Source organism: Pseudomonas sp. M47T1, from assembly GCF_000263855.1.
GTDB lineage: Bacteria > Pseudomonadota > Gammaproteobacteria > Pseudomonadales > Pseudomonadaceae > Aquipseudomonas.
This window is the reverse complement of the sequence record NZ_AJWX01000032.1, coordinates 1-53,718: the sequence shown is the minus strand read 5'-3', so window position 1 is coordinate 53,718 and position 53,718 is coordinate 1. Positions and strand designations below refer to the sequence as shown.

Genomic DNA, 53,718 nt, shown 5'->3' with positions numbered 1-53,718 from the left:
GCCCAGGACATCGCGTTGTTCATCGCTGTCATCTTCAGCTTCATCCAGATCCTCAACTGCCAGAGAGGCCACCTTGTGCGGTTCCTCGACCAGGCGCCGCGCATCAGCGAAAGGCGCCAGGCTGACGCCGGTACCAGGCTTGAGCTGTATCTTGTTGACCGACAAGCCGAGCGTCGCAAAGTAATCACCCTGCAGCCCAAAGGAATTTCCTGCCTCAACAATAAACAGCCGCGGGCGGTAGATTGCCATGACCTGCATCAGCAGCGAAACGAGGGTCGCCGACTTACCAGAGCCTGTGGGGCCGAACAGCAGCAGATGAGCGTTCATGGCACGGTCGTGGCGTGACAACGGGTCCACGGTCAGTGGTGCGCCGCCACGATTGAAGAAGCTCATGCCTGGGTTGCCGGTACCAATGCTACGGCCCCACAGGGGCAGCAGATTGGCGAGGTGCTGGGCAAACATCAGCCGGGTGTACCAATTGCGTTTGTCCTGGATGGGATTATAGCTCATGGGCAGCCAGCGCAGATAGCTGTTACAGGCGGCCACCTCGTCATCTTCGCGCACAGGTTGAAGCCCAGCCGCCAGTAATACGTTAGCCGCCAGAATCGATCGCTGATGCAGTTCGCGATCGTCTTTACCTCGAAGATAGAGCGCCAGCGTTCCCCGGTAGAGTTTGTGTTGCCGGCCGATGATCGCCCGCGCTTGCTCAACGTCCTGTCGCGTCTGAGTGGAGGCGAGGTTCTCGCCAATGGCCTTGTGAGACAGGCGATTGAGCTGCTCTTCAAGCACGTCCTGCGGCGTCACCACCATGGTCAAACTCATGATGGTGTCTTCGGGCAGTTGATCAAACAACGCGTTCAAGGCCTCACCTTTGCGGGTTTCGCCAGTGACCTGGCCGATGTGTGGCGGCTTGCGAAGTTTGTCCACCATCATGACCCGGTGGGGCTGATTGTCGAAGTACCATCGTCCGTGATCCACATCGGACCGAGGTTCGTTGTAGAACAGTCGCTCGGTGAAGTCATGATCGAAGGGCAATTCCAGGGATTCGCCGTTAGACGTCTCGGGATAGGGGACACGGGCGTAAAAGTCAGCGGGCGCCTCATCGGTCAGCGTCGGTGCGGGATTGAACCAAGGCAGAAGCCAGGCGTAAAACGCTTCTCCGTCCACGCGCCGTGGTGCGACACCGCAGGCTTGCAGTGATGCCGATATGCGCTCGCAGGCACGCTCCAGAGACGCCACAGGCGATCTTGCGTCATCGTCTGAGCTCTGCACGCGGCGGTAGATCACCAAGCGAACGCGACGATTACTGCCTCGCCATGGGAGGTGCGAGACAACCGTGTCCTCGAACAGTCCTCCGGGTTTGGCAATCGCCTTGAGATGTTGCCGGGTCAGTTCAAGGTAGGCTTCGGTGAAGGCCGTTCCGCGGGCGCTCGGCTGGATGTAATCCGACAGCCTTTGCAGGTACGGCGAGAAGTCGCTGTCGTCCTGGCAAAAGAACTGCACCACCCATGGCGCACGATCCAGCTCCTCAAAGCTGTCCTGCAGCGCATCTTCAAGAGCATCACGCGCGGTCATCAGCCATTCTGGTTCTCGCCCCTCTGTGCCAATGGGCGTCAGCTCGAACGCGGCACCGACGGAGCGGTTGTCGTCGAGCAAAAAGCATTGGCCTTCCTCCAGGTATTCCACCCAAGGAAGGTGGTCCGTGAAGCTGGGATTATGCTCATAGAGCTTCGACTCGTCCGCCTGGGTGGCGCGCCGACGTCGGTCATCGCGCCAGGGCTTCCAGAAGGGCCGTGCACCCGCTTGATCCTCCGCCATCACAGGTCATCCACGCGTTCGCCGGGCTGCGCATACTGCACCGTCCGATAGAGCGGAAACACCGTCGAGTACCCCGGCACCGGCGCCTGCTCGGAGCCGCTCAGGTGCGGATAGACATAGAGCACCAGGTCCGGATTGGGCAGCCGAGGGAATAGATTGTAAATTTCGGTTTGAGCTGTGCGGGTGTAACTGGCCTGCTCACTGGCATTTGAGGAAGGATCCACCAGCGGGCGTCTTAGCGCGCTGCGTGCATCGAACAACTGCTGCTGGGTGCCGACAGATCCAGCACTGTTCCAAATATCCATCATGGTCTGCTCTCCGTGGGACAGCATGGCTTCCTTGTCGGTAGAGCATCCAGCCAAAAATACCAGTAGCAGGCTAGTCGAGATCCAGTGACGAAACCGATGTGCTTTCATGGTTCACCCTCCGGCCCTTGGGCTCGTAGTCGATTGCGATCTCATGGTCCAGGTGCAGCGCGACCTTGGCGGAAGGCGGCACATAAACCGCGGCAAAGGCTTCGCCGTATAGCTTGTTGACCCACTCGCGAATATCGCTGATGCCACCGCTGAGCACCGAGTTCAAAGCGCTGTTGCCGTTGCTTTGAGACATGCCCAGCGCCGTGCTGCCTGAACTGATCACGCTGGTGCTGTTCTGCTCATTACTCAGCACCGAGGCCAGTCCGGCGCCGGCGGCGGTGATCAGGCTCTGGCTGCCCAGATATTGCTGCGCGTTGGAGCGGCGTTCGCCGGCGATGCAGGGGATGCCATAAGGATCCGAAAGAAAGCCCAGGCCTCCGCGGATTTTTTCGGTGCTGCTGGACTGTGTTGAGGCCGTGTTGCGGTTGACCACTGCTTGCGGCTGCGGGACGGTGCGCACCGTCCCGTCGTGGAAAACGAAGGTAATCGACTCGACCTGTCCGCGTACGCATGAAAGCGTCCAATCACCAGAAGCGGTCCCGCTCATGACCGCCCCTGCCACGTCGGGCAGATCGATGCCATTAGCAGTGAGGTTCTCCGGCCCGACCAGCACCTTGAAGGGGTAAGGGTCGTTGACGGTACCGTCCACTGGCACCCGGCCGATCAGTGCGGTCATCGCCACCGATCCCATGAGGGTCGAGTTTTCGGGAATGGTGTAGACGGGGCGGGCGTCCTCGGTGCGGTCGGTCTTGCCGTCCAGGTCGCGCTCGCCCTTCGAGCTGGCGCGGAGTTGTTTTTGGCCACGATTGATGGCGTTGTCTTTCAACCCGTCGAGCTTGAACTGCGAGGGAAGGTTGGACAGCGCAGTCGAGCCCTCGCTGGGCTTGGCGGAAGCGGCTCTGTCCGAGGGTTCGACCCAGCGCATGGCATCATTCTCGCTGGCCGCTGACTTGAATCGGTCCCCATCGCCGGGCTCGAGGCCAAATCCCACAGGCAGATCATCGTTCTTTCCCCCCAATCCGGAGAGTTGATCCTTCAACTGGGATAACAAAGACTTGGCCTCGCGGTTGTCCTGCTCGGCTTTCTGGCGTGCCGCATCGGCTTGCTTGCGCTCCTCGCTGACCTGCTGTGTCACGCTGCCGAGTGCTGATTGAATACGGGTATCGATGCTGCCTTCGCGTGTGCGCAGACGATTGTTCTCCGATTGCAGGGAGTCGTTGCTTTTCTTGAGTGACAGCATCTCGGTGCGCATCGCTTTGACCTGTCCCACCAGCGTTGCGACCGTGTCGCGGGGGGTGTCACCGGCGATGCCCAGGGACTTCGCTTGGTCAGCGGTCAGTTGCACCGGCTCCGCTTCCGCTGAGACGGTAGAGCTGGAGGTTGGGGCATCGCTGACCCAGGAGCGGAGAATAATCAGCACCACGGCCACCAGGGCGCCTGGTACGAGCCACTTCAGCAGTGCGTTAGCCTTCATGGTCGTCACCTGCAGGCGGGGTCGGTGGCAGCAGAACGGCTTGATCCAGGCCACTGCCGCGCGTAACCAGATAGGCGACGGTGGTGTCTTCGGCGGTCCCGGATCGACCCAGTGTCGAGTGTTGGAAAGCAGCACCGAACAATTCAGCTTGCAGTTCGCGCGGATCCAGCTCGATAACCTGAAGGCTTAGATTCTTGATCTTCACGGCGGTTACCCAGAAGTCATCGAGTCGCCAGGCGGACAGCGGGGTGATCGCAACGTGTTGGGTGGGAAGCAAATGGCGCAAATCGATGGGGACCTTCAACGTCATACGTCGAACGCCGGGAAGCGGTTCGACTGTGCGCAAGGGCGCATACAAGTTTTGGGCGGCGTAACGGGTCAGGGCGACGGGAACGGGCGTACGCTGCGGTGGACGTTCGGATCTACCTGTTCCATCGGCTTCAGTGGCCGAAGATGTGGTCGCGATTTGAATGGGTTCCAAAGCGCGCTCGCCGGGTTGAGCGTCCACATCCAGCAAAATGATTTCGCCGGTGCTGATCGATTGCAGTTGGAGCCGCGTTGGCCCGATCGAGTCAGACGGCAGCAGATACACCGTGCCTCCGATCGACTGCACTCGCAGCTTGCCGGCAATGCCCCCCGGCAGGCCTACCCGGACGTCCTGGTCGACAAAAATAATGCGTTCCTGTCCGACGATGAGGGGTACGGCGATCGGCAGGCGGTCCCATTGTTTGACCTCGACGGCCTGGGCGCCAGTGCTGATCCCCAGGCACAGCGCTAGCAGAGCGCGCCACGAATGTGGGTTCATGAATCACCTCCCGGCAATATCAGCTTCTGTGGTGTGCCTTGGTAACAGTCGAGTGCCAGGCCCCACTTGTTCCGCTCCGGATCGATGTCAAAGCGGATGACCCGCAATGGATAACGCACCACAACGCGCTTTACCGGTTCCGCCGCGTAATACTCGTCGGCGTTCAGATCCAGTTTCACCAACCAGGAATCTGCGTCGAGTTGGGCGACCCGCAACTCGGGATCGTCGCTGTACCCGCGGCCAAGCACTTCATAAACCCCCCGCACTCGATCGCGCAGTTCGCCGGCGGCCTTGCGAAACTCGAAGTCGCCTTCCAGAAATGTTCTGCACGAAGGGGTCAGGTAGGACTGCAAGGCATAGATGGCGCGTTGATAATCAGCTTCACCATCCGTGGGCCAACGGTTGAGCTGGCCGAAGATGTACAGCGCAAACGAGTAGATGTTCTCGGGAGGCACGTCCCACCATTTGCGCGTGCTGCCTGAGCGCAGGTCCGGCGGCACATGCACCGTCAGCGAGGTCGGCGCAGACTGCCAGCCATACCACAGGCCGGCGCACACGAGGGTCAGCGCAATCACCCCCATGCGTAGACTGATGATATGGGCCTGCTGGGCATCCACCTTGTTGCGGAATCGGCTCATGGTCTGGGTCCTCGCAGGCGGCGCGTACGGCGAACCGTCCAAGGGCCGGAATGGATTACCAGTGCCTCCTGGCCGATGTGCCAACGAATTGCCAACTGCCATTGCAGGTTGCGGTACAGCCAGGTCTCAGGGCGTGCACGCTTGGCACGGCGCAGCAGGGTGCCGCTGACCAAGAGGATGGTCGCCATGCCGACGATCATTCCCGTGGGCGCTATTGCGATCGACGCGGTGACGATCGCCAGCGGCACGCCGAAAACAAGGCCGATCACTGCGCCGGCACCCAACGACACCCACATCTCGTCGTTGGTGAGCCCGCGCAGTACGGCAGGATCGCGGTTCAAACGCTCTGGCAGGAAGCTCAAGGTGCCATCTGCCAGGCGAGCGATATCGTCACTCATGTGGGCCTCACAGAATGGTGGCGGCTTTGTCGAGGAACCAGAGAATGATCACCACCAACAGAGCGCCGATCCCGACCACCGCGCCCAGATCCTTCCAGGTCTTGCGCTGGTTTTGCACATCGGCGTAGACCGTCAGGGAGTGCCAGGCGACCCCCAGAAAGGCCAGAACGGCAATAAGCAGCCCGATCATGATGCCGCCGTCATAGGCGTAGTTCTTGATGGTCTCAATCAGGCCGCCGCCTTCGCCGCGAGAGGGCGCCTCCATCGCCGGTAAGGCAGCGGACGCCATGCCCGACCCCAGAATCAGGAGCAAACCGAAAGCCTGCTGCTTGGCTTGTGTGTAGCGGGATTTGATCAGCGCAGTGTTGAGGACGGTGGGGATCATGGCATTACCTCCAGGGCATCAGGACAACGTGAAAAACATCAGGACCAACAATGCGACGGACACCCGGGCGGCGCTGCCACCCAGTGCCCCGAAACTCACATGACCCGCCGTCCAGCCACGGTAGCCGGTCCACAACGCCCAGCCACACCACAGCAGCGCGATCACCAGCGTCAGCGAAATCCAGAGCCCGGAGCTCAGTTGCGGGGTATAGCCGGCGGCGCCTTGGAAGGCGGCGGTTTGTGCCTCAGTCATGCTCATGGCGATGACTCGCGGGCGGGCTCGGTGGTGTAGTCGCCGATCAGTTCGGTGGGATCGGCAGGTTGGGCACGGCGTGGGGATAGATAGTCCTGGAGACCTGCCTCGATACGCTGAAGGTCGTGGCGGAACCGGGGGTAGTCAAATCGGTAGCGCGCAGTCGAGTTCGACGATTGGTCGGCACGCTGCGCGATCTGATTGATCGCTCGGATTTGCTGAATGATGAGATCCAGCTCTGCGCGCTCATCGCCGGCATACGCCAGCGCATTGAGCGATGCCATCGCAACGAGGCTGAGTAGCACGGTTCGGGGCTTCAGAGCAGGCATGAGACAGATCTCAGATAAGACTGGGACCTAGGCTCTTGGAATGGGGAGTCGCAAGCATTCGTTTAATCGAATACAGGGCTATCGAATTGGAGGCAGGGCTTTCGGTGTAGCGGTGATGCTCAATGGAGAGCCGGCAGCGGGGGCAGACGGGAGACCATCCGATTCAGCAGCCCCACAGGATCATCCGGGACGATTTCCATGAGCTGCCGCAATTCCCTGAGCGCGAGCCGATGGCGGTCATCCTGACGCAACCAAAGCCTCAACGACTTGAGTCGCCGGCGATCACCGGGCGCCTGTAGCACACCATCGCGAAGTCGCATCGCACGATCTCGCATGCTATCGGTAACGCGTTCAAACTCGTCGTTCATTGTAATGAATTCCAGCAGTTGGCCAAGGCGGCCCAGTCATTAGAACATCGAACCATAGGCGATTGGCCGATGGTACGCGAGTATCAGCCCCCTTCAGCTACCCTCTGTGGGGGCACGTTTTCTACCGCGAACCTGGTCTGCAAGGCCGATGGTTTTCAGCCGTAACCAGTGCTTTGGCGTTGTCACCGGCCGCGATACTCGTCGCGTAATCCATCATTACGGCTTCCACCCGTACGACTTCGACACAACTCACGTTGCGTCTCGCAGTGACTTCACTTTTTCAAGGGGCCGATGCTTTGGCCCCTGTTGATTAGCTTCAGGATTTCGATACTTTCCTCCACCATGCTCGCCTTCGTACCGTCCGCAGTGTAGGCGGCCACAAAGACGAGCGGCGTCTTCAGGGTTCGCGGAAGGCTGTTCATGATGGTGATTTGCACCTCCAACTGCAAAATTACCTAAAATCCGAACACCTAATTCCATAGCTGCTGACAGTTGATTGCATTCGCACTGACCACCTACTGGCATTCGACCCCAATGACAAGCTAAGTGCGCGACCAATGACGGCAGTGTCACCAGATCGAAAGCTCTACGTTTAGTCGGCGCGAAACCAGCCCGCTTTAGCGTGCCCTTCATAGTTTCAAGCGCCTATCCTGCCATTATACTTAGCGTACTGAATCCAAAATCCCGTTCAGCGAGCATTCATTCGAACATCAAACCACCGCTCGCGTGCTGAGGCGAATGCTAACCCTTCGTGTCGTTGCCCCGTGGTCTACCGGTGAGCATTGATCCCTATTGTTAATTCCCGTCACGGGCATTTGTGCAAGCGGGCTGAATGTGGTTACATTTGAATATTCGGTTATCCACATATGCAGGGCAATTGCTATGAGCCTGGCACCACACACATTCTTCAAATGCCTTGGGGACGAGACGCGCGCTCGGATCATGCTCATGCTTTCGGCTGAGGGTGAGCTGTGCGTGTGCGAGTTGATCTGGGCACTGCAGGACAACCAGTCGAAGGTTTCAAGGCACTTGGCTCAGCTGCGTGCCTGCGGGTTACTTGCGGATCGCAGGCAGGGGCAGTGGGTTTACTACCGGCTACATCCGGAGCTTGAACAGTGGGCGCTGGATGTTCTGAATGTCACCACACAAGCCCACCAGTCCTGGGTGAATGATCATCAAGGACGGCTGGCTTGCATGGAGGACCGACCCGTGCGCCAAGCCTCCTGCTGCTGACCTCCTGATCTGGAATATACCCATGCTCATCGCTGCGTCGATTTTCATAGTTACTCTCGTGCTCGTTATCTGGCAACCAAGGGGCTTAGGCGTCGGCTGGAGCGCAGCAGCGGGTGCCGTTCTGGCACTGCTGACGGGCGTGGTGAGCCTAGGGGATGTGCCGGTTGTATGGCACATCGTCTGGAACGCTACCGCGACCTTCATTGCTGTGATCATCATCAGTTTGCTGCTCGATGAAGCGGGATTCTTCAAATGGGCGGCGCTACATGTTGCTCGCTGGGGTCAGGGCATAGGCGGACGCCTGTTTGCGCTGTGATCCTGCTCGGTGCAGCCGTCTCGGCACTGTTCGCCAATGATGGAGCCGCACTGATTCTGACCCCAATCGTCATCGCGATGCTGACGGCGCTGCGCTTTAGTCCTGCATCGACCTTGGCGTTCGTGATGGCCGCGGGCTTCATCGCGGATACCGCCAGTCTGCCCATGGTCGTGTCGAATCTGGTCAACATTGTTTCAGCTGACTTTTTCAGCGTGGGTTTTGGTGAGTACGCCTCGGTGATGTGGCCAGTGAACCTGGTGGCGGTGGCCGCGACGCTGTTCATGCGCTGGATGTTCTATCGCAAGGACATTCCCGCCCAGTACGACGCGGATCAACTTGAGGCCCCAGCGGCGGTGATTCGTGACCGGGCGACCTTCATTGCTGGCTGGTGGGTACTTGGCCTGCTGCTGGTTGGCCTGTTCGCAATGGAGCCGTTAGGCATCCCCATCAGCGTCGTTGCTGCTGCGTGTGCGGTGATCCTGCTGATCATTGCTGGAAAAGGCCACATCATCTCCACCCGAAAGGTCATCAAGCATGCGCCTTGGCAAATCGTCGTGTTCTCGCTGGGGATGTATCTGGTTGTCTACGGCCTGCGCAATGCCGGGCTAACCGACTCGCTCTCGGCGCTGTTGAACATATTTGCCGAGCATGGCCTATGGGCCGCTACCTTGGGCACCGGTATCACCGCTGCGCTGTTGTCCTCGATCATGAACAACATGCCGAGTGTGCTTATCGGCGCTCTGTCCATTCAGGGCAGCGACGCTACGGGACTGGTACGTGAGGCCATGATCTACGCCAACGTCATCGGTTGCGATCTCGGCCCAAAGATCACGCCAATCGGAAGCCTGGCCACGTTGCTGTGGCTGCATGTGCTGGCGCAGAAAAATATCCGCATCACCTGGGGCTACTACTTCAAAGTCGGCAGCATCCTCACCCTTCCTATCTTGCTGGTAACGCTGGTAGCACTGGCGTTGCGGCTGAGCATCCCTGTCTAGGAGAAACCCGTGAAAGTACTATTTATGTGTACGGCAAACAGCTGCCGGAGCGTTCTCTCGGAGGGGTTGTTCAACCACTTGGCCCCGAGCGGGTTCCGTCAGTTCGGGCAGCTTCCCAAGCGGCAAGTTGAATCCGCGTGCCGTGAGCACTCTGCAAGCGCTGGGTATCGACACCACAGATCTCTACAGCAAAGGCTCAGAGGTCTTTTCGGACTCACCACCGGATGTGGTGATAACCGTATGTGACAAGGCTGGAGGCGAACCATGCCCGGTCTATTTTGGGCTAGCTGTCAAAAGCCACTGGGGGCTTGCCGATCCTTCCGATGTTGAAGGAACAGGCAGCGAAATCCAGGCCGCATTTAACGCAACCGTCGTCCAGATTAAAAAGCGTTTCGAGGCATTATTCAGCTTGGATCATTCGGCGCTCACACCGCAGGAACTGAAGCGCGAGCTAGATCGGATAGGTGAACTGTAATGGACGAATTTTCGTAACCGCCCAGCCAAGTCACCTACCGATATCAACCACAGAGACTCCGAAGGTTTGTTCGCTGCTGTACCCACCACCCGACGCGCACAGGCGCAACCGCTCTGTCACTTTTGACGGTGTTGCGCGAGTAGCTAGTTCCAGGGTTGCCGTAGGCCACTCAAGTTCCAGTGCGACAAAGTGAAGGTCTGGTCGTTGCATTCGTTGCATCGAGGCGGGCACGATTGCCACGCCGAGGCCTGCTGATACCAGATTTACAGCAGATGACACTTGAGGTGCTTGTTGGCAAATGTTGGGGCTGAAGCCCTTATTTCGGCAGGCAGCCACAATGTCCGCACTTAGTCCGTACCCAGACTTGCGGGTATAGAGAATGAACCGTTCCTCGCTCAAATCACTCAGGTCTATAAGGTCGCGGTGCGACAGATGGTGCTGCTTGGGAAGCACGACCATCAGCCGTTCCTCGCTAAGCATTTGCATCACCAAGTCGCCCGTAACCGAGAACGGAGGCCTTACAATCGCTGCGTCCAATTCCTTTGCACTGAGTCGCCGGATCAGCGACTCGCTGTCATCCTCGACTAGAGTGACCGCCACATCGGGATTCATATGCTGATAACGGCTGATCAGTGAGGTGACGACTTCGTTGAATGAAGCAGACTCGGTAAACCCCAATGCCAGAGTACCTACTTCTCCTCGAGCTGCTCGTAACGCGGCCCGCTTGGCTTCGTCCACTCGGGCAAGGATCTCCACTGCGGAGCCCAGAAAAACCCTTCCGGCATCACTCAGTACGACGCCACGACCCTGGCGGTGAAACAGCGATGTGCCGATTTCCTCTTCCAAAGCGCGGATCTGCTGCCCAAGAGGAGGCTGTGCGATATGTAACGCTCGGGCAGCCTTTGTGAAACTCTCCATTTGCGCAGTGATGACGAAATACCGTAGATGTCGTAACTCCATTAGAATTAAAAACCTTTCGATTAAGTACAAATAGAATATTAGACATATCGTTTACTGGCCGCCATGATTTTCCTACCCCTGAGGGTACGAATATGCCAAGTTCTGGAGGTCGCATGAAAAAAACAACTCAGCTGCGCACTTTACTTTCCCGTGGAAATAGCGTGATTGCGCCGGGCGCCTATGATGGGCTGTCTGCTCGGCTGGTCGAGATAGCGGGGTTTGAAGCGGTGTACGCCAGCGGCGGTGCCATAGCACGTTCAACCGCACTGCCGGACATGGGACTTTTGAGCTTTAGCGAAGTCTTGGAGCGGATCGAGAAAATCGTGGACGCGTGCGATTTACCGGTGATAGCCGATGCGGATACGGGTTTTGGTGGCGCTGCCAACGTGGAACGAACCGTCCAGGCGTTCGAAAAAGCGGGCGTTGCTGCACTGCATCTGGAGGATCAGTCCTTTCCCAAGCGCTGCGGGCATCTGGATGACAAGGCCCTCATCGACGTTGCAGAGATGTGCTCAAAAATCCGCATCGCTCGACAGGCTCTGCGCGATCCTGACCTGGTAATTATTGCGCGTACCGATGCTATCGCTGTCGAAGGCTTCGAAGCTGCACTTAATCGCGCGCAGCGCTATGTCGAAGCGGGCGCGGACATGATTTTTGTCGAAGCCCCACAAACGACTAAGCAAATTCGAGAGATAGCTGTGCGCGTCCCTGGCCATAAGCTGATGAACATGTTCTACGGTGGCAAGACGCCCCTCATGCCTATCGAGGAACTAGCGTCTCTGGGGTATCAACTGGTTATTATTCCCTCTGACCTACAGCGCGCTTCTATCCATGCGATGCAGCGCACCTTGGCAGAAATCAAGCGCACGGGTGATAGCGGAGCGTTGGCCAAACACCTCACCACCTTCAAGGAGCGAGAAGACATCGTGCAAACCAGTCGCTACCTCTCTCTCGATAAGTCCTGACAGTAGATACACATCACGAGATCACATCTGGCGTGGCCGGTTGCCACCTATGCGCAAGCAACTGCTTAATTTCGCTCGCGCGCTGCGTTGTTTGCGTCCGACACCACGCTTTGCGTGATTAAATCGGCTGCCACTTATGCGGCAGCAACTGATTGACTTCACTCGCCCGCTGCGTCGGCAGGCGCGTGAGAACATCCTTCAGATACACATACGGATCATGGCCATTGAGTCGCACAGACTGGATCAAGCTCATGATCGCCGCCGCTCGTTTTCCGCTACGCAGCGATCCAGCGAAGAGCCAATTCTTGCGCCCAAGAGCCCAAGGCCGGATATGGTTGTCGGGTAGTCAGACGCGGTTACCCGCGTCCAACCCCCTAAGAACCGTGCATGCGAGTTTCCCAGCACACGGCTCAAGCCTCTACAAAGGCACTTTTAAGTACCCGGCTATACCTCTTTGACATTGGCGTACTGCTGATCTCTGGGGCAACGCAGATGGTAGATCTCAAGATTGATTGCGGCGTCCGTCCCGCCGTCGCCCAACTTTACGATGTGGCGACTATGCCACGGCGTATCTTTGGTAACGGGCTTATGACAAACAGAACATTGGCCGCCTTGCTGTCGCCAAACGCGATACAGCTTCGCTCGTCCCTTCGTTGATTTGAGCATTTTCTTGCCCCATCGGAACTCGAAATACTCATCCCAATTGCGATCATGCGGGTTGGCAACAGCCTTGATCTTGATGTGCCGCACTATCGGCGTGTCCGATTCCTTCAGTAAGGTGTATTCCCTTACCTTACCGTCTGCGTATTTTTCAGCGGTGGTGAACACCCACCGGCGCGATCCTCGGACTTTGAAATACCTGTCCTTGACCCACCGGGTTCCTTTGCGCGGATGCCGTCTCACCGCCCAGCGCCAAAGCCTTGTCCAGACTTCGCTGTCTACCTGATTGAAGACTTTCTTGGCGACCACGTGGCTATGATAGTTTGCCCATCCCCGTAGAATTGGGTTAAGCAGCCCGATCAAATTGACCTGCTTGATCGCCTTGTTGGTCTTGATCACTTCCCGGAGCTTGGCAAGGTGAGCCCTGATGTTCGCTTTCGATGGCTTGATCAGGAGCTTGCCGTTGTACTTGCGCAAGTTCCATCCGAGGAAGTCGAACCCGTCCCCTATGTGCGTTATTTTGGTTTTTTCCGGAGAGAGGACAAGTCCACGTTCTGTCAGAAATTCAACCACGGCGGGCCTGACTTCATTCTCAAGCCAGTCTTTCGAACAGCCAGTGATGATGAAGTCATCTGCATAACGCACCACGCGCATCTTTCGGCCTGTCCACTTTGCATTGGGAAATTTCTTTGCCAGCATCGCTTCCAAACCATCCAGCGTCATGTTGGCCAACACCGGAGAAATGATGCCTCCCTGCGGGGTTCCGGTGTGGCTAGGGAATAGCTCATTCTGGTAGACGTAACCGGCTTTGAGCCATTTCTGCAAAATCGCTTTATCCATGGGGATGTTGGCGATCAACCAGTCATGGCTGATATTGTCGAAACAGCCTTGAATGTCGCCCTCTAACACCCACTCCGCGTTTGCTTTACGTGACAGCACACCAAAGCACTGTGCGGCGGCATCCGCAGTTGAGCGTTCCGGCCTGAACCCATAAGAGTTCGGATCGGCAGTGGTTTCTGCTATCGGTTCCAGAGCCAGCAAATGGAGCGCCTGCATGGCCCGGCATTTCATCGCGGGAATTCCGAGAGGTCTCGTCTTGCCGTTTTTCTTCGGAATAAGCACTCTCCGAAGCGGAAGCGGCGAGTAGCCTCGCCGCCTCAATGACGCTATCGCACCGATCTTGGCTCCTGGTGTATTCCAAGTGACCTTGTCCACACCGGGGGTGTTCTTGCCTTTGTTTTCAGACACGCGTTTCACGGCCAATGCCTTGCCGCTAAACGAGTGAGTCAGCAGCCATTGCAGAGCTTTCGCCTTGTTATGCCTGCCGTCTTGTACAGCCTTCACAATACGCGCTTGCAGCCCTCTTACTCGACGTTGAGCGTCGGCCCAGTTGATGCCGTCCCACGACGTGCCGGAAGGTGCACACGCCAATGCTACTGCGTTCATTTGCTCTCCTTCCGTTGAAAGGGTTCTACCTACTCTCTTGTGAAGAGAGACCATGAGGACGTCTGCCCGCTTTCGCGTGAAGTGATGTTTCAACTTCTATCCAGCCCGTTACAGGATGGCGTTCGCTTTTTCCTCGTTCCTTCGCCCGCACCGCCATGGGCAGTTCTTACAAACGGCTTTCCCTCACGGGGGCGATACGGGATTTGCACGTTCCGCTTACTGAAGTACGTCGGGTTAGGTGCCTGCTATCGGCCGGGAGGCATGTGGGTCACGAACGCGCGTGCAGAAAAACGCTGTTCCCACCTCCGCTACCTTTTGGTTCGAGCGTATAAGCCATTTCCGCTCGTTCAACTTAACGACCTTTACGCAGGTTCACATGTGTTCACCATACCGACTATCTAGCCCTTGTCCGGCCATGGCTGCCAGAAGGGTACGCCTCTCGCGATTAGTACCCCGCACCTTGTGGTGCCTCGTCACATTGTCGAAAGCGCTCTTGATTCAGCCTTCTAGATTCACCCGGTGACACGGGTGGTTCCCTCAAAGGGGAACAACTTCTTTAAGCGACTTCGTGTCGCACCTCCGCCCAGTTATTGTCTATGGGTAAGGCCCCGTCATCCAGGTAGCGCGACAGCGCTACCCAGCGTTTCAGGCTGTAATTGAGTGCTCTGCTGATGGCTGAGCCTTCGGGCACAAGATCGCGCTGGGTCAACAGCCAGTCGTGCAGTGCTTTCGCCAATGGTGCTGCTTTTTCTTGCCGGATTCGCCAACGATCCTCGTCACTCATGTCTCGCGCTTGGCGTTCAACCTCGTACAAGCCGCCAATCGAGTGCAGCGCCTGCTCTGCCAGCTGGCTTTTATTCGCCACGTGCAGATCGAAAAACTTACGGCGGGCATGGGCCATGCAGCCGATTTCGGTCATGCCTTTCTCGAAGCCTGCTTTGTAGCCAGCAAAGTCATCGCACACCAGCTTGCCGTTCCACGTGCCGAGGAAGTTACGCGCATGCTCACCGGCCCGGCTCGGGCTGAAGTCATAAACCACAGCTTTAATTGCCGAGAACGGTGTGGTGCAGTAAGCCCATGAGCACGGTGAGTTTTCTTCTGTCCGGGCGCAAGCATTTGCACCGGCGTCTCGTCGGCATGGACGACTTGCTGTGCCAAGACAGCTTCTCGCAAGGCATCAACCAACGGTTGAAGCTGCACACCGGTCTGCCCAACCCATTGCGCCAGTGTTGAGCGCGGGATCGCTAAACCGGCGCGCCCGAAAATTTTCTCCTGCCGATACAGCGGCAAGTGGTCAGCGAACTTCGCCACCATCACGTGAGCCAGCAGGCCTGCGGTTGGGATGCCCTTGTCGATCACCTGGGCCGGTACCGGCGCCTGGATCAGTGTTTCGCACTGACGGCAGGCCCACTTTCCACGCACGTGTTGTTCGACGGTGAACACGCCTGGCGTGTAATCCAGCTTCTCGCTGACGTCCTCGCCGATGCGCTGGAGCTGGCAACCGCAGGAGCACTGAGTGCTTTCTGGCTCATGATGAATGACGGTGCGTGGAAACTGTGGCGGCAACGGCGCGCGCTTCGGCTTTTGGCGCGCCTCTGCTGGAACTGGAGCCGGAAGCAGTGCCGTCAGCTCGGCATCGATAGCCTCTAGATCGATGTTAAGCAGATCGTCGAGCAAGCTGCCTTGCTCAGGACTGATCTGCTCGCTGCGCTTGGCAAACCGGTGCCGCTTGAGGAGTGCGATCTCGTGGGTCAACTGCTCGATGATGATGTCATCGCGGTGGCTCTTTCTGCCCATGGTGTCGACATTCGACAGCAACTGCGCAGCGAGAGCGCGCATCTGGTCGGGGGTCATTTGGTCGAGGTTGGGCAAGGAAGTCATGCCGTGGATTTTACCAAAGCAGACCGCCTGCGGCAGCAGGCTCAGACGTTAATACAGCCTTTTTAAAGGATCGTTATTGCACCGCCGGCGCCAACGCGCTGCCAAGGCAGACCAAGTACCAGGGCCTGAAGTTGGTCGGCATCCAGTTCCAGCTCGCTACCTTGTCGAATGCCTGGCCAGTGGAATTTGCCTTGGTTCAACCGGCGTGCCGCCAGCCAGACACCAATCCCGTCGTGCACCAGCACTTTCATTCGGTTGGCCCGTCGATTGGCAAAGATATAAGCGCAGTGCGGCTTCGCCGCACCGAACACCGTGATAACTCTGGCCAAGGCGGTCTCGGTGCCGGCGCGCATATCCATGGGCTCGGTGGCGAGCCAGATAGCGTCGATGCGGATCATTGAGTGAGGCCACGGATAAAACGGGCGCACCCGTCGGGATCGGCCAGTGGCCACTTCACGATGAGGTTTTGATGGCCGAACGGAACGTCGATACTGACGGACATTTGCAGATCGGCCTGTGGTGGGGATGGTAGTTTTATCGGAACAAAAGCGGGCAACGTTGCCGCCTCACAATCACGATAAAGAGGTATCCATTTGCGAACCAGATTGGCGTTGATGCCGTGGCGCAGGGCTACGCTGGCCATCGACATGCCAGGTTGCAGGCATTCCTGGACGATCTGAGCTTTAAAGGGCTTGGGGTAAGAAGTTCTCTGGCGCATGGCAATCCTGATGTTAAGAGCGATGGTGTCCACTTATTTTTTAAGTGGAGAACATCGCCCTTATTGCAGGGGTCGGGTAGGTGACTTCGCCGGACGGTTACGAATTTTCCTCGGAAAGCAGTCTGGATGTACCTAATCTGGATCAGGCACTGATCGACGTCACCACACTGGGTCGCCTGCAAGGCAACGAGCAACCGACTCACAAGCCACGCATCTTGTTGCTGTATGGCTCAACCCGTGAGCGCTCTTTCAGCAGGCTACTGACCCAAGAGGCCGCGCGCATCCTGACCCTAATGGGAGCCGAGGCCATCATCTTTGAACCCTCGGTCTGCCTCTCCCTGATGACGCCCCGGAAGACCATCCAAAGGTTAAAGAGCTGCGGGATATGGTTCTGTGGTCAGAGGGACAGGTGTGGTGTTCGCCAGAACGTCACGGTGCAATGTCTGCGGTGTTCAAAGCCCAGGTCGACTGGATTCCGCTCACGATGGGCGCTGTCCGACCCAGCCAGGGCAAGACGCTGGCGGTCATGCAGGTCTGCGGTGGATCACAGTCGTTCAACACTGTGAACCAGCTGCGGATCCTCGGGCGCTGGATGCGGATGATCACCATCCCAAACCAGTCGTCACTACCCAAGGCCTTTCTGGAGTTCGACGACGCAGGGCGTATGAAGCCATCGGCCTACTACGACCGTGTGGTGGACGTGATGGAGGAATTGATGAAGTTCACGCTGATGGTTCGGGGCCGGGAAACGTATCTGGTAGACCGCTACTCGGAGCGAAAGGAAAGCGCCGAGGCGCTCTCGAAACGAGTCAATCAAAGATTGATTTGAGCCACCAAGGGGATAGAGGATGAGCAAGACGACAGTAAGGATAGCGCAGGTTTCGGACGCTCAAGCCATCCAGGCAATTTACGCACCGATGGTTGAGAGCACTACGATTTCGTTCGAGCTTGAGCCGCCTTCAGTCGAAGAGATGGCCATGCGGATTGAGTCGACTCTGCCAACTTACCCGTATTTGGTTGCGCTGCGAGACGGCCAGGTCATCGGCTATGCATATGCCAGTCAGCACCGGGCTCGTGAGGCCTATCGCTGGTCGGTCGACGTCACCGTCTATATATCGCCAGAAGCGCACCGTAGTGGCGTCGGTCGGGCACTGTATGACGTGTTACTGCCAACATTAAAAAGGCAAGGGTTTCACGCAGCCTATGCCGGGATCGCGCTGCCCAACGGTGGCAGCGTGGGGCTGCACGAAGCACCTGGCTTCGCTCACATTGGTACGTATCCAGAAGTAGGATTCAAGCAGGGCGCTTGGCATGACGTTGGGTATTGGCGAATTGCGCTGGATGTCACAAATCCGCCAAGGCCGCCCGTGCCTTTCAGTGAGATCAGTCCGCTGATCTAGCCTGAAACAGGCCTTCGTATTGGGCCCCGACCAGCAAAATTAATTTTGCCTGGCAGCTCAAAAAGCGAAACCCTCTGCGAGCCGAATTAACATCTCTTCGACCTTGGAAGCGCCTTGAGTTGTGGCGAGCATCGAAAGTGGGCTTTTACCCGAGAAGCGATCTTCGGGCTTGCAGGATGGACCCGCTAGCGCAGGCCCGAGCAGAGAGCAGCTAATAGTGTCAGGATTTTTTATGGCTGCATTTGTGATAAATGCTGCGTGAGTCTTCGATTGCTGACAAGGGAGCGTCAATGCTGAAACCTAGCACCGTAAGCGTCCTGGGAACGTGGGACTGATTTATCGACTACCGTGTTGAAACCTTTAAACTGGATTCGGCATAAGGGTCTATGGGCACATGCGGTGGAACACCTCATGTGCTGCAATCCATGACGAGCACTTGGTGAGATAGGGCTTCAGAGATACTTTTTGAATGTCGAGGCAGTGATGGCAACCATGATCCCCAGCAGAGCTGCGCAGGGCACCAGTACCCATAGTGGGTTCACGGTAATCGGTAAGGACAAATAGACTATCCAGGGCATGAACGTTAAGGGAACAAGTGATCGCTTGGCCCGGTGGTAGATGAAGCTGCTCTCACGGCCCGCGCCGAACTTTCTCAAGTCCCGGCGCATCAATCCATCGACCAGACCCGTCAGCGTCGCGAGCAAGAACAGTGGTGTCGCAAAGCTCAGCACCGCCAGGCGCACCGCAAAAGTCATCGTCGTGTAGACCGCGGCGAGAATGTAGTCCTTGGTGAGCACATATACGCCACCGACCCACGCCCAGAAGCTATCGGATTGCCCGATCTCGCTGGCGCGAGCGTCCAAACGCGCGAGCCCGGTTCCCTTGATGAGCCACTCCTCCAGAAGCGTCAAAACCTTCAGCGTCGCTGCTCCAGGTTGTTCAACAATGAGCGAGTTCTTGAAGTGGCTGCTGAGCCACGCGAGCTCGCTGTCGAGCATCGCATAACTGTGGTGCCAGCCTTGCTCCGGCCAGAACCAGATCAGCCCTATGTATTCCATGATGATCGACGCCAGCAGGGACATGAAGAGCAGTCCGATGATCTTCAGCACGCCGGCAATGAACGACATGATCAGGCCAGGACGTTGCTGCGGTGGGGCCTGCCGCGGCGGATCGGCACTCATAGCAATAGCCGCGTGCATAGGGACTTTTTCGTACAGCTATCCACGGCGGCGTCCTGGCGGGGGTTGCTCTGGGTCATAGTCCACCGTCGGACCACCGCCGCTGGCGGTCCACCACTTGTTCGCGTGGGCGTTGTAGGCCGCACGCATGCGGGTGGCCAGTTCCTGCAGGTCCTTGGGCATGGCATCGTCATCCGCCGGTTTGGGCAGGGGCATCCTCACTTTCCAGAGCTGTCCACCTTCCTGGAAGGAGAACATTTGGCCCTTGGGCAGACTGACGATGTGCGCGGGTTCGATCAGCGGCACGGCAGTGGTGCTGACGCGGTCTTGGGATGAAGACGTGAAATCGGTATGGGCATCAGGGTCAGCGGTATCGGTGGCCCCCGAGACCAGGGTGCGTGCCTGCACATTGACCTTGGGCAGTTGGTGCGTGAGCAGCTCGGCGGTCGCGGTCTCGCGCACACGAAGCATCTGCAGCGTGTTGAAGTTGCCGATGACCTGACCGGCCTTGGCGCGATTGCCGATCCTGGCTTCGATATCGCTCAAGGTCTGGGTATAGGCTGTCACCTGGATACCGGCGCCACCGCCCTTGTTGATCAGCGGAATGAACTCGTCGCCCATCAGTTCGTTGAACTCATCGGCGTGCAGATTGATCGGGAGTTTTTGCCCGGAGGCATCGGCACCGGGGAGTCCATGGTCGACGCCATGTTTGTAGATATAACCCGCGACCGACACCAGGTCGGCGAACATGGAATTACCGACTGCCGCAGCCACTTCGGCGTCGGTGAGGGCATCCAGGCCGACGTAGACGATGCCACGTTTGCGGATGATCTGCATCCAATCAAAGATCGGCCGCGGATCCGCGAGGTCGGTGTAGTTGGGGGCCAGCAACTGCGCGGTCTTGCCGCTGGTAAGCTTTTCCAGCAATGGCAGCAGGGAAGCCACGATCTTGTCGAAGTAGGTACGGTCATAGCGTACCGCCGAGCGCAGACCATCCATGACGGGATCAAAGATGCGCTTGGCGGCCAGGTATTGCTCGATCGCTACCACACGCTTTTCGCGCCCGACCATGTGCCGAGGGATGTTTTTCTCGTTGAGCCTGCCCTCGATCTGCACGATGGCTTCCCAGGCACTGGCATCATGTCGGGCAAAGAACTGCTGGGCGTACTCGATGAACAAGGCATCGATGTTCACCACGTGCCGCTGGATCTGCAGATAGTCGGGCCGGCGACCCAGCTCGACCAGCGCGCGAGCGATGATGTTGACGAAGCGCCAGGCAAATTCGCGAAACGCCGCGGAGTTGCCTTCGCCGCTCAGTTGCCCAGCGATACGGGTGGCCACTTCAGAGATGCGGCCGAAACGACCGACTGCGTTGTAGCGTGCAGAGATGTCAGGCCAGCCCAGGTGAAAGACATGGAATTCCTTTTCACGACCGGCCCTTCGCGACTCGACGTACATGCGCTTGAGCAGATCGGCATCGCCCTTGGGGTCGAACACGATCACCACTTCGGGCGCTTTTCGGTGGATATCTTGGGTGATGTACACCTCTGCCAATCGCGTCTTGCCGACCCGGGTAGTGCCCAGAACCAGAGTGTGTCCAACGCGTTCACCCAGCGGTAGGCTAACTTCGGTTTCGTTGGGTTCGACCCCATGTAGCAGCGGCGAGCCGCCCACCGGCGGCAGCGGTCTGACGGGGTTGAGGGCATTGTCCCAGGCAGTGGCGCGGCCCAGCAGGGTCAGCGGATAGGGCGCCCATTCCAGGCGCCTTTCGAGGTGCCTGGCCATGCGATGGGGCAACGATTGGTTCACGTAACGGGCGACATCTGGATCCTGAGCTTCGACCAGGCGCTGCGTGTGCAGGCGGGTCCAGCGAAAGCCTCTGCCCATGAACAGCCGTTTACGGCTCACCGGTATTTGGCGGCTGGTCAGCTCGTAGCGGGGCAGGCGCCGGATATTGCGCCGGTAGCGCAGCACCATGCGCGCCTCATTGAGCCGCTTGAGGCCGAAGGCTGTGTAGGCCATGGCCATTCCGGCGCCAATCTCCGGGGAGAGCGCGACAGCCCAAGGTGAGTGCAGGCACAGCGCAGCGGCCCCTCCGCAGACCGCCACGGTGTACAGCTCGACGGCGGGGCGTAGCAACGACTCCATCACGTGATCGGCCATGACGGGTACCTTACTGTTCCAGTGCAGTGGCGGTGATCAGTACCGGGTAATGGGAGAGCTGTAATCGCTCGGCGATGTCATCGCCACTCACCGGCATGACGGTCAGCTCGGGTACCAACGACTGGATGCGTCGCAGCGAGCCGGCGTCAGTCACGTCCACCACGAGTCCGGCGGCGCCTAGCTCTGTCAGGCGTTCGGCATTGCTGATCAGCCACTCCAGTGAGGTCACATCCTCCCCGACCAGGAAGAAAGGTTTAAGGCCCGGCATATGCAGCGTTCTCGCTTCAACATTGCCTGGGCTCATCTCGGGGCTGCGTACCGGCAGGATCCAGTGCAGTCCCGAAGGGACGGGCATGTCGGTATGGATGATCGACGGCGACACTGGGTTGAGCTTTCGGGTGTTGTCCTGGGCCGCTGCGGGTGCAGCGCACAGCGCAGCGATACCCAGCGACAGCAAAAGGAGATTGAGGTCATGTCCAATCATGGTGAGGATTCCAAGGTGGGAGAAGTCGAGGCCTGTAACTGCTGCAGCTGCTGTCGAAATTGGGCGCGGTAGCGCGCGGCGATCGCACCACCCGCTGGACGGTGGTAGCGGCCGGCAGCCTGGACCCAATCGCCGGTTAGATCGTAGTGCTCGCGCAGTAGCGTCGCGGTCACGATGAGGTTTTGCTGCGGATCCAGAGCGGCACATGGGGATGAATAGCGTGCGCCGTTATGGCCCAGGTTGGTTTGCCCCAGGCCGACATCAATACGTTTGAGGTCGTGTTGCCTCGCAGCCTTGTGTATCCCTTGGCAGGCTGCGTCACGCGTGGGATAGCGTTGCCCCTGGCCGGCAATGTTCAGTGTCCAGGGCCAGGGGATGCGCTGACCGCGAAGCAGCGTCCCGCTCTCCTGCAGCGCCACCGCGAACAGCACGGTCGCCGGGACGCCGGCGCGCTCTGCGACGAGTTGGTAAGCCGGCGGCGGGATGCTCTCGGCAAGCACCAGACGCACCGGCAGCAGCACGGCCAGCCAGGCTATTCGATGCGCTGCCATTGGCCATTGACCTGTTCGAAGCGGGCGGGGAGCGAGCCAAAGGCACCGAGGCTGAACCAGCGACCGCGGTCATGATTGAGGGTAATCTGCCAACGTTGAACATTGGCTGGGACAATCCCAGCTGCTTTGGCCCAGCGCCGCACTGAATCATCGTCGCCGTCGCTACCTACCAGATACAGATCAAACGCCGTACCTTGGTCCTGCAGGCGCTTCGCCGCGCTCAGGCAGCTGTCGCAATCGTCTTTGACGAAGAGCGCGCTGCGAGTGGCGGTTTGAGAGGCGGTACTGGCAGTGGTCGCCATGCCCTGGATTGGCATCAAATCGGGGTACAGCTTGGCCCACGCCTGCGTGTAGGCCTTCTGATAGGCAAGCTCGCGTTCGGCACGCTTGGCCTCAAGGCGAACCTGCAGCTCAGCATAGCGCTGGCGTTCCTGGTCCGTCTCGGCCTCGACGCCGAGGGTCGTCAGAGGATCGAGTTGCGGGCTCCAGTAGCGGCGCGGACCCGTTTGCAAGGATTCGAATTTGGCCCACTCCTGTTCGGTGAGCCCCCATATCTCCTGGGAGTGCTGGGCTGAAGCCCGCAATGTTGGCCGCTCAGGTGCAGTGTGGTCTGCGGTCGAGATGTCAGGGGCGGCCAGGGCCAGGTGGCAGAAACAGCCCATCGACCAGGCGGATAACGACACGAAGGTTTTCATGGCGCCTCCCTATGGAATGGGCAGGGTTTGAGCCTGGCCGGCGATCGAGAACACGGCAGTGGTCGTGTTCAGGTTGTCCAGTCGCCATCCACCAAAGCTCTCGTCAGTTTGAATCAGGCGTACCGAACGAAGCGTTCTTTCGCCCAGTGGCAGGAGCGACAGAAAGCGCTCTGGCCCGCGAAGCTCGCTGCCCATGATCGAGAAGGGGGGCGTTGGCGGTTGTGGTCGTGGTCGTGGGACGGCCGGCGACTTGCTTGAAACGCTGGCGGGCCTCACCTTCGGCTGAGGCGCCGCTTGCAGACGGATTTGAGCCAGTTGCTCCTCAATGAGCGAGAGCCGGATCTCCAAGGGCTGCAGGTCGACATTGGCAGTTGGTGCCTGCTTGGCGACCCTAAGGGATTCGATGTCGCTGGCCAGTTGCACTGTCTGCTCACCGTGCTCGGTTTGTGTCGAGGCCAGCTTGGATAACGTGCTACGCAGTTGCGCGATGGCGGTATCAGCCAAGCCTTGCTTGTCGTTCAGCTCACGCCATTGGCGTTGGTACTCGGAAACCGTCATTTCGTTTTGCGGTTTGGCCTGCAACGCTTGTAGCTGCCGATGCTGATTAACGGCCACCGCCGCCAGTCCCGACGTGCACAGGCACAGGACGCCGACAACCAGCGCCTGAAAGGAAGTCGATTTCATGGCTGGCCCTCGGCCGTTAGCGATGGGTCGTTGGTAACGACCTGTCGCTGGGTAAAACACACGGTGCGCAGCACCGGATCCGTCTGCAATTGCCAGGCCTCGCCCCCCAACACGTCCAAGGCGTCCATCAGCGAGATGGGCCCCAGCTGGTAGTGCATTGACGGCAGTGGACGACTGAACAGCGTCTGGACCCCAGGGGTAGCGGCGCACAGGGAGTACCCGGATCGTTGCAGGACGAAGTGCAAGGCATCGGCGACCGTGGCGTTGAGCGTCGGCGTGATATGGACGTCGATGATCTGAAGCAATGGATCACGTTGTTCCACGGTTGGCTGGGTACTCACCAGGCCGTAGCGCCCTTGGGCGATTTCCTGAGTCGACTTCGGCTTGAACCTGGGATCGATCGCGCTGGATACCCCAGTCGCTGCCGTTTTGGGCACAGGTGTAGCGTCAGTGCTGGCGGTGGTACACCCCGTGAGTGCGAGGGCCAACGCGAGACTGATGGGAAGATTCAGGTTCATGATGAACTCTCGGCATTTGCGAAGGCTCACCATGGCAGTCAGCATGACGCTGCACTTACCAGAAACCCGAATTCAACCTGGCCACTTTTCTGCGCTACGGGAAGCGTTAACCTCAGGTGGTTGCCTGGCCGCCACACAGATGAAAAAAGCGCCCGTACTAAGGGCGCCTTCGGTTCAATCATCCGGGTAAACAGGTAATCCAGGTACTGGTGCAGCGTCAGGATCAAGGAACAAAAACCGCACATCTGCCTCACCTGCCAGCATCAGAATCCTGATCAGCGCCTCGGGCACACCTTCACTGCGCATGCGCGCTTCGACGTCGCTACTGCTGGCATCGAACGAACGTCGAGAAGGATTTGCCGACCACGGAGTCGAGTACAGCTTGAAGCCGACAGCGGTACTGCCCGGCAGGCTGAAGCACTCGAAGTAGCTCATCGATCGCCCGCTGCTGGCCGGAAAGCAAAAAGTCCACAGGTCCGGCTGAGGCACGTGGGCACTGCTGATTTCCCAGCTGCGGCTGTAGTGGCCGGTTTCAAACGCCATCTGCAGGATCGCCGATTGCGCAGCAGCCTCGGTGGGGAAATCCCCGAGGTGCACGGCGTTGCCGAAATGGTCAGCCGTCACCTGGTAAATCGCAGCCGCAACGGTGCCTTCGGACAAGCATTGCGCTTCCAGATCAGGGTCTGGCTTTGGGTCAGTACCGACCCATACCATGTCGTCGTTGAAACGGCAGGCAAGGTGCTCGATGTGCTCGTCGCTCAGATGAATCTGTGACGGGTGCAGCGTGCGGTAGCAGGGCGGCTGCTTGTCGTCGTAGATGATCATCAGCATGCGTGCGCTGACCATGGCCAGGTAGCCGCGGGCGAAAGGGTTTTCAGGTATGGTGTTCATGCTCGGGTTCTCCACAAGGTGAGGAGGACCCAGCCCCAAGGGGGAAAGGCTCCCAAGGGATGTGAGTTGATAGTCAGATGTTCAGCAGCTTCAGCACGTGCGGTAGCCAGCGAGTGGGGATGATGCGGGCCTGGAGATTGTCTGCCTGACGCCGCAGGTTGTTTGCGGTGCTGTGGTTGTCCCAACGATCTTCGTCGATGGCATCTGCCAGCAGGCGCCTTATTTGCGCTTCGGCTAAGAGCAGTTCGTCACCGGCGCAGTAGGGCGGCAACCAGGTCAGCGTGGACTGCCTGACGAGGCCTGACAGCACGGTTTGACCGCCGCGATCCTGAACCGAGATGCGCTCCGGCCGAAAGTCCAGCACCGCACCGCTGATGAAGCCAGCGTTGCCCGAGACCAGATAATGCAGGGCCTTGAGCAGGCACTGCTCGAGCAAGCCGCACTGTGCGAGCTCGATTGTCAGCGGCATCCAGAAGGTGTGAGCAAAGCCATCATCATCGGCGAGCTCTGCCTGGCCGTGGGCGAGCACCCGGAACTGACGTTCGAAGATGTCCTGGCGCAGGGCTGTTCCAGCGAGATAGGGGTTGTGAACGAAAGCGACGCCATCGAAGTGCTGTACATGAAGCTTCATGCTGTCTCTCCAAGTTTATCGAAAAACCGGGAGAGTCCGCCCGATGGGGAGGTTACTCCCCGGTCGGGTCTGGGTCAGTGCGAGAGCGCTTGCAGCGCGTGAGGTATCCAGTGTTCGGCGATCATCCGGCCTTGCCACTCTTCGGCCTCGGTGCGCAGTTGCCGGGAGGCCTCGTGCAGACCGTCGTGGGTATGCACTTGTGCCCGATTCAACAGGTCCTGAGCGGTCAGTCTGGCGTACATCCGTTCAGTTCGAGTCACACAGGGCGACAGCCACTCGATGCTTGCTTCACGGACAACGCCCGACAGCACGGTGCGGCGCTGCAGGTCGACGATGTTGACCTGGTGGATTCTGAAATCCACCGCGCACGCCTGCTCCAATGCACGCAGCCCAAAGGTGTCGCTAAACAGGCAATCGTGAGCATTCGCCATGCCCTCGGTGATCAGGCCACAGTAGCCCAGCACCACCAGCGCTCGTTCCTGAGAGGCCAGGGAGCAAAAGCTGCTTTTGGAAAAGATCATCTCGCCGTGACCCATCACCACGAATTGACGCTCGAACACGTCTCGTCGCAGCAGGGTGTCGGGTGCGTACGGGTTTTCCACAAACTGGACACCCGCCAGATCATTGATGGACAGTTCCATGGTGATTCTCCTGTTTCGGTTGAGTGAAACCGGAGTGACCGCCTCCCCAGCGGGATAGAGATTTTCCCCGGCAGGGTGAAGCGTTTGCGAGTGAAGTCAGAGCCAACCCATCTCGGCGAGCGACACGGGTTTTCCCTCACCCACCACGAAGTGATCCAGAACGCGAACTTCCACCAAGGCCAGGGCGTTCTTGAGCTGTGCGGTAAGGTTGCGATCGGCCTGGCTGGGTTCGGCGCACCCCGAAGGATGGTTGTGGGCGAAAATGACCGCGGCGGCATTGCAGGCCAGGGCGCGAATCACGATCTCTCGCGGGTACACGCTGGCGCTGTCGATGCTGCCGAAGAACAGTTTTTCAAAACGCAGGGTCCGGTGGCGTGCATCCAAACAGACCATGGCGAAGACCTCCTGGTGATGCCCGGCCAGTTGCAGCTTCAGGTAGTCGGCCACCGCAGTCGGACTGAACAGGCATTCACCACGGGTGAAATAACGCCGATCCAGCAGGTTGAGTGCTTCGGTAATCATTTGGTCTTCAGCACCGCGGCGCGTGACATCGGTACCGTCGATCAAGGTGAGGGGAGCGTGCATGGTGTGATCCTCCAGTCGCAAAGGGGCACACCCCAAGGGCGTGATGGCCCCTGATGGGTTGGGTGAAGAGTTTTGGATTTTAGTAATCACAATCGGGTGAAACGGTGGCGGGTGCCATGAAGTGAGCAGTGACACGCATCACAAGGTGACGTGGAAAAGTCGTCGATACCTAGGCCGGTCTCTGAGTCGAAATCAGCGCTCAGGGGCATCAGTTCCTGAGCACCCGCATGGATTGCGGCCATGCGCTGCTCGAGTTCCTCATCGGTGTAATACATGGACAGCGCGCTGAAGTCGTCATAGGCGACGGCAAACAGGCAGGTTTGGCAGAGCCAGAAGGATTCCATGGGAGCCTCCTGCGGTAGAAAAAAAGGCGCTGGGGGGAGAGCGCCTGTTGCGGGTTGACGGAACGATCAGGCGGTTTGACGTGCCTGCGATTCGTCCTGATGCTGTGCGTGATCTGCATCAGCGGTGGGTTGCTCGGCATCGGTGGGTTGCTCAGCATAGGTGGCAACGGGTGTGCGGGCCGGGGCCTTGTACACCAGGGTGCCATCGACCTTGATCCACTCGATGAAGATCAAGCGGCCTTTGAGACTGGCGCCGGGTTGACCCTGACGTTCGCCTTTTTCGTAGATGAAAGCGTCGGTCCACAGATCACCGATACGAAAACCCAAGAGGACTTTGCGTTCGGCCTGGACGTCGGCCATGTGTTGGCGGATCAGCCTTTCCGCTTCACCACCGGCGACCTTGCAGTCGAAACGGGTGTATTCCACATCATCGCTGGCGCCGTGCAGGGCAGCGATATCACAGGCCATGAACGGCTGGCCGCGACGAACCGTGACTTCACGCACGCGGTTCAGATAGCCGATGCCTTGGGTGTGCAGGTTGAAGTAGCTGGTAGCTTGGGTTTGGTTTGGGGCAGTGGACTGAGTCATGGTGAATCTCCTGTTTGCAAGAAACGCGGAAACCCACCGTCCCGGCGGGAGGTGAATTCCGCAGGGGGATGACAAGTAGGCCCAGAAGGGCTGAGAAAACAATCAGCGCTCATCACCGACGAATCGATGACCGTGCGAGCTGCCGAACGCGAATCGCACTTGGGAGAACCACCATCGAAATGGCGCAGCCTTGAAGGTTCGAGCTGCCTGGGCGCTGTCATCGACAGCAAGTGCAGCCCATCTATAAAACGCGATCAATGGGACGTCAACAGCCGATCGAACAGAGGCTGTTGGCCCAGATTGGAGTGGCACACAGTGGAAACGTCGCGGGCAAAAAATAGCCCGACGGTCATCGGGCTGGGGATAAAAAGGGACCACCTTTGGCCAATCGCGACAACGTCGCTCCTCGTGACAATCACACGTTGGCAGAACCTGACCAACCGACCCTAGTTGTGGCCTGGGTCGGAATTTTCTGGCACGCATCCGCGCACAAAAGGCGCCCAGTGTTTCGCCGGCGGGCACCGGAGCTGTTCGTCATCGCCGAAGCGAATGACCCCTGCGGCCTGTTGAAAAGCGGCACGGGTCATTCGCTGCAACGACTTGCAGGGCGGTGAAGGGCAACCAGGTTGCAGGAAGAAGTGGCTCCGAACTCATGGAGTCCGACCGAGCTGCCCGGAGCGAATCGGTCTTGGCTCGCCAATGGCGAAGGGCGTCCTCACTACAACAGCCCCGACCAGACCCGTCAAGTGCACGGTGAGGGTCACGGTCCCTTGGATTTGGGCTTCGACGCCTTGGGCTTGGCCAAGGGCTTGGTGCCCTTGCAGTCGGGATAACGCGAGCACGACCAGAAGGTGCCGGTCCGCCCGGTGCGTTTGCGCATCACCGTCTTGCAGATTGGACAGCCTGGGCCGCGCGCCGCCGGCACATTGAGTTTGAGTGTCGCGTAGTGCTTGATGACTTGGCTGAGCCATTCGCCCTGCTTGAAGAGAAAGGCGTCCACGGTCAGCCGGCCGGTTTCGATATGCTCCAGCGCCTGTTCCCACAACGCCGTCATCACCGGATCAGCCACCTCGGGCGGCACGGCCTCGATCAGCGTGTGACCGGCCGCCGAGGCCGACAGGCTACGCTTCTTTTTTACCAGGTAACCGTGGTCGATCAGCCCCTGCAGGATCGAGGCCCGGGTGGCTTCGGTACCGATACCGATGCTGTCCTTGAGGCGTTGGCGCAGGCGCGGATCCTCGATCTGATTGGCGATGGATTTCATGGCCCTGATCAGCGTGCCTTCGGTGTAGGGCTTGGTCGGTTGTGTGGTGCGGGCATCGACTTTGGCCGAGCACACGGTCAGGGTATAGCCTTCGTGCAACGCGGGCAGCGCCTGTGAAGCGTCAGCCTGGCCAGTGGGGTCGGCTTCGTTGATCCAGGGCTTCCAGCCAGGTACCAGAATCTGCTTGCCCGCGGCCTTGAAAGTTTCACCGGCCCCAATGAACAACGCTTCGGTCTTGAGGTACTCGTGCAGCGCGCAGAACTGAGCCATGTACCGGGCGCGGATCAACGCGTACACCGCGCGTTCTCGTGGGGGCAGGCTGTCGATCCGGAACGCCACGGCGGTCGGGATAATTCCGTGGTGGGCGGAGATTTTGGCGGTGTTCCAGGCGCGCGAACGCACGGACAGGTTCAGGTCCTGGATACGATCCCGAAGCGTTGGATCGGCTTGAGTGAGCGCCTCGAGCACCGTTGGTGCGTCTTCGATCATGCTCTCGGGCAGGTAGCCGCAGTCGCTTCGAGGATAGCTGGTGACCTTGTGGGTCTCGTACAAGGCCTGGGCGCATTCCAGCGTTTCCTGGGCGCCCAGGCCGAGTCGGGCCGAGCAGATTTCCTGCAGCGTCCCTAGGTCGAACGGTAGCGGTGCGGACTCGCGCACCCTCTCGCTCTCGACACTGTCGGTGTGCACCTGTGCGGCCTCGAGCACTCTCTTCAGCACCTGGTGGGCGGCGCTTTGTTGGGTACAACGGCCTTGGTCATCGCTGACCGTAGGGGACGGTTGCCAGCGAGCCTGAAAATCTGCGGCCCCTGCGGCCACGCGAATATCCAGCGTCCAGTACGGCTGCGCCACGAAGCTAGCGATGGCCCGATCACGCGCCACTACCAGTTTCAAGGTCGGCGTCTGCACGCGCCCCACCGGCAGGACTCCGTCATAACCCGCGCGGCGCCCAAGCAGGGTGAACAATCGACTGAGGTTGATGCCCACCAGCCAGTCGGCCCGCGAACGGGCCAAGGCCGAGTGATACAACGGCAAGGTTTCCGCACCGGGCTTGAGCGCCGCAAGCGCCTGTCGGATCGAGGCATCGTTGAGCGCCGACAACCACAGGCGCTGCACCGGCCCGCGGTAGCCTTCCAGTTCCAGGATCTCGCGCGCGATCATCTCGCCTTCGCGATCGGCGTCGGTGGCGATGACCACCTCGCCGCACCGGCCCAGCAAGCCGCGAATGACCTTGAGTTGGGAAGCGACCTTGGGCTTTGGCAGCACCTTCCACTGTTGGGGCAGAATCGGCAGATCTTCTAGGGCCCAGCGCTTGAGGTGGCTGCCGTAGGTTTCAGGGGGCGCAGTCTCCAGGAGGTGCCCGACACACCAGGTGACGGTGACCCCCGCGCCCAGCAGGCAGCCTTCGGCACGCCGGCCGGCCTGCAACACGCGGGCGATGTCGCGCGCCTGGGAGGGCTTTTCGCAGATGAACAATTGCATGGCTTCGCTCCAGTCGGATGACTGAAACAGGGTGACGCTCAGGGGGAAGGGAGCCAGCTTAAAGCTGAATGTGCTGGGTCCAACTGGACGGTGGCGGCAGACTAACGCTGCTTCAGGTGGGCAATCAGGTGCTCGGTCGAAGACAGAATGAACTGCCGATCGGCATCGGACAGGGGCGCGAGCAGCAATCCGATCTTATGGCCTTGGTCACTGGGGCGTGGGCTGAAGTCGGTCACCAGTTCAGCCAGCCCGCAATCCAGCGCGCCCGACAGCTGAATCAGCTTGGGGACCGACAGCGATGTCTTGCCCAGCTCGAGCCTAGAATAGGCCTCACGACCCATCGACAGGCGTTCGGCCAATTGGTCCTGAGTCAGACCCAGGGCGCGGCGACGCTTGGCGATCATTTGGCCAATTTGCTTATCGGCGGCGGCGATGATTTTCGGCAACTGTGCGGGTCTCCCATTCAACCTGAATGGTCGAACAAAGACCTCGCAAGATGAACAACCCATCGAGTTGACTCTGGGCGATATGGGTTGTATTTATTCAATTGAGTGTGTGGATTGCTGAAAATGGGCAAGAATCAGTGGCGGTCGCTGCGCGCGCGAGGCGCGTATTGACGTACAAGGAAACTCACGTGGATACAGCGGACGATGGGCTGATAGGCCAGGTGCGGTTGCAGGCGCTTCGACGCTTTCTGGAGATTCATCGATCACCCGATGACAAGGACAAGCTCAGCGCCTTGGCGCAGTGGTTGGAACAATGCCCTACGCACCGGCAGGCGTTTCGGGAACTGGGGCAGGCGCTGGCGAAAGTCGCTGAGGATCCGGACGTGCTGGAGACGGCACTAGAGGCGATGTTGTTGCAATACAGTGCGGGTTCGACACGGCATTGAAGTGACTCGCGTCGATGGTGCAGGGTTTGGATGAGCGCCGCGCGATGAGGCGCTCATTCCACTGAGGTCCACTGATCAGCTCTTGGCACGACCGCCTTTGCGGGCAGTGCCGGGGCTCGCTTTGTCGGCCGGGCCCGACGGTGCGGCGTCGGAGGACTTTTCACGCATGCTCACGCTGGCCAGCCGATGGGGCAGGATACCGATGCGACGTGCCTCGACCTTGAAGGTCACCCGTGCGTTATCCTCGCTGTCCTCCCACTCATCGCGCACCGTGCGCCCTTCGACCAGCACGCGCATGCCTTTTTGAAACAACGTGCTCCAGTGCTCGGCATCGCGGTGCCACAGTTCAACCGGGGCCCAGTATCCGCCTCGGTCTTCGTAGCCGCCCTCACGCGGTACCGGGTTGTCGAAGTAGACATTCAGGCGCAGCAGACGCCGCGGCTCATCATTACCCGAGGTGAATTCCTGAAAGTCCGGCGCGCTGCCGATGTTGCCTTCGCCGACAAAAAAAGTGCTCATGGTGATGTCTCCGTTCCGGATGGGGATTGGCGCAGCACGCCTTCGGCGTTGGCCATCTTGTGGCTGCAGTCGAGCGCCTGGCGCTGCAGGGAATGCAGCACGCTCATCTGCAGGTTCAGCGCGATGCGGTTGCATTCGAGCTGGAACAGGGCAGTGCGCAGATCCGGGGGCAGGCGCGGATTGCGCATCAGCCGCTCCCAGACCAGGGCGCCCATGCGGGAAAAGTCTTGGGTGCGCCAGCGCAGGAATGTGGTGCCGGCGCCGGTGTTCTGCAGCACCAGACGAATGCCGAGCAAGGACAAGGGCGGCAGCGCCATGATCGCCGCCTGGGTGCCCATGAGCTGCGCCACACGCTGTTCAAGCTCCCTCGTGACGTTCGTCAGCTGAACCAGTTCCCCCTTACCCTTAAAAGGCTTTAAAAGGCCTTTTAGGGAGGCAGCGTGTTCGATGTCCCGATAGGCAGTGGGTGCGAGCGTCAGATCGGCGGGGAAATCCCGCGGGTTCATGATGGCTTATCCGTCGCGTCTGTCTCGTCGTCCGCCGGAACGTCATCACTTGCACTGGCCGGCTCACTCTCCGTCGACCCTGCCACCGCGATGATGGGCGGGGCGAACTGCGAGCGGCGCTCGCCATCGAGCACGTCCTGAGGCGGTCGACCGTACTTATCGACCGCTTCCTGAAAGCGCGCATTGTCGGCGGCTACATCGCTGCGGGTGACGCCGGACACGCGGCATCGATGCGCAATACCAAACAAGCTGCGCACCTGGTGGGCGCCCTGGTCGATCCATCCCTCCATGTCCGGCCGGCCGATCAGCGCCGTATGATGGGCCAGGAGCACGCGTCTGACCAGCGTGTCGTAGTCGGTGAGCAGGTACACCGCCAGAAATCCCAGCTGGCTGGCGATGAACAGCGGCAGGGTCACGGGGTGGATGTTGAGGTTGTCACCCACGTCGATTTGCGAGGGCAGGAGTTTTTCTAGATGGCTGACCTGCTCCATCAACTGGCCCATCTGCGCCTTGGCGCGCAGCACCTTGTCCTCGAGCATCAGCATGAACCAGTCGGCGAAAGGGTCGTCCTGCGCCGCCGCTTGCTTGAGGATGTTGGTGATGTTGATGTAGGCCGCCATGCTCATGATCGGATGGCTGCCTTCGCGGGCCAGGCGGCCCTGCCACAGCCGAGCGGCGTGATGGGTGTGCAGGGTCAGGGTGATGGTGCTGCGCAGCGAGCCCAGGTTGAGCTGGAAATGGTCGGCCATGGCAGGTCCTCAAGTCGGCGGGTGAGGACACGGTGCCGGACAAACACCAGTGTGACTGCCGAAAACCTGAAGGACCTGTGTTCGGATAAGCCATGGCGACTGGAACAGTATGGATTTGATGCCTGAGGCATCAAATCCACTGAAGGCTGGTGCTCATTACCGCACACGCGCAAAGCCGAGCTTCAGGTTCGACAAACGCCAACGGCTGATCAGGGCGACCGGACGTCCATGGATTTGATGCCTGAGGCATCAAATCCATTAAGCGCTACTCACCAGCCCACATTGTTGGCGCAATTGATCCAGGCAGGCCCGTGCCACGGGGGACGCCGATCGTGGCGCGTCGCCGCGTTCAGCGATCTTTGGCTCTGACACTGCCTGTTGGACGCGCACAGCTTTTGGGGGCGGCACCTTGGTCGCGATATCTCTGGCGGCCCACAGTCTAAAATCCCCCTCGAGCGCTTTCCTGATCAACCCCATCAGGTAAGCGGCGGGGCGCCGCACGGCCCCCGTCGTGCACCGGGCCACCGCCTCCTGCAGCACGGCCACCCTGGCCTCATTGGCCAATGGGGCCATGGCCTGCAAGGCGATCTGCCGATCACTCGCGCTGAGGGGCAGATTCGCTGGCCACTCGAGTTCGGATGTTCCCCCAGCCCCCCGTACCGTACTCTTTTGTTCTATACGCTCTTGTACAGTACTAGGAGGATTCGGAATCCGAACCACCGCTAAATCCGGGGCTTTCGCCGGCGGTTCGGATTGATGTTGTGCCGTGTACGGCAAGGAAGCGACATCCAGCGAAGGCTGTTCGGATTCGTGAGCAGGAGAGGGCGCCTCGAGCTCGAGTGAGTGTTGCTCAGGCGCCAACGGCAACAGGGCGAGCACCTTGGGTACATAGGCCGCCGGTACCGTTTGGTCGCGCCGCAGTTCCCCCAACACATGTCCGGCGGTGATGCGTACGCCCTTCGCGGCGTGCTTGAGGCTGCGCTTGATCAGATCACCGTAACCCTCGTCCAACTGCAGTGCTTCGGCCGGCGTCAGCGGCTCGTCGTGCAGGACATAGATGGGCGGCTGCAACCGACCTTGATCGTCGCGAAGATGCGTGACCAGGCTGAGCCAACGGGTTAATCGTAGATTCTGCAATACACGCGCGACTGTCTCTCGTGAAGCTTTCTCGCCGCAGGGGACGGCGGACAGATACGGCTGTAGGTCCTCGTAGCGGGGGTATTTGAGCCCGCGCTCTTCGATCATGAAGTGCAGGGCCTGCCAGGCGTTACGCTCCAGCGGTGTGAGCCGGGTATCTCGCAGCAGAGAGCGGGGCATGATGTTCTGAGGTTTGCCGATGTAGCGAAACTGGATCGAGGTGGCGGGCGGTGGCTTGGGTTTGGGCGGCGAGGGGAGTGGAAACAGGTGAGGGTTGTCCTGCATGTATTGGGCGCACTGGCGCATGGCCCGTTTTAGGTCCTCCAAGCTGAGACCGTGCCTCATAGCTGCTCTCCGTAGAGGTGCAACTGTTGCCAGACCATGGTCAGGGTGACGCCCTGCTCCTCGGCGAGCATCATCATGGTGTCGAGCTTGTCGGCGGTGCCGTCCAGCTGTCTCAGCTGACGCCAGCGCTGCCACAGCGCATGTTCCTGGGCTTCGGTCAGACTCTGTGGGCGACCGCGGCTGACCTCGATCTTCAGCAGCCGCCGGCGCATGGCGGTTTCGGAGTGGTCCAGCCCAAAGCATTTGTTCATGATCAGCGAGCTCGCGCCGAGCTTGAGTGCACGATTGATCAGGCGTTCATTTTGCTCGTCACGGTCGGCCTGCTCGATCAGCCGGCGCATCACCGCGGTATCGACCTTGATTTCGACCCACGGGACTGCGGCATGGGCTAAACGAGAGAGCGTGGTCGGTGGCAGGGATTGCAGAATCTCCAGGTCCTCTTCAGCCAGGCCCAAGGAGCGACAGCGCTGAAGGTGGCCTTGGCGCAGCTCATGCAACACCTGGTTGAGCATGGTGTTATTCAGCAGGGCGAAGATCGCGTTCATGAGAGTGTCTCCGAATCGTCCTGAGATGTGGCCTGGCTCAGGTCCACGATACGTCGTGCCAGCACCAACAACTGGACCCACTGATTCAGTTGCGCGTCGGGAAGGCGCTGAAGTTCGAAGGTGAGTATGGAATTGCCAAAGAGCGGGGTCAGATAGTCACCGACCAGCAGTTGGCCCACCAGTGTTGGGGGGAGCTGCTGCTTGAGTTCCCATTCGACCCCATCCTGGGCGCGCAGAATGGAGGTGAGCAGCAGCTGTACGGCTACGCCTTGGGGTTCGGTGCCCTCTGCGGCCTGCCAGTCGAGCGTGAATCCGAGGCCATGCTCCGCGCCGACGACAAAGTCTGTCAGTGCCGCGTAGTGGGCCAATGACTGCGCCAATTCGACGGCGAGGCTGCGCAGTTCGGCGATGGCAAGTGGCGCGATGGAATCCATCAGCTGTGACAGAGAAGGGAGCGATGAGGTACTGGTCGTCTGCGCTTCGGCCACCTCTGTGCTACCTGGGCGCAGACCACCGAAAATATCGCTCAACCTTAGCGGGTCCTCGTCAACGGAGTCATCATCGTCCCGGACCTGATCGGTTGGAGATGGCATTGGCGGTGTCTGACTGAGAACCAACGGAGGCGCGCTTGCGGGGTTGGCTCCGGCGTCTGGCAATTTGTTTACCGTCGTGGTGGGCCGCTCATTGGTGGAGGGTTCACTCGGCGGCGTAGCGTGATAGCCGCTCTGCGTCAGTTCCAATTCCATCAGCCGCGGCGTGATGTCCAGCACCTTGGCCATCTGCGCCAACAAGGCGCCGCGCACCTCGTCCCAGTCGAACTCGTCGGACGTCGTGTCGAAGTTGGACAGCGTCTGCTGCCACAGCACAAGTAGTTGATCGAGCGGGGCCAGCAGGCGGTTCCACACCTGTTCGGCCCGTTTGCGCAGCAGAATGAGGCGCTCGATCTGAGGCTTCGGTAACCCGGAACACAGGGCATTGGGCAGACTGGGCAGCAGGTATTCGACGGTGTCGAACATGCGGCTGATCTGCGATTGCGAGACCGGATACCCGCCCGATGCCAACGCCTGGGCGAGTTCGCGTTGCGAAAGGGACGCGCCGTCATCCTCCAGCAATGCCTTCACGTTGACCACCGCCAGCGCGCGTTCAATAAACGCCAGCTGTCCGTGCAGATCGCTTTCAGCCAGATGTCCGAGCAAGGCATGGGTCTCGCTGGTCCAGGGGCGGTAGCGGCAGGCGATTCGGAAGTAACGCTCGTCGCGCGTCTCTTTCCATAGTTCGTTCAGAATGGACAGGCGCGTGTTACCCCCATTCAAGATGATGAAATACGTCTCGCTGGGTCGTCGGGTGATGGAAGGCGCCTGGTCCAGGCCGCGTTCACGAATCGAGGACTTGATGTCGTCATACAGCGGGTTGCGGATGAATCGGGGGTTGCGCTCGTAGGGCCGTAATTGCTCCAGGGTCACCACGATCTCTGACTCCTGGTCAAACTCCGGCGCCACGCTTTCGCCTGGACTGCGCAGCAACATCTGTGGGCGCAGTCCGGCGCTGATCTGTTCCTGGGTGGGTTTGATCATGATTGGCCTCAATTACGCCTGCGGTAGCTTGTCGCCGACTTCAAACTTGACCACGAAGGCTGTGCCCGGCAATTCGAAGTGCTGGCTGAGCTCATGCAACAGCTTGGTGATAGCGGGGTGACCGCCCGGGAGGTCGAACACCACGGTGCAATAACAGGGTTCTGTTACCTCGCGATGGGGAGAAGCTGATGGCGATGGGATCACGCAGCGTGGCTCATGCATGGCGAGCTCCAATAAATTAGTTGGAAGATTTCAGTAGCGGGCACAGACATCCGGAGCTGACGCCGGGTCGATGAGTCGGTGCCATTCGGGAAACAGCTCAAGCGCTAGCTGCCGCATCGACTGCGCCGCGCTCAACCCGCCAGAGGGAGAGGGGCGATAGTCGATCCGGTGCACGGGCAGGCCCAGCGAGGCCGCGTTTAGATAGGCCACACGATCCAGTACCACCGCGGAACACAGGGTGACCTTGTCATGTGCGACAAAGTCTGCAGACAGGCTCTGAATGATCAACCGCGTATCGCGGCGGCTCAGATTGACCTGGTTCAGCAGCAGCCGTGCCGGGGGAGGGCGGACGCCCAGCTGCTCATAGGGCGCCAAGCTTTGCAGCAGCGCAAGCGTGCCGCGGTGCAACTCCCTCGCCGCGAGCATCTCGGGCGGAATAGGACTGATCATCATGTCCGAGGCCAGCACGGACATCTCGACGATGACGCTGCGCGCGCCTTGGGTGTCGATCAGCACCACATCGTAGAAAGGCTCGAAGACATGGAGTAGATTTTTCAGGCGCAATCGGCCATCTGGGGCGTGCAACAAGAGGGTATTCAACTGGCCAAGCGGATCATTGGACAGGACCACGTGCAAGCCTTCGATACAGGTCCGTGAAACGATCTGATCGAGATCTACCAAGCGATGGCCGATCAGCTCAACACTGCCCGCAGTGCCGGCGCAGGTTAGTGGGTAGTAGCTGGACAGCGTCGGTTGGCTGTCCAGATCGATCATCAACACCCTCAGTCCGGCATCGGCCAGTAGGCCACCCAGATTGGCGGTGACGGTCGTCTTGCCGACGCCGCCCTTGGTCGACACTACTGATAGCACCTTCACCGTCACGCCTGCGCGCCGAGGCGTTCGGCGATCCACCGGTCGATCTCGGCAGAGTCCCAACCGACGGCGCGCATACCAATGCGTCGGGCCAAGGGGAATTTGCCTTCCTTCATCAGGTTGTAGATGTGCGCCCGCTTGAATCCGGTACGTTTCTCCACCTCATCACGGCGCATGATGTAGCGGTCGGTTTGGGAAGGGCTTGCGGTCACGTCGGTCTGGGTTTGCATACGTGTCACTCCTTGGCGCCAGATGGCTTGCGATGGGAAGTGACATGAGTCAACACCAGGAAATCGAGCTTGTCATTGCAATGCAATTGCGGACGATTGCATTGCAATTTGGTTTGGACTCCCTATTTGAATCGCTTGTTTGCGTCCGCAAACCGTTGATCCAACGTCCGTTTTTTGAAGCCTGGATGGTCGGGGAACTGCTGCTGAATTGCGGCAACGATCGCGTCCTGGCTAGGAAAAAAAGGCTTATTTTTTTCTCCGGGACTTTCGTTGAGCAAAAGCCTTAGCAGGGCGCCGGTGACATCCAGCAAGCTTGCTTGGGTGCGTGCATCCGCAGGCTTTTCCTCCTCGGCGGAGGCGCGAAGCTGCTCCACCTCGACCCCAAGCGTCGCGAGTTGCTCCACCACTTCAGCGTGAGACCTCGTCAGCCGATTGCACAAGACTTGAAGCGTATCCCTGTCAGCCTTCAGTATTAGATATTGACCCCATTTCACCGAGCCCTCCGCGTCTGCTGCGTAGGCAAACAGGAAGGGCGGTTTCTGGTCTGGGTGGTAAAGGCTCATCCAGGCTTTCAGTTCGCCGTGGCGGATGCGCAGGGACCTCGGGCCGAGATTGGTATCAAGTCCGGTCAATAACGCCTGCGGATGGCTGGACAGCTCCCGGTGCTGCACGGCATCCAGGATCATGCCGACATGCGTCGCCAGGCAGGGCCATCGGGGAAAGATCTTGAGCAGTTGTTCGGGATACAGCCAGTTCGCCTGGCAGATCTGTGTCTCGAACGCTTGAAGCCCACACCAACGCAGTGCTGCTTCGATGGGGGTGTAAAGCAATTTGAAATGCGGATCCGAGCATTGTCGGCACATGGGACCTCCTATTCCTTAGGATGGCCTCTCGCATAGGTCGTATCGATTCACCGCTAAAGACGCGGGCGAAATCGTTATTGTTATTTGCTCAGCGAGACGGCGTTAGTTGCAGCATGAAAAGCTGTAAGGCCTTTGCTGAACTGCTCCCAGGCGATGAGCGAATTCATATCAGACTCAGGCGTCCGTAATAAACTCCATTCAGGAGGGGCAAGCGTAGGAAAAGCAAGAGGCTGGAGCAAGTGCTCTAGATCAATGCTCTCACCGAGAGGTGTCAAAAAATCGGACAGGTAAGATGGGTATTTCTAGATTGTCCTTTATTCCTCGGGCCGGACCAGTAGCGTAATTTTCTTGACAGTGATTGGTCTGAAATAAAATGTAACAAACCCGGCGCTTCCAACGCTGGCATTGCTGTACCACTTGGTTGGTACAAAAAGTGGTAAATCCCCCACTGGAGTACAACCAGCGCCCGTTTTTTCGGGAGTGAACAGCGCTGTCGGCCCAACCCTCAATGGGGGATGCGAGGGCAGATGACGGTCCGTCGCTGATGCGACGAGGTTAGATCAGCTGTGACGGTTGTATGGCACTAAGCGGTGTCCGCAATCCCGCCTTATGGAACGCCAGTCCGTGACTGCCTCTGGCTGTGGATTCAACCGGTCACGGACTGCGCGAGTCGGCTGGACTAGAGGCTGATAATCCCTTCCAAATACTGCACGGCATTCCCTGCTACGCACACGCGTCCATCAACTACGCGGCAGTCCAGCACACCGCCGCGCTGGGAGGCCTGCAACGCCGACAGTCGCGTCTTGTTCAAACGCTGCGCCCAGTAAGGCGCCAGGCCGGCATGAATAGAGCCGGTCACGGGGTCCTCGGCCCCACCGTTGGCCGGCCAGAAATAGCGCGAAGCAAAGTCGTGCCGCACTCCCGGCGCGGTGACCACAACGTCCAGCGGGCCTAGCTCCACCAGCTTGTCCAGGCGCGGCACCACGGCCTCGACCTGCTGCTGGTTGGCGTAAACAGCGAAGTATGCCTGTGTGTTCACCCAATACTCCACCGGTGTGATCGACAACCCTTCAAGCAACTGCGCAGGGACCTCGACCAAGGGGCGCGGCGCGCGATCGGGGAAATTTAACTCAATCTTGCCGTCCGGCAGTTGCTGCACTGGAATCTCGCCGACTGCCTTGGCCCAGAAAGTGACCGATTGTGGCGCATCCGGCTGGTGGAACAGCACGAACGCACTAGCCAGCGTCTCATGTCCGCAGAAATCGATTCAGTGAGGGGAGAGAACCAGCGAATTTCATATTGCCCCTGGGCGTTACGCACGAAGAACGCCGTTTCCGGCAATGAGTTCTCGATGGCGATCGCCTGCATGGTTACCGCGGGCAGCCAGGTTTGCAGCGGCACTACGGCCGCGATGCCTCCAAGCCAATTCCGTGACCTGAAAGGATTGAACCAATGGGACATTACATCCAGATCAAAGCGCGTGATGGCGCTGGCAGCTTCAAGGGTTACCTCGCCTTGCCTGCGGGCGGCAAGGGCCCAGGGCTGGTGATCGGCCAGGAAATCTTCGGCATCAACGACACCATGCGCGCGACCGCCGACATCTACGCCGAGGAGGGCTACGTGGCCCTGGTGCCTGATCTGTTCTGGCGTCAGCAGCCGGACATCGAGTTGGGCTTCACGCCGGCGGATTTCGACAGGGCACTGGGCCTGTTCGGCAACCTGGACCTGGACAAGGCCGTAGACGACATCGCGGCGTCCATCGATGTCCTGCGCACCCTGGAGTTCGTCGCCAGCCCGGCGATCGGCTATGTTGGCTACTGCATGGGCGGCAAGCTCGCCTACCTCACGGCCACCCGCACTGACGCCGCCTGCTCAGTGGGTTACTACGGAATGGGCATCGATGCGTTCCTGAATGAAGCCGACAAGATCAATGGCGGGCTGGTGCTGCACTTCGCCGAACAGGACAGCTACTGCGATGCTGACACCCGCGCGCGCATTACAGCTGGCCTGGCGAACATCAAGGGCGTCGAGCTCTATACCTATGCTGACGCGGACCACGCCTTTGCGCGCATCGGCAGCGACCACTTTCACAAGCCATCGGCGATGATGGCCCATGGGCGCACCATCGCCGCGCTGAAAAAGTACATCGGCCCGGATATCAATCTATCGGCGTTGTGGGAAGAGCACTGCCTGCACGAGTTCGTCACCCGGGACGTGCCGGCGACCATGGCGACCATGGTCAAGGAACCCTACGTCAACCACATTCCGACCCTGACCGGCGGCGTTGGCAGCAAGGAACTGAGCCGCTTCTACCAGCACCACTTCGTCCATGTGAACCCGCCAGACACCAAGATTATCCCCCTCTCGCGCACTGTCGGCGCGCTGCAACTGGTGGACGAATTCATCATGTGCTTCACCCACACCACCGAGATGGACTGGATGCTGCCGGGCATCGCGCCCACCGGTAAATACGTCGAGATCCCGATGCTGGGCGTGATCAGCTTTCGCGGCGACAAGCTCTACCACGAGCACATCTACTGGGACCAGGCCACTGTGTTGGTGCAGATCGGCCTGCTGAACCCTGAAGGGCTGCCGGCGGCGGGTGTCGAGACCGCGCGCAAGCTGCTCGACGAGACCTTGCCGTCCAACCGCATGATGGCCCGCTGGCAGACCAGCGAGGGGCTGTAAGGGTTTTTCACGCCTGTTCGACTATCGAGGTTTTGATGCAAGTAGCCCACAAGACAGTACTGCTGACCGGCGCCAACGGCGGCCTGGGTCAGGCGTTGATCAGCGCGTTGCTGGAGGCCGGCGCGAGCAAGATCTACGCCGCCTGCCGCGCGCCTGAGCGCTTGACCCAGGTCGACCCGCGCGTTGTGCCCCTGACCCTGGATGTCACCAGCCCTGTGCAGATCGCCAGCGTTCGCCGCCTGGCCAAGGACGTGGATATCCTGATCAACAATGCCGGGCTCAATTGCCAGCAGCGCCTGCTCGACGCCGCAGAACCTGAAGCGGCCAGCGCCGAAATGGCGGTCAATTACTTCGCCACGCTGAACCTGTGCCGTGCTTACGCGGGGCTGTTGCGCGAGCGACAGGGCGCGATCGTCAACGTGTTGTCGATCCTGGCACGGGTCGCGCTGCCGGCCATGGGCTCGCTGTGTGCCTCCAAGGCTGCGGCAATGCGCTTGACCGAGGGCCTGCGCGCGGAGTTGGCCAGCGCTCAGGTGCAGGTCATGGCGGTGTTGCCAGGGGTGATCGACACGGCCATGAGTCGAGATTTCCCGGGCCCGAAAGCCAGCCCGGAGGACATCGCCCTGGCGATCGTCAGCGGGCTGATCGAAGGCACCGACACGCTGTATCCGGACCCTATGGCTCAGCAGGTCGCGCAAGGCCTGGCGGATGATCGCGAAACAACGGTCGCGGGGTTCGCGGCGTTTCTGTAATCCGTTGCAGCTGTAGCCGGCTGCCAGCTTTTTTCCATCGACCTCGGCACCGGCGATTCACATCGCAGGAATAGGTCCGAAGCCGAAACTCAGCGCGGACGAGAGAGGTATGAGGACCACGGCGCCAATCAGTGTAATGAGGGCTGAAACCTTTACGTTTCCAGAACCGCGCAGCGAAGCCGTTATCATGTTGACTAACTACATCGGGACCGCGCCCATGAACAGGTAGTTCGAGTACTTGACGGTCGCTTCCAGAGCGTCGCTCCGTGCTCCCATTACATGGTACAGAGACGGCCCCAGTAGCAAGGCCGCAGCATTGAAACACGTGCCTATGACAATGGCGAGTATCACTGCGTGCATCAAAAGTGCATCGGCGTGCTGCTCATTGCTTGTCCCCACTGCACGGGCTACCGCCGAGGCTACACCACTGCCGATAACGGGTAATTCTTTGCGTTCTGAACCACGCTTTTTCATACACCCCTCCAGTCAAAGGATGGAGGGGGCGGGGACTCGGATCAAATCATATTCCTAAACGGGGTCATTAAAGCGCCACCACTAACAAGTCCGCAGCTTCTCCAGAGTCAAGTTTTTTGACGGTGACTTAGCCTCCCAAAAGGCAGCGACCACTGTCGAGAGAGTTCAGTGTAGTGCGTAGTGTTTCTAGTTCAGTGGGCTGCGGCGCGCCGGGGAGGCGGTTTTATAAGATGGATTTTTCTCGTTCCGCCCGATCGATAGGGGCTTCCAATTCTTGGATTTTTTGTTGCTCGGGCGTCAGCGCTTTACTGACCGGCGTGACGCCGCCATGTTGATGAGGCGTATTTTTCCCGGTGGTTTCGTCAGGCGCACGGGGGGCGCCGGGGCAGTTTCGTCGTGCGGCGCTTAGCGGTGAAGAGCCGATCTCCTGAATCGTCGACAAAAATCTATGGTCACCCCATTTTTTGCAATACTGATTGACGGATGAAGTGGTCGGCTTGCTTAAATCTATCTAGCGTCCAATTGGGGCATGCCCCGCGGCATGATGAGAGTCGCGCCTGACGATCCTAAAAAAGCCCTCGGCTTCGAAAGCCGATTTTTGTGTCAGGATCTTCGCCAGGCCGGTAGGCCATTTACGTGATCTGTTGTTCAGCTATCGCAAAACCTGAAAGGTGAGTCGTGGTACAGCAACAACCGCAGGGTCAGGCGTTCAAGGCGCCTGGCCCTGCTTCGTATTGGGTATGGTGTGCAGCAATCGCCCAAGCGATACGTGCCATCTTGTTGGCCAGAGCGCAGGCCACCACGTTGGAATGGCGTCTCGTCAATAACGCTCGAACCCAGTCCGCCAAGGCTCCTTTCTGGTCGTCGATGCGCGGCATGTAGGCCCTTGCGCATTGCACCCGCAGACGCCTGAAATTCTTGTCTCCTCGCTTGCTGATCCCCAACAAGTTTGCCCGGCCACCAGTGCTTTACTGCCTGGGCACTAGGCCGACAGATGAAGCCATGCATCTGATTGACCGCTTTGGTACGGTCGCGGGTCAGAGATTCGCGCAGGCGATGCAATACTGAGAGAGTCTGCTGCGCTTCTGTCTTGGGCGAAACGAAGCGCATCGTCGGGCGCGAAGCGGCTTCGCGGATAGCTTGCGCATCGACGAAGTCGTTCTTGTTGCTTTTGACGAAAGGTTTAACGAACTGCGGAGATATCAGCTTGGCCTGATGATCCATAGCGATCAGCTCGCGAGCTACGAAATGCGCTCCGGCGCAGACCTCCATTACCACGGTACATGCGGGTAGGTTGGCAAAGAACCGCATCATCTGCTGTCGTCAGAGTTTCTTGCGGAACTGCTCTCGACCGGGCTTATCGTGGCCGTGCAGATGAAAAGTGTGTTTGCCGAGGTCGATGCCGACCAGAGCCAAATCGCTCATGGTGATGGTCTCCGAGTTAAAAACACCCTGTGAAAGCGTAGCCTTCACAGGGTGTCGGGGTGACCATCTCATTAAGGCCAGGCTGAGCCAATGCAAAGCTGACCTGCCTTAGCCGGTGGGCTGAACACTATCCGCCGCGCGGGCCCGCGCCCAGCGCGCCCATGACCATCTGCGTAACCTGATTCACCACCTGATCGAACGGCGGGTGGCGGCCTTCGCGAAACCAGAAGGCAATGCTGCGCAACATGCCCAGCACGACGCTGGTGGCGGTATCGACATCCTGCACGGTGAACACGCCCTCGGTGATACCCGCGGCGATGATGGGCGTGAGCGAGTCCCGGTAGCGGGCCAGCAGCGGCCGGATCCGCGCCTTGTAGTCCAGATGCAGGCTGCGCAACTCCAGGCCGAGCAACTGCGCGCATTCCTGCTGGTGGCGCTGAAATTCCAGGTGGGTGCGCACGAATACCTGCAGCTTATCCAGCACTCGCGGCGCCTTTGCGCTGCGCTGGATGACCACCTCGACCAGACCCTCCAGATGCTCCTCGATCAGCTCGTACAGCAGCGCCTGTTTGCTTTCCACATGCTGGTAGAGCGAGCCGGCCTGCACACCCACCTGCTTGCCGAGCTGGCGCAGGCTGACATTGCCGAAGCCTTCCTGGACGAACAACGACAGCGCGGTGTCACGCACCTGCTGCGCCCGGTCCACGGGAGCGGTGCAGGCGCTACGGGTCGGGTCGCTCATCGCGTGGCCTTGTCCGGGCCGACCAAAGCCTGTATCGCTGCCCTGGCCTCGGCACTCATGACCCGCTCGATAAATTGCTCGCACTCGTTGACGAATACCGCCTGCAGCCCGGCAATGGCATCGCGCAGCAGGCGCTTGCTGGCACGCAGGCCTGGCTGGGGCAGCGTCGCCAACTGCGCGGCCTGCTGCAGCGCATGCTGCAGGCATTCCTCGCCATGGTCGAAAACCCTGTTGGCCAAGCGATATTCCACCGCTTCGGTGCCGTTCAGGGTCCGCCCGCACAGCAGCAACTGGGCCGCCAGCAGGTCACCGACCTGGCGTGGCAGCAGCAGGCTGGCGCCAAACTCCGGGGTCAGGCCGAGCTTGGCGAACGGCACGCTGAGTGTGGCGTCACGGGTGATGTACACGCCGTCGCAGTGCAGCAGCAGCGTGGTGCCGATACCGATGGCGGGGCCGCACACGGCGGCGATCAGCGGCTTGCTGAGCCCCATGACCGCAGCCATGAATTGAAAGGCCGGGGCATCGAGGCGATCGGGAGGCGATTGCAGGAAGTCCCGCAGGTCGTTGCCCGCCGTGAAGCAGGTCTGGCTGCCGGTGATGACGATGGCGCACACGGCGTCGTCGAGTTGTGCCTCGCGCAGCACCTGGGCCAGTGTCAGGTACATGGTCTGGGTCAGCGCGTTGTGCTTGTGCGGGCGGTCGAGGCGTACCAGCAGGGTCTGTGCATGGCGCTCGGTAAGGACTTCAGTCATGGCAATTACCTGATTGACGGACGTGGGGTGATTGTGGCGACAAGCGCGGCAAAATAATAGACACATCGTCAGTTATTGTGCTTCGATAGACCTCGTCATGTCGCCTGCCATGTGCCGGGCGTCAGGTTTTCCGGTCTGGAGATCACGCCATGCATCACCTTCAATCCTCTGTTGCCGACGAGCCGGCGCGCGCCTGGTTCGACCAGGCGTTGCGGGTTCAGCCGCGTTCGTTTTTCACCGAGGTGCAGGGTTGTCAGGTGCACTACCTGGCCTGGAACGCCGAAGAGCGACACAAGCCCACGCTGCTGTTGATTCACGGCTATCGCGCTCATGCGCGGTGGTGGAGTTTCATCGCGCCGTTTTTCACCGACAGTTACCGCGTGGTGGCGCTGGATCTGTCTGGCATGGGCGACAGCGGCCGCCGCGAGCACTACGACAGCCAGGCGTTCGTGGACGATATTCTGGGCGTCATCGATGCCGCCGAATTGGCCCCGGTGACCCTGGTCGGCCACAGCTTTGGTGGCGGTCGGGCCTTGCAGGCCTGCGCACAGGCGCCAGAGCGTATCCGCCGCGCGATCGTGGTCGACACCTACGTGTTCATGGGCGACGAGCCGCGGCCCAATGTGCCGTTGCCACGCACGGTCGCCCAGCCCTATGCGTCCATGGAACAGGCCCTCAAACGCTTTCGCCTGACCCCGGAGCAGCCGCCCGGGCCCACCTGGCTGGCCGACTACGTCGCCTGGCACTCGCTGCGCCGGGTCAACGGCGGCTGGGACTGGAAGTTCGACCGCAACCTGCCGCGTTTAGTCTCGGTACCCAATGGCCTGCTGGAGCTGGCCAAGGTACAGGTGCCGGTGGATTTCGTGCTGGGCGAGGGCAGTGCGGTGGTCAGCCCCGAGCATGCGGCGCGCATGGTCGCAGTGCTGCCCAAGGCGCGGGGGCCGGTGGTGGTGCCGCAAGGCTTTCATCACATCATGATGTCCCAGCCGTTGGCCCTGGTCGCCACCCTGAGGGCTCTGTTGGCGGTAGAGCAAACCCTGCATGAAAATAACTGACTAATGGTCAGATAAATCGAACAAAAATGCGCTCTCAGCGCAGCTAGGAGCCCCTGATGGCACTCGATTACACCCGAATAAAACACTGGCCGATCCCCGAACAGGTTCACCCTTTCAGCACCCGCGATACCCTGCTCTACGCGCTCGGCGTGGGCGCGGCCACCACCAACCCCGTGGCCGATGAAGACCTGTGCTTTGTGTTCGAACAAGGCCTCAAGGCCCTGCCGACGCTGCCCGCCATTCTTGGTGACGGGCCCAACTGGATGGCCGACCCGGCGACCGGCATCGATATCAACAAGGTGCTGCACGGCGAGCAGTTCCTGACCCTGCATCAACCGCTGCCTACCAGCGGCACGGTGGTCGGGCGCACGCGCATCGAAGAAATCTACGACAAGGGCGCCGATAAGGGCGCCGTCATCTACCTGACCCGTACCCTGCACGAGCAATCCAGCGGGACCTTGCTGGCCACGGTCGGCTACACCGTGTTCCTGCGCGGCAACGGTGGTTTTGGTGGCAGTGCACAAGGCGCGCCGGTGCCCCATGCCGTTCCGACCGACCGGCCGGCGGATCTGTCCCTTGATCTGATCACGCGCCCCGAGCAGGCGGTGCTCTATCGCCTCTCGGGGGATGCCAACCCCTTGCACATCGACCCACGCCTGTCGCGCCAGGCCGGCTTCGACCGGCCCATCCTGCATGGCTTGTGCAGCTACGGCATTGCCGGCCGCGCGGTGCTCAAACTGCTGTGCGGCAACGACCCTGCGCGGCTGCGGCGTTTCGACCTGCGGTTTGCGACGCCGGTGTTCCCCGGCGAAACCCTGCGCACCGAAGTCTGGCGCCAGGGCCCGGGGCGCGCGGCGTTCAGGGTCAAGGTGGTCGAGCGCGATGTGGTGGTGCTGAACAACGGTCTGGTGGAATACACCGAGTAATCGAGGCGCGGGCCACCGGGTGGCCCGCTGTGTGGGGTCAGTGGAACAGCGCCCAGCTGTTGTCTTCGGCGCGCGACCAGCCGCTGGAGGCAATGGTGCCACCGTCCACCGAAAGGGTGATGCCGGTCAGGTAGCTGGCCATGGGCGAGGCGAGAAACACCGCCACGCCGCCGATCTCTTCCACGCTGCCCAGCCGCCCCAGGGGAATGTAGCGGTCCCGGGCGGCGGCCTGGGCGGGCGTGGCGGCGTCGTAAAAAGGCTGCAGGCCGGGCGTCAGCAACATGTCCGGTGCCAGGGCGAACACGCGGATGCGGTGCTCGCTGAGCTCCAGTGCCAAGGTGCGGGTGAAGCTGATCATCCCGGCCTTGCAGGCGGCGTATACCGCATAGCCCGGCGCCGCACGCAGGCCCTCGCTGCTGGCGATATTGATGAGGGTGCCGCCGCGTCCGCCGGCGATCATCACTCGTGCGGCCGCCTGGGTCGCGGCCAGCATGCTGACCAGATTGAGGTCGATGTGCTTGCGCCAGCTACGCTCGCCTTGGTCCATGAATTTCACTTGCCGGGTCCCGCCCACGTTGTTGACCAGGATGTCGACCCGTTGGAAGTGCTCCACGGCCAGGTCTACCAGGCGCTGGACCTGTTGGGTGTCGGTACAGTCGGTGGGCACCAGCAAGGCGCGCCGGCCCAGCGTACGGATGGCCTGCGCCACCGCTTCGCCCTTGGCCTGGTCGAGGTCGCCGATCACCACGTCGGCGCCAAAGCGCGCCAGGGCCAGAGCGATGCCCTCGCCGATACCGTTGGCGCCACCGGTGACGATGGCCACCTGGCCGGTCAGCAGAATGTCGGATGGAGTCATGCGCAACACCTCACGAAGGAGGGCGGCAACCGTTGAGCGGCGCCGCCCGTACTGGCTTACGCTCGCTTGAGCACGGTCACCACGCCGGCGCCACCCAGGCCGACGTTGTGCTGAATGCCGACGCGCGCGTTCGGTACCTGGCGCGCCCCGGCCGTGCCGCGCAGATGCCAGGTCAATTCGGCGATCTGGGCCGGCCCTGTGGCCCCCAGCGGATGGCCCTTGGACAACAGGCCGCCGGACGGGTTGGTGACGATGCGCCCGCCATAGGTGTTGTCACCGTCGGCCATGAACTTCGCCGCGCCGCCTTCGGGACACAGGCCCAAGGTTTCGTAGCTGATGATTTCGTTGGGGGCGAAGCAGTCGTGCAGCTCCACTAGCTGTGCGTCCTCGGGGCCGATGCCGGCTTGCTCGTAGGCCTGGCGGGCGGCGATCCGGCCCATCTGGTCGCCGACCACGTTGATCAGGCTGCCGGAATCAAAGCTGCCGGGGCCGTCGGTGGCCAGGCCCATGCCGGCAATTTCCACCAGTTGGCCCAGGCCATGCTTGCGCGCATAGGCCTCTGACACGATCAGGGTCGCGGCGGCGCCGCAGGTGGGTGGGCAGCACATGAGCTTGGTCAGGGGGCCGAAGATCGGCGTCGAGGTCATGACTTGCTCAAGTGTCAACGGCTCGCTGAACAGCGCATAGGGGTTGCGCAACGCGTGGCTGCGCGCCTTCACCGACACCTGCGCGAACAGCTCGGGCGTACCGCCATGACGTTTGAGGTATTCGTTGCCCGCGCTGCCGAAATACTGCGGCGCCTGGGGCGCGTTGTCATCCCAGCCACAGATGGACTGCACCGCGGCGTCGAGCCGCCAGGTGATCGGGGTGCGGTCGTCGTCGACCGCCAGTGCCCCCGCCGACATCTGCTCGAACCCCAGCGCCAGGGCGACCTCGACCTGGCCACTGAGCACCGCCTGGCGCGCCAGGTAGATCGCGCTCGAGCCCGAGGCGCAGGCATTGTTGACGTTGATGATGGGGATATGGGTCATGCCGACCGAGTACAGCGCGGTCTGCCCCGAACAGGTGTTGCCGTAGACGTAACCGACGAACGCCTGCTGGACCGCCGAGTACGGCACACCGGCGTCTTCCAGGGCGGCCAATGCTGCCTTGGCACCCATCACGTCATACATTTCGTTCTTGCCGGGCTTGGCGAATTTCACCATGCCGACGCCGGCAATCAATGCTTTGTTGCTCATGTTCAACTCCAGGGGCCACCGTGCGGTGGCCGCAAAGGCGTGGGGGCTACTGGCTGAAATCCATCACCGTCAACGCAGCTTCCGGGCGGAAGATGCGCGCTTGCTGCGCCGCCAGGGTGTAGGCGTCGAGGCTGGCGTCCTTGCCGCGCCCGGGGATGCCCTCAGCTGCGACCAGCTTCAATTCGCGGATGCCCTGGCCCGAGGCGAACAGGCAATGGCCGGTGCGCTGTCCCGACAGCTCGCTGACCATGTACAGCACCGCGGGGGCCACGTGTTCGGGGGCCAGCAGGGCATTGAGCTCATCGCTCATCAGCCCTTCGGTCAGGGCCGAGAGCGCCGCTGGCGCCAGGGTCCACACGCGAATGCCGTACTTGCGGCCTTCTTCGGTGAGCACGTTGGAAAACGCCCAGACGCCGCCCTTGGACGCGCCGTAGTTGCTCTGCCCGAAATTGCCCGCCAGCGCCGACACCGACGAGGTGTTGACGATCACCCCGCCGCGGCCGTTCTCCTTCATCCAGGTGAAGGCTGGCCGGGTCACCGCGTAGACGCTCTTGAGATTGACCTTGAGGACCAGATCCCAATCGGCTTCTTCAAGCTTGAGCAGCGACTTGTCGCGCAGAATGCCGGCGTTGTTGATAAGGATATCGACGGCGCCGAAGGCCTCCAGGGCGGTGTCCAGCAGCGACTGGCCGCCGGCGACCTCGGAGATGTCTGCGGTGTGCGCCGCCGCCTTGCCGCCAGCCGCGATGATCTGGGCCGCGACGTTGTCGGCCAGAAAGCGCCCCTGGGCGTCCTTGCCGATATCGTTGATGACCACCGCTGCGCCTTCTTCGGCCAGCAGTTTGGCGTAGGCTGCGCCCAGGCCACGCCCGGCGCCGGTGATCAGCGCCACTTTTCCTTCCAGCAATGCCATGGGTGTCTCCTTGTCGATCTTGTTATGACAGCACCTGGCTCAGCGTACGCCGGTCAGCAGGTCCTGCAGGTTGGTGCTCATGATGCGTTGGGTGTTGGCTTCGTTGACGTTGCTGATGTCCTTGAAGAAGTCCATCGGCGTCGCCATGCCTTCGGGGTGCGGCCAGTCGCTGCCGAACAGGATGCGGTCGAAGCCGATCAGCTCGCCGAGCTTTTCCACCGGGTCCTCGTAGAAGGGCGAGATGTAGATGTGTTCGCGGAAGGTCTCCACCGGGTTGCGGGTAAAGCTCTTGGGCATCTTGTGGTAGATGTTTTCCATGCGTTTGAGCAGCGGCTCAAGCCACGCCGAGCCGTTTTCCAGCGAGGCGATGCGCACGTTGGGGAACCGGTCGAACACGCCGTGGCAGATGACGGCCGACAACGAGTCGGCGATCGGGCGGCCCATCCAGTCGAGCAACTCGCCGAACGGCTCCTTCTCGAACGGGCGGAACTCGTCGCTGTTGCGGGCACCTGCGGTCCACCAACGGGCGATCTGATCGTAGCCCGAGTCGGACACATGCATGGCGACGAAGATCTTGCTCTCGTTGATGCGCGCCCAGAAGGGGTCGAACTCCTTGAAACCCATGGAGCGGGTGCCATAAATGCCAGGTACCGGCGCCGGGCGAATACCCACCACCCGTGCACCAGCGCTAAGCAGGTATTCAAGCTCGGCCACGGCGGTATCGACGTCCGCCAGATTGATCATCGGGACCGGGAACAGGCGGTTTTCATAGGCGAAGCCGACTTCTTCCTCGAACCAGCAATTGAGCGCATGAAACAGCGCCGCGATGGCCTCGGGCTGGTTGTGCAGCCGCGCCTCGATGACCGATGCCAGGGTCGGGATGATCAAGCCGCCGTGCACACCCTGCGACTCCATGACCGCCAGATGCGCCGCGCCGTTGTGGAAGGCCGCCTGGGAGGGGACCGGCTTGCCGGCCATCTCGCGCAAGGTCAGGCCCTCGGGGTTGTCGGCGCGATACCAGGCTTCGTGGGAGCCCGGCGCCGCCACGACCTCGAAGGTCGGATTGGGGATGTAGTCGGTGAGCACGCCGCCGACCGCCAGCTTGGTGCGACCGTTGACCTCGACGTACTGGAACTGGCTTTTGAATTTCTTCGGCAGGTGACGCAGAAAGGCTTCCGGCGGTTCGTAGAAGTGCCGATCGGCATCGAAGATCGGGTAGCTGGCAGCTGTCATGGGAGTTATCTCCTTGTCGTTGGAAGACGGCGAGTGAAGAACGCGTCACGACAAAAATAACGCTATGTCAGTTATATGCGCAAGCATGGCCGCTTATATTTACGCTGGGGGCGGTACGCAGAGATCGCTGGCGTCTGTTAATAACCGATGTAAAACAAGAGGTTGTATCGATATACAAGCCGCCTTTGGTCTCGCATCGGTCTCGCAGGTTTAGGGGGCGAAAAATAGCACTTGAAAAGCGACTTTGTGTCAGTTAATCATAAAGGACACCAGCGCATGGCCACCGGCCCCCGCTGTACTGCCCATCACCGCTGTCGAGGACATCCCCGATGCCGTTTGCCATTTACACGAGGGACAGGCCCGGTGCGCAGGCCGTGCGCGCCGAGCACCGCGCTGCGCACTATGCGTATCTGCAGGCCCATTGCGCGCACCTGATCGCCAGCGGTGGCCTGCAGGACGAGGGCGGCGAGGTGATGATCGGCGGCTTGATCATCATCGACTTCGACACCCGCGCCGAAGTCGATCGCTTCGTCGCAGGCGACCCCTTCACCCAGGCCGGCCTGTTCGAACAGCTCGAGGTGGTGCCCTGGAAAATGGCCTTCTTCGACGGCGCGCGGGTAGCCTCCTGAGGCGCTGTCGGGCGCTGTGACCTGTACGTTGCAATCCCTATAACAACAAGGACAACACCATGAGAATTGCCAGTGTGACAATCAACGGCCGTGCCACCTACGGCGTGGTCGACCAGGACGCGATCAAGGTCGCCAGTGCCGCGACCCTGGCGCAATACCCTGATTTGCGCAGCGCTATCGCCGCCGTGGGCGTGGCCGAGTTGCCAGCGCTGTTGAGCGACAGCCATGCGCTGAGCGAGGTGACCTACCTGCCGGTCATCCCCAACCCGGACAAGATCTTCTGCATCGGCATCAACTACGCCTCGCACATCGCCGAAACCGGCCGGCCGCTGCCGGAAAAACCCGTTGTGTTTATGCGCTATGCCAATTCCCAGGTAGGGGCGGGGCAGCCGATCATTCGCCCGCTCGATTCCACGCAGCTCGATTACGAAGGCGAGCTGGCAGTGGTCATCGGCCGCGCCGGGCGGCGCATTGCGGCCAGCGAGGCGCTGAATCACGTGGCCGGTTACGCCTGTTACAACGACGGCAGCGTGCGTGACTTTCAGCGCCACTCCTCGCAGTTCGGCCCGGGCAAGAACTTCCCCAGCACCGGCGGCTTCGGCCCCTGGATGGTGACCACTGACGAGATCACCGATCCGGCCTCCCTGACGCTGCAGACGCGCCTCAACGGCCAGGTCATGCAAGAGGCGCCCATCAGCGACCTGGTGTTCGACGTGCAAGCGCTGATCGCCTACTGCTCGACCTTCACCGAGCTGGTCCCGGGTGATGTGATCGTCACGGGCACCACCGGGGGCGTCGGGTTGTTTCGCGATCCGCCGGTGTTCATGAAGGACGGCGACGTGGTCGAGGTCCAGATTTCCGGCATCGGCACCTTGGTCAACCCTGTGCGCGACGAGCGCTGAATCCAAGTGATGCACTTGTTTTGCAATCAGGCCAAGGCACACAGGGGATA

At 60.3% G+C, this 53,718-nt stretch carries 59 protein-coding genes and 7 pseudogenes (1 of these 66 only partly in view); 13 read left to right on the top strand and 53 right to left on the bottom strand.

Annotation, left to right across the window (positions count from 1 at the left end; all coding sequences use genetic code 11):
* The 11 genes from PMM47T1_RS25135 to PMM47T1_RS30000 form a co-directional block, all read right to left on the bottom strand.
* A protein-coding gene (locus tag PMM47T1_RS25135) for a conjugative transfer ATPase (protein ID WP_008374335.1) crosses the window boundary here: on the bottom strand, positions 1–1,818 show its 5' portion. The gene continues 921 nt to the left of window position 1, outside the view; 1,818 of the gene's 2,739 nt are visible here — the first part of the coding sequence; it begins with the start codon at positions 1,816–1,818; the stop codon falls past the left edge of the window.
* Positions 1,818–2,234, bottom strand: a complete 417-nt coding sequence (locus tag PMM47T1_RS25130; protein WP_050990459.1) for a TIGR03751 family conjugal transfer lipoprotein — start codon at positions 2,232–2,234, stop codon at positions 1,818–1,820. The genes PMM47T1_RS25135 and PMM47T1_RS25130 overlap by 1 nt, the downstream gene beginning before the upstream one ends.
* The gene (locus PMM47T1_RS25125; RefSeq protein ID WP_008374331.1) at positions 2,197–3,708 is read right to left on the bottom strand and encodes a TIGR03752 family integrating conjugative element protein; all 1,512 of its coding nucleotides are present in this window, start codon (positions 3,706–3,708) and stop codon (positions 2,197–2,199) included. Before PMM47T1_RS25125 ends, PMM47T1_RS25130 begins: the two co-directional genes overlap by 38 nt.
* Positions 3,698–4,513 carry a TIGR03749 family integrating conjugative element protein gene (locus PMM47T1_RS25120; RefSeq protein ID WP_008374328.1) on the bottom strand — a complete coding sequence of 272 codons (816 nt, stop codon included), beginning with the start codon at positions 4,511–4,513 and terminating at the stop codon, positions 3,698–3,700. Before PMM47T1_RS25120 ends, PMM47T1_RS25125 begins: the two co-directional genes overlap by 11 nt.
* Complete coding sequence (locus tag PMM47T1_RS25115) at positions 4,510–5,151, bottom strand: PFL_4703 family integrating conjugative element protein (protein WP_004407564.1); 642 nt, start codon at positions 5,149–5,151, stop codon at positions 4,510–4,512. The genes PMM47T1_RS25120 and PMM47T1_RS25115 overlap by 4 nt, the downstream gene beginning before the upstream one ends.
* The gene (locus PMM47T1_RS25110) at positions 5,148–5,549 is read right to left on the bottom strand and encodes a TIGR03750 family conjugal transfer protein (protein ID WP_008374325.1); all 402 of its coding nucleotides are present in this window, start codon (positions 5,547–5,549) and stop codon (positions 5,148–5,150) included. The genes PMM47T1_RS25115 and PMM47T1_RS25110 overlap by 4 nt, the downstream gene beginning before the upstream one ends.
* A gap of 7 nt (positions 5,550–5,556) precedes the next feature.
* Positions 5,557–5,934 (bottom strand): TIGR03745 family integrating conjugative element membrane protein, encoded by a 378-nt coding sequence (locus PMM47T1_RS25105; protein WP_008374323.1) that lies wholly within the window; start codon positions 5,932–5,934, stop codon positions 5,557–5,559.
* A gap of 18 nt (positions 5,935–5,952) precedes the next feature.
* Complete coding sequence (locus tag PMM47T1_RS25100) at positions 5,953–6,192, bottom strand: TIGR03758 family integrating conjugative element protein (RefSeq protein WP_008374321.1); 240 nt, start codon at positions 6,190–6,192, stop codon at positions 5,953–5,955.
* Positions 6,189–6,515 carry an integrative conjugative element protein, RAQPRD family gene (locus PMM47T1_RS25095; RefSeq protein ID WP_008374320.1) on the bottom strand — a complete coding sequence of 109 codons (327 nt, stop codon included), beginning with the start codon at positions 6,513–6,515 and terminating at the stop codon, positions 6,189–6,191. Before PMM47T1_RS25095 ends, PMM47T1_RS25100 begins: the two co-directional genes overlap by 4 nt.
* Before the next feature lie 119 nt (positions 6,516–6,634).
* Complete coding sequence (locus PMM47T1_RS25090; protein WP_008374317.1) at positions 6,635–6,883, bottom strand: hypothetical protein; 249 nt, start codon at positions 6,881–6,883, stop codon at positions 6,635–6,637.
* A 272-nt stretch (positions 6,884–7,155) separates the two neighbouring features.
* Positions 7,156–7,305 carry a hypothetical protein gene (locus PMM47T1_RS30000; RefSeq protein ID WP_157213085.1) on the bottom strand — a complete coding sequence of 50 codons (150 nt, stop codon included), beginning with the start codon at positions 7,303–7,305 and terminating at the stop codon, positions 7,156–7,158.
* A gap of 460 nt (positions 7,306–7,765) precedes the next feature.
* Between PMM47T1_RS30000 and PMM47T1_RS25085 the strand changes: the two genes are divergently transcribed.
* The 3 genes and pseudogenes from PMM47T1_RS25085 to PMM47T1_RS29330 all read left to right on the top strand — a co-directional run bounded on the left by PMM47T1_RS25085 (position 7,766) and on the right by PMM47T1_RS29330 (position 9,902).
* Entirely contained in the window at positions 7,766–8,116 is a 351-nt protein-coding gene (locus PMM47T1_RS25085) for a metalloregulator ArsR/SmtB family transcription factor (RefSeq protein WP_008374315.1), read from the top strand.
* Positions 8,117–8,138: 22 nt separating this feature from the next.
* Positions 8,139–9,427: pseudogene (locus tag PMM47T1_RS25080) on the top strand (arsenic transporter).
* Positions 9,428–9,436: 9 nt separating this feature from the next.
* Positions 9,437–9,902 (top strand): annotated as a pseudogene (locus tag PMM47T1_RS29330) (arsenate reductase ArsC).
* A 30-nt stretch (positions 9,903–9,932) separates the two neighbouring features.
* Here the strand turns inward: PMM47T1_RS29330 and PMM47T1_RS25075 are convergent.
* Complete coding sequence (locus PMM47T1_RS25075) at positions 9,933–10,862, bottom strand: LysR family transcriptional regulator (RefSeq protein ID WP_008374310.1); 930 nt, start codon at positions 10,860–10,862, stop codon at positions 9,933–9,935.
* Positions 10,863–10,975: 113 nt separating this feature from the next.
* On the opposite strand from PMM47T1_RS25075, the gene PMM47T1_RS25070 reads away from it, so the two are divergent.
* Positions 10,976–11,827 (top strand): isocitrate lyase/PEP mutase family protein, encoded by an 852-nt coding sequence (locus tag PMM47T1_RS25070; RefSeq protein WP_008374308.1) that lies wholly within the window; start codon positions 10,976–10,978, stop codon positions 11,825–11,827.
* A 118-nt stretch (positions 11,828–11,945) separates the two neighbouring features.
* Here PMM47T1_RS25070 and PMM47T1_RS29325 read toward each other — a convergent pair.
* The 6 genes and pseudogenes from PMM47T1_RS29325 to tnpA all read right to left on the bottom strand — a co-directional run.
* Positions 11,946–12,167, bottom strand: a pseudogene (locus PMM47T1_RS29325) (transposase domain-containing protein); the annotation flags it as partial.
* 104 nt (positions 12,168–12,271) lie between these two features.
* Positions 12,272–13,933, bottom strand: coding sequence for a group II intron reverse transcriptase/maturase (gene ltrA / locus PMM47T1_RS25065; protein WP_043301509.1), 1,662 nt, complete (start codon positions 13,931–13,933; stop codon positions 12,272–12,274).
* A gap of 556 nt (positions 13,934–14,489) precedes the next feature.
* Complete coding sequence (locus PMM47T1_RS30730) at positions 14,490–14,972, bottom strand: IS66 family transposase (RefSeq protein ID WP_337999163.1); 483 nt, start codon at positions 14,970–14,972, stop codon at positions 14,490–14,492.
* Positions 14,973–14,974: 2 nt separating this feature from the next.
* Positions 14,975–15,730 (bottom strand): annotated as a pseudogene (tnpC, locus tag PMM47T1_RS30725) (IS66 family transposase); the annotation flags it as partial.
* A gap of 146 nt (positions 15,731–15,876) precedes the next feature.
* Entirely contained in the window at positions 15,877–16,212 is a 336-nt protein-coding gene (gene tnpB, locus PMM47T1_RS30480; protein ID WP_008374302.1) for an IS66 family insertion sequence element accessory protein TnpB, read from the bottom strand.
* Positions 16,209–16,532, bottom strand: a complete 324-nt coding sequence (tnpA, locus tag PMM47T1_RS25050) for an IS66-like element accessory protein TnpA (RefSeq protein ID WP_008374299.1) — start codon at positions 16,530–16,532, stop codon at positions 16,209–16,211. Before tnpA ends, tnpB begins: the two co-directional genes overlap by 4 nt.
* Positions 16,533–16,612: 80 nt before the next feature.
* Between tnpA and arsH the strand changes: the two are divergent.
* Positions 16,613–17,361: pseudogene (gene arsH / locus PMM47T1_RS25045) on the top strand (arsenical resistance protein ArsH).
* 19 nt (positions 17,362–17,380) lie between these two features.
* Positions 17,381–17,932 (top strand): arsinothricin resistance N-acetyltransferase ArsN1 family B, encoded by a 552-nt coding sequence (locus tag PMM47T1_RS25040; RefSeq protein WP_008374297.1) that lies wholly within the window; start codon positions 17,381–17,383, stop codon positions 17,930–17,932.
* A gap of 57 nt (positions 17,933–17,989) precedes the next feature.
* On the opposite strand, the gene PMM47T1_RS30720 is transcribed toward PMM47T1_RS25040, so the two are convergent.
* The 16 genes from PMM47T1_RS30720 to PMM47T1_RS24965 form a co-directional block, all read right to left on the bottom strand.
* Positions 17,990–18,223: an antitoxin Xre/MbcA/ParS toxin-binding domain-containing protein gene (locus tag PMM47T1_RS30720; RefSeq protein ID WP_337999162.1), complete on the bottom strand. Its 234-nt coding sequence runs from the start codon at positions 18,221–18,223 to the stop codon at positions 17,990–17,992.
* A 161-nt stretch (positions 18,224–18,384) separates the two neighbouring features.
* A complete protein-coding gene (locus PMM47T1_RS25035; protein ID WP_043301515.1) occupies positions 18,385–19,113 on the bottom strand; it encodes a TIGR03747 family integrating conjugative element membrane protein in 729 nt (242 codons plus the stop codon).
* Between the two features lie 36 nt (positions 19,114–19,149).
* Positions 19,150–21,273: a type IV conjugative transfer system coupling protein TraD gene (gene traD, locus PMM47T1_RS25030; protein WP_043301508.1), complete on the bottom strand. Its 2,124-nt coding sequence runs from the start codon at positions 21,271–21,273 to the stop codon at positions 19,150–19,152.
* A 10-nt stretch (positions 21,274–21,283) separates the two neighbouring features.
* A complete protein-coding gene (locus PMM47T1_RS25025; RefSeq protein ID WP_008374290.1) occupies positions 21,284–21,757 on the bottom strand; it encodes an integrating conjugative element protein in 474 nt (157 codons plus the stop codon).
* Positions 21,754–22,308, bottom strand: a complete 555-nt coding sequence (locus tag PMM47T1_RS25020; protein WP_008374288.1) for a transglycosylase SLT domain-containing protein — start codon at positions 22,306–22,308, stop codon at positions 21,754–21,756. Before PMM47T1_RS25020 ends, PMM47T1_RS25025 begins: the two co-directional genes overlap by 4 nt.
* On the bottom strand, positions 22,290–23,003 hold the full coding sequence (locus PMM47T1_RS25015) for a TIGR03759 family integrating conjugative element protein (RefSeq protein ID WP_008374286.1): 714 nt from the start codon (positions 23,001–23,003) through the stop codon (positions 22,290–22,292). Before PMM47T1_RS25015 ends, PMM47T1_RS25020 begins: the two co-directional genes overlap by 19 nt.
* Before the next feature lie 9 nt (positions 23,004–23,012).
* Positions 23,013–23,687, bottom strand: coding sequence for a hypothetical protein (locus PMM47T1_RS25010; RefSeq protein ID WP_008374283.1), 675 nt, complete (start codon positions 23,685–23,687; stop codon positions 23,013–23,015).
* Positions 23,684–24,205, bottom strand: coding sequence for a PFGI-1 class ICE element type IV pilus protein PilL2 (gene pilL2, locus PMM47T1_RS25005; RefSeq protein ID WP_043301513.1), 522 nt, complete (start codon positions 24,203–24,205; stop codon positions 23,684–23,686). Before pilL2 ends, PMM47T1_RS25010 begins: the two co-directional genes overlap by 4 nt.
* Before the next feature lie 174 nt (positions 24,206–24,379).
* Positions 24,380–25,036, bottom strand: a complete 657-nt coding sequence (locus tag PMM47T1_RS25000) for a DUF5983 family protein (protein ID WP_238536659.1) — start codon at positions 25,034–25,036, stop codon at positions 24,380–24,382.
* A 133-nt stretch (positions 25,037–25,169) separates the two neighbouring features.
* Complete coding sequence (locus tag PMM47T1_RS24995; protein ID WP_008374276.1) at positions 25,170–25,727, bottom strand: hypothetical protein; 558 nt, start codon at positions 25,725–25,727, stop codon at positions 25,170–25,172.
* Between the two features lie 74 nt (positions 25,728–25,801).
* Complete coding sequence (locus PMM47T1_RS24990) at positions 25,802–26,368, bottom strand: hypothetical protein (protein WP_008374274.1); 567 nt, start codon at positions 26,366–26,368, stop codon at positions 25,802–25,804.
* A gap of 96 nt (positions 26,369–26,464) precedes the next feature.
* Positions 26,465–26,953: a RadC family protein gene (radC, locus tag PMM47T1_RS24985; RefSeq protein WP_008374272.1), complete on the bottom strand. Its 489-nt coding sequence runs from the start codon at positions 26,951–26,953 to the stop codon at positions 26,465–26,467.
* 86 nt (positions 26,954–27,039) lie between these two features.
* Positions 27,040–27,297, bottom strand: coding sequence for a hypothetical protein (locus tag PMM47T1_RS24980; RefSeq protein WP_008374270.1), 258 nt, complete (start codon positions 27,295–27,297; stop codon positions 27,040–27,042).
* A gap of 66 nt (positions 27,298–27,363) precedes the next feature.
* Complete coding sequence (locus PMM47T1_RS24975) at positions 27,364–27,885, bottom strand: STY4534 family ICE replication protein (protein ID WP_008374268.1); 522 nt, start codon at positions 27,883–27,885, stop codon at positions 27,364–27,366.
* Positions 27,886–28,645: 760 nt separating this feature from the next.
* Positions 28,646–30,628, bottom strand: coding sequence for a DNA topoisomerase III (locus tag PMM47T1_RS24970; RefSeq protein ID WP_008374266.1), 1,983 nt, complete (start codon positions 30,626–30,628; stop codon positions 28,646–28,648).
* 101 nt (positions 30,629–30,729) lie between these two features.
* A complete protein-coding gene (locus PMM47T1_RS24965) occupies positions 30,730–31,032 on the bottom strand; it encodes a helix-turn-helix domain-containing protein (protein WP_226439370.1) in 303 nt (100 codons plus the stop codon).
* Between the two features lie 230 nt (positions 31,033–31,262).
* On the opposite strand from PMM47T1_RS24965, the gene PMM47T1_RS24960 reads away from it, so the two are divergent.
* A complete protein-coding gene (locus PMM47T1_RS24960) occupies positions 31,263–31,520 on the top strand; it encodes a DUF4880 domain-containing protein (protein WP_008374261.1) in 258 nt (85 codons plus the stop codon).
* Positions 31,521–31,595: 75 nt separating this feature from the next.
* Here the strand turns inward: PMM47T1_RS24960 and PMM47T1_RS24955 are convergent, their stop codons facing one another.
* From PMM47T1_RS24955 to PMM47T1_RS24910, 11 genes and pseudogenes are all read right to left on the bottom strand, one after another.
* Entirely contained in the window at positions 31,596–32,039 is a 444-nt protein-coding gene (locus PMM47T1_RS24955) for a single-stranded DNA-binding protein (RefSeq protein ID WP_008374259.1), read from the bottom strand.
* Positions 32,036–32,545, bottom strand: coding sequence for a DUF3158 family protein (locus tag PMM47T1_RS24950; protein ID WP_043301505.1), 510 nt, complete (start codon positions 32,543–32,545; stop codon positions 32,036–32,038). The genes PMM47T1_RS24955 and PMM47T1_RS24950 overlap by 4 nt, the downstream gene beginning before the upstream one ends.
* Positions 32,542–33,294 carry a PFL_4669 family integrating conjugative element protein gene (locus PMM47T1_RS24945; protein WP_008374253.1) on the bottom strand — a complete coding sequence of 251 codons (753 nt, stop codon included), beginning with the start codon at positions 33,292–33,294 and terminating at the stop codon, positions 32,542–32,544. Before PMM47T1_RS24945 ends, PMM47T1_RS24950 begins: the two co-directional genes overlap by 4 nt.
* A 258-nt stretch (positions 33,295–33,552) precedes the next feature.
* Entirely contained in the window at positions 33,553–34,737 is a 1,185-nt protein-coding gene (locus PMM47T1_RS24940; protein WP_238536658.1) for an STY4528 family pathogenicity island replication protein, read from the bottom strand.
* Positions 34,738–34,772: 35 nt separating this feature from the next.
* Positions 34,773–35,321: a DUF2857 domain-containing protein gene (locus PMM47T1_RS24935; protein ID WP_008374250.1), complete on the bottom strand. Its 549-nt coding sequence runs from the start codon at positions 35,319–35,321 to the stop codon at positions 34,773–34,775.
* Entirely contained in the window at positions 35,318–36,895 is a 1,578-nt protein-coding gene (locus PMM47T1_RS24930; RefSeq protein ID WP_008374248.1) for a ParB family protein, read from the bottom strand. The genes PMM47T1_RS24935 and PMM47T1_RS24930 overlap by 4 nt, the downstream gene beginning before the upstream one ends.
* Positions 36,896–36,907: 12 nt before the next feature.
* Complete coding sequence (locus PMM47T1_RS29995) at positions 36,908–37,117, bottom strand: hypothetical protein (protein ID WP_157213084.1); 210 nt, start codon at positions 37,115–37,117, stop codon at positions 36,908–36,910.
* Positions 37,118–37,147: 30 nt separating this feature from the next.
* Positions 37,148–37,993, bottom strand: a complete 846-nt coding sequence (locus tag PMM47T1_RS24925) for a ParA family protein (RefSeq protein ID WP_043301504.1) — start codon at positions 37,991–37,993, stop codon at positions 37,148–37,150.
* Positions 37,994–37,995: 2 nt separating this feature from the next.
* Positions 37,996–38,220, bottom strand: coding sequence for an AlpA family transcriptional regulator (locus tag PMM47T1_RS24920; RefSeq protein WP_008374241.1), 225 nt, complete (start codon positions 38,218–38,220; stop codon positions 37,996–37,998).
* A 122-nt stretch (positions 38,221–38,342) separates the two neighbouring features.
* The gene (locus PMM47T1_RS24915; RefSeq protein ID WP_008374239.1) at positions 38,343–39,083 is read right to left on the bottom strand and encodes a hypothetical protein; all 741 of its coding nucleotides are present in this window, start codon (positions 39,081–39,083) and stop codon (positions 38,343–38,345) included.
* Between the two features lie 679 nt (positions 39,084–39,762).
* A pseudogene (locus PMM47T1_RS24910) lies at positions 39,763–40,544 on the bottom strand (PhzF family phenazine biosynthesis protein).
* On the opposite strand from PMM47T1_RS24910, the gene PMM47T1_RS24905 reads away from it, so the two are divergent.
* On the top strand, positions 40,536–41,771 hold the full coding sequence (locus PMM47T1_RS24905; RefSeq protein ID WP_008374236.1) for a dienelactone hydrolase family protein: 1,236 nt from the start codon (positions 40,536–40,538) through the stop codon (positions 41,769–41,771). The pseudogene PMM47T1_RS24910 and the gene PMM47T1_RS24905 overlap by 9 nt on opposite strands.
* A 35-nt stretch (positions 41,772–41,806) precedes the next feature.
* Complete coding sequence (locus tag PMM47T1_RS24900) at positions 41,807–42,523, top strand: SDR family NAD(P)-dependent oxidoreductase (protein ID WP_008374234.1); 717 nt, start codon at positions 41,807–41,809, stop codon at positions 42,521–42,523.
* Between the two features lie 198 nt (positions 42,524–42,721).
* Here PMM47T1_RS24900 and PMM47T1_RS24895 read toward each other — a convergent pair whose 3' ends face one another.
* The 4 genes and pseudogenes from PMM47T1_RS24895 to PMM47T1_RS24880 all read right to left on the bottom strand — a co-directional run bounded on the left by PMM47T1_RS24895 (position 42,722) and on the right by PMM47T1_RS24880 (position 45,916).
* On the bottom strand, positions 42,722–42,997 hold the full coding sequence (locus PMM47T1_RS24895; RefSeq protein WP_008374232.1) for an MATE family efflux transporter: 276 nt from the start codon (positions 42,995–42,997) through the stop codon (positions 42,722–42,724).
* A gap of 701 nt (positions 42,998–43,698) precedes the next feature.
* Positions 43,699–44,422 (bottom strand): annotated as a pseudogene (locus PMM47T1_RS24890) (IS110 family transposase).
* A gap of 127 nt (positions 44,423–44,549) precedes the next feature.
* The gene (locus PMM47T1_RS24885; RefSeq protein ID WP_008374230.1) at positions 44,550–45,164 is read right to left on the bottom strand and encodes a TetR/AcrR family transcriptional regulator; all 615 of its coding nucleotides are present in this window, start codon (positions 45,162–45,164) and stop codon (positions 44,550–44,552) included.
* Entirely contained in the window at positions 45,161–45,916 is a 756-nt protein-coding gene (locus PMM47T1_RS24880; RefSeq protein ID WP_008374228.1) for an enoyl-CoA hydratase-related protein, read from the bottom strand. The genes PMM47T1_RS24885 and PMM47T1_RS24880 overlap by 4 nt, the downstream gene beginning before the upstream one ends.
* 149 nt (positions 45,917–46,065) lie before the next feature.
* On the opposite strand from PMM47T1_RS24880, the gene PMM47T1_RS24875 reads away from it, so the two are divergent.
* Together PMM47T1_RS24875 and PMM47T1_RS24870 are read left to right on the top strand one after the other, a co-directional pair.
* On the top strand, positions 46,066–46,971 hold the full coding sequence (locus PMM47T1_RS24875) for an alpha/beta fold hydrolase (RefSeq protein WP_008374226.1): 906 nt from the start codon (positions 46,066–46,068) through the stop codon (positions 46,969–46,971).
* A gap of 56 nt (positions 46,972–47,027) precedes the next feature.
* Positions 47,028–47,897, top strand: coding sequence for a MaoC/PaaZ C-terminal domain-containing protein (locus tag PMM47T1_RS24870; protein WP_008374224.1), 870 nt, complete (start codon positions 47,028–47,030; stop codon positions 47,895–47,897).
* Positions 47,898–47,934: 37 nt separating this feature from the next.
* Here the strand turns inward: PMM47T1_RS24870 and PMM47T1_RS24865 are convergent, their stop codons facing one another.
* The 4 genes from PMM47T1_RS24865 to PMM47T1_RS24850 are packed head-to-tail and all read right to left on the bottom strand — an operon-like array spanning position 47,935 to position 52,137.
* Positions 47,935–48,753 carry an SDR family NAD(P)-dependent oxidoreductase gene (locus PMM47T1_RS24865; protein WP_008374222.1) on the bottom strand — a complete coding sequence of 273 codons (819 nt, stop codon included), beginning with the start codon at positions 48,751–48,753 and terminating at the stop codon, positions 47,935–47,937.
* 56 nt (positions 48,754–48,809) lie between these two features.
* On the bottom strand, positions 48,810–49,991 hold the full coding sequence (locus PMM47T1_RS24860; protein WP_008374220.1) for a lipid-transfer protein: 1,182 nt from the start codon (positions 49,989–49,991) through the stop codon (positions 48,810–48,812).
* A gap of 46 nt (positions 49,992–50,037) precedes the next feature.
* Positions 50,038–50,904: an SDR family NAD(P)-dependent oxidoreductase gene (locus tag PMM47T1_RS24855; protein ID WP_008374217.1), complete on the bottom strand. Its 867-nt coding sequence runs from the start codon at positions 50,902–50,904 to the stop codon at positions 50,038–50,040.
* A 39-nt stretch (positions 50,905–50,943) separates the two neighbouring features.
* A complete protein-coding gene (locus tag PMM47T1_RS24850) occupies positions 50,944–52,137 on the bottom strand; it encodes an amidohydrolase family protein (protein ID WP_008374215.1) in 1,194 nt (397 codons plus the stop codon).
* 329 nt (positions 52,138–52,466) lie between these two features.
* Between PMM47T1_RS24850 and PMM47T1_RS24845 the strand changes: the two genes are divergently transcribed.
* Complete coding sequence (locus PMM47T1_RS24845) at positions 52,467–52,766, top strand: YciI family protein (protein ID WP_008374213.1); 300 nt, start codon at positions 52,467–52,469, stop codon at positions 52,764–52,766.
* Positions 52,767–52,825: 59 nt separating this feature from the next.
* A complete protein-coding gene (locus PMM47T1_RS24840) occupies positions 52,826–53,668 on the top strand; it encodes a fumarylacetoacetate hydrolase family protein (protein WP_008374211.1) in 843 nt (280 codons plus the stop codon).
* Positions 53,669–53,718: the final 50 nt, after the last annotated feature.

Excerpts from the sequence above, each read along its gene's own strand:
- PMM47T1_RS30000 (WP_157213085.1), bottom strand. The coding sequence starts at position 7,305 with ATGAACAGCCTTCCGCGAACCCTGAAGACGCCGCTCGTCTTTGTGGCC.
- PMM47T1_RS24915 (WP_008374239.1), bottom strand. The coding sequence starts at position 39,083 with ATGTGCCGACAATGCTCGGATCCGCATTTCAAATTGCTTTACACCCCC.
- PMM47T1_RS25115 (WP_004407564.1), bottom strand. The coding sequence starts at position 5,151 with ATGAGCCGATTCCGCAACAAGGTGGATGCCCAGCAGGCCCATATCATC.
- tnpA (WP_008374299.1), bottom strand. The coding sequence starts at position 16,532 with ATGCGCCAGAGAACTTCTTACCCCAAGCCCTTTAAAGCTCAGATCGTC.
- PMM47T1_RS25085 (WP_008374315.1), top strand. The coding sequence starts at position 7,766 with ATGAGCCTGGCACCACACACATTCTTCAAATGCCTTGGGGACGAGACG.
- PMM47T1_RS24860 (WP_008374220.1), bottom strand. The coding sequence starts at position 49,991 with ATGAGCAACAAAGCATTGATTGCCGGCGTCGGCATGGTGAAATTCGCC.
- PMM47T1_RS25095 (WP_008374320.1), bottom strand. The coding sequence starts at position 6,515 with ATGCCTGCTCTGAAGCCCCGAACCGTGCTACTCAGCCTCGTTGCGATG.
- PMM47T1_RS24970 (WP_008374266.1), bottom strand. The coding sequence starts at position 30,628 with ATGCAATTGTTCATCTGCGAAAAGCCCTCCCAGGCGCGCGACATCGCC.
- PMM47T1_RS25000 (WP_238536659.1), bottom strand. The coding sequence starts at position 25,036 with ATGCTGATGATCATCTACGACGACAAGCAGCCGCCCTGCTACCGCACG.
- PMM47T1_RS24950 (WP_043301505.1), bottom strand. The coding sequence starts at position 32,545 with ATGAACCCGCGGGATTTCCCCGCCGATCTGACGCTCGCACCCACTGCC.
- PMM47T1_RS25110 (WP_008374325.1), bottom strand. The coding sequence starts at position 5,549 with ATGAGTGACGATATCGCTCGCCTGGCAGATGGCACCTTGAGCTTCCTG.
- PMM47T1_RS24945 (WP_008374253.1), bottom strand. The coding sequence starts at position 33,294 with ATGGCCGACCATTTCCAGCTCAACCTGGGCTCGCTGCGCAGCACCATC.
- PMM47T1_RS24900 (WP_008374234.1), top strand. The coding sequence starts at position 41,807 with ATGCAAGTAGCCCACAAGACAGTACTGCTGACCGGCGCCAACGGCGGC.
- PMM47T1_RS24885 (WP_008374230.1), bottom strand. The coding sequence starts at position 45,164 with ATGAGCGACCCGACCCGTAGCGCCTGCACCGCTCCCGTGGACCGGGCG.
- PMM47T1_RS25105 (WP_008374323.1), bottom strand. The coding sequence starts at position 5,934 with ATGATCCCCACCGTCCTCAACACTGCGCTGATCAAATCCCGCTACACA.
- PMM47T1_RS25010 (WP_008374283.1), bottom strand. The coding sequence starts at position 23,687 with ATGAAATCGACTTCCTTTCAGGCGCTGGTTGTCGGCGTCCTGTGCCTG.
- PMM47T1_RS24975 (WP_008374268.1), bottom strand. The coding sequence starts at position 27,885 with ATGACTCAGTCCACTGCCCCAAACCAAACCCAAGCTACCAGCTACTTC.
- PMM47T1_RS24850 (WP_008374215.1), bottom strand. The coding sequence starts at position 52,137 with ATGACAGCTGCCAGCTACCCGATCTTCGATGCCGATCGGCACTTCTAC.
- radC (WP_008374272.1), bottom strand. The coding sequence starts at position 26,953 with ATGCACGCTCCCCTCACCTTGATCGACGGTACCGATGTCACGCGCCGC.
- PMM47T1_RS24870 (WP_008374224.1), top strand. The coding sequence starts at position 47,028 with ATGGCACTCGATTACACCCGAATAAAACACTGGCCGATCCCCGAACAG.
- PMM47T1_RS24995 (WP_008374276.1), bottom strand. The coding sequence starts at position 25,727 with ATGAAGCTTCATGTACAGCACTTCGATGGCGTCGCTTTCGTTCACAAC.
- PMM47T1_RS25120 (WP_008374328.1), bottom strand. The coding sequence starts at position 4,513 with ATGAACCCACATTCGTGGCGCGCTCTGCTAGCGCTGTGCCTGGGGATC.
- PMM47T1_RS24965 (WP_226439370.1), bottom strand. The coding sequence starts at position 31,032 with ATGATCGCCAAGCGTCGCCGCGCCCTGGGTCTGACTCAGGACCAATTG.
- PMM47T1_RS25090 (WP_008374317.1), bottom strand. The coding sequence starts at position 6,883 with ATGAACGACGAGTTTGAACGCGTTACCGATAGCATGCGAGATCGTGCG.
- PMM47T1_RS25100 (WP_008374321.1), bottom strand. The coding sequence starts at position 6,192 with ATGAGCATGACTGAGGCACAAACCGCCGCCTTCCAAGGCGCCGCCGGC.
- PMM47T1_RS24955 (WP_008374259.1), bottom strand. The coding sequence starts at position 32,039 with ATGAGCACTTTTTTTGTCGGCGAAGGCAACATCGGCAGCGCGCCGGAC.
- PMM47T1_RS29995 (WP_157213084.1), bottom strand. The coding sequence starts at position 37,117 with ATGCATGAGCCACGCTGCGTGATCCCATCGCCATCAGCTTCTCCCCAT.
- PMM47T1_RS25130 (WP_050990459.1), bottom strand. The coding sequence starts at position 2,234 with ATGAAAGCACATCGGTTTCGTCACTGGATCTCGACTAGCCTGCTACTG.
- PMM47T1_RS24865 (WP_008374222.1), bottom strand. The coding sequence starts at position 48,753 with ATGACTCCATCCGACATTCTGCTGACCGGCCAGGTGGCCATCGTCACC.
- PMM47T1_RS24930 (WP_008374248.1), bottom strand. The coding sequence starts at position 36,895 with ATGATCAAACCCACCCAGGAACAGATCAGCGCCGGACTGCGCCCACAG.
- PMM47T1_RS25015 (WP_008374286.1), bottom strand. The coding sequence starts at position 23,003 with ATGAAAACCTTCGTGTCGTTATCCGCCTGGTCGATGGGCTGTTTCTGC.
- PMM47T1_RS24935 (WP_008374250.1), bottom strand. The coding sequence starts at position 35,321 with ATGAACGCGATCTTCGCCCTGCTGAATAACACCATGCTCAACCAGGTG.
- traD (WP_043301508.1), bottom strand. The coding sequence starts at position 21,273 with ATGGCCGATCACGTGATGGAGTCGTTGCTACGCCCCGCCGTCGAGCTG.
- PMM47T1_RS25025 (WP_008374290.1), bottom strand. The coding sequence starts at position 21,757 with ATGATTGGACATGACCTCAATCTCCTTTTGCTGTCGCTGGGTATCGCT.
- PMM47T1_RS25020 (WP_008374288.1), bottom strand. The coding sequence starts at position 22,308 with ATGGCAGCGCATCGAATAGCCTGGCTGGCCGTGCTGCTGCCGGTGCGT.
- PMM47T1_RS25125 (WP_008374331.1), bottom strand. The coding sequence starts at position 3,708 with ATGAAGGCTAACGCACTGCTGAAGTGGCTCGTACCAGGCGCCCTGGTG.
- tnpB (WP_008374302.1), bottom strand. The coding sequence starts at position 16,212 with ATGATCCGCATCGACGCTATCTGGCTCGCCACCGAGCCCATGGATATG.
- PMM47T1_RS24990 (WP_008374274.1), bottom strand. The coding sequence starts at position 26,368 with ATGGAACTGTCCATCAATGATCTGGCGGGTGTCCAGTTTGTGGAAAAC.
- PMM47T1_RS25035 (WP_043301515.1), bottom strand. The coding sequence starts at position 19,113 with ATGAGTGCCGATCCGCCGCGGCAGGCCCCACCGCAGCAACGTCCTGGC.
- PMM47T1_RS24855 (WP_008374217.1), bottom strand. The coding sequence starts at position 50,904 with ATGGCATTGCTGGAAGGAAAAGTGGCGCTGATCACCGGCGCCGGGCGT.
- PMM47T1_RS24980 (WP_008374270.1), bottom strand. The coding sequence starts at position 27,297 with ATGGAATCCTTCTGGCTCTGCCAAACCTGCCTGTTTGCCGTCGCCTAT.
- PMM47T1_RS25070 (WP_008374308.1), top strand. The coding sequence starts at position 10,976 with ATGAAAAAAACAACTCAGCTGCGCACTTTACTTTCCCGTGGAAATAGC.
- PMM47T1_RS24895 (WP_008374232.1), bottom strand. The coding sequence starts at position 42,997 with ATGAAAAAGCGTGGTTCAGAACGCAAAGAATTACCCGTTATCGGCAGT.
- PMM47T1_RS25040 (WP_008374297.1), top strand. The coding sequence starts at position 17,381 with ATGAGCAAGACGACAGTAAGGATAGCGCAGGTTTCGGACGCTCAAGCC.
- PMM47T1_RS25075 (WP_008374310.1), bottom strand. The coding sequence starts at position 10,862 with ATGGAGTTACGACATCTACGGTATTTCGTCATCACTGCGCAAATGGAG.
- PMM47T1_RS24845 (WP_008374213.1), top strand. The coding sequence starts at position 52,467 with ATGCCGTTTGCCATTTACACGAGGGACAGGCCCGGTGCGCAGGCCGTG.
- PMM47T1_RS24840 (WP_008374211.1), top strand. The coding sequence starts at position 52,826 with ATGAGAATTGCCAGTGTGACAATCAACGGCCGTGCCACCTACGGCGTG.
- PMM47T1_RS24940 (WP_238536658.1), bottom strand. The coding sequence starts at position 34,737 with ATGCGCCAGTGCGCCCAATACATGCAGGACAACCCTCACCTGTTTCCA.
- pilL2 (WP_043301513.1), bottom strand. The coding sequence starts at position 24,205 with ATGAACCTGAATCTTCCCATCAGTCTCGCGTTGGCCCTCGCACTCACG.
- PMM47T1_RS24920 (WP_008374241.1), bottom strand. The coding sequence starts at position 38,220 with ATGCAAACCCAGACCGACGTGACCGCAAGCCCTTCCCAAACCGACCGC.
- PMM47T1_RS24880 (WP_008374228.1), bottom strand. The coding sequence starts at position 45,916 with ATGACTGAAGTCCTTACCGAGCGCCATGCACAGACCCTGCTGGTACGC.
- PMM47T1_RS24905 (WP_008374236.1), top strand. The coding sequence starts at position 40,536 with ATGGGACATTACATCCAGATCAAAGCGCGTGATGGCGCTGGCAGCTTC.
- PMM47T1_RS24875 (WP_008374226.1), top strand. The coding sequence starts at position 46,066 with ATGCATCACCTTCAATCCTCTGTTGCCGACGAGCCGGCGCGCGCCTGG.
- ltrA (WP_043301509.1), bottom strand. The coding sequence starts at position 13,933 with ATGAACGCAGTAGCATTGGCGTGTGCACCTTCCGGCACGTCGTGGGAC.